General features: G+C 56.1%; 68 protein-coding genes and 1 pseudogene (1 of these 69 only partly in view). 43 read left to right on the forward strand and 26 right to left on the reverse strand.

The genetic code is table 11. The annotated features are described in order from the left end of the window. Together lgt (M4I36_RS04600) and M4I36_RS04605 are read right to left on the reverse strand one after the other, a co-directional pair. On the reverse strand, window positions 1-583 hold the 5' portion of the coding sequence (gene lgt / locus M4I36_RS04600; RefSeq protein ID WP_258110531.1) for a prolipoprotein diacylglyceryl transferase. The gene continues 230 nt to the left of window position 1, outside the view; the window shows 583 of its 813 coding nt (coding positions 1-583); its start codon is at window positions 581-583; its stop codon lies off the left edge, out of view. A 104-nt stretch (window positions 584-687) separates the two neighbouring features. Continuing rightward, a complete protein-coding gene (locus tag M4I36_RS04605; RefSeq protein ID WP_258110532.1) occupies window positions 688-2112 on the reverse strand; it encodes an MBL fold metallo-hydrolase in 1425 nt (474 codons plus the stop codon). A 363-nt stretch (window positions 2113-2475) separates the two neighbouring features. Here M4I36_RS04605 and M4I36_RS04610 point away from each other — a divergent pair, with 363 nt between their 5' ends. Continuing rightward, window positions 2476-2643 (forward strand): hypothetical protein, encoded by a 168-nt coding sequence (locus tag M4I36_RS04610; RefSeq protein WP_258110534.1) that lies wholly within the window; start codon window positions 2476-2478, stop codon window positions 2641-2643. A 420-nt stretch (window positions 2644-3063) separates the two neighbouring features. Here the strand turns inward: M4I36_RS04610 and M4I36_RS04615 are convergent, their stop codons facing one another. Continuing rightward, window positions 3064-3756 carry a stage II sporulation protein R gene (locus M4I36_RS04615; RefSeq protein WP_258110535.1) on the reverse strand — a complete coding sequence of 231 codons (693 nt, stop codon included), beginning with the start codon at window positions 3754-3756 and terminating at the stop codon, window positions 3064-3066. A gap of 291 nt (window positions 3757-4047) precedes the next feature. On the opposite strand from M4I36_RS04615, the gene M4I36_RS04620 reads away from it, so the two are divergent. The 6 genes from M4I36_RS04620 (at window position 4048) to M4I36_RS16790 (ending at window position 8315) form a co-directional block, all read left to right on the forward strand. After that, the gene (locus M4I36_RS04620) at window positions 4048-4428 is read left to right on the forward strand and encodes an ArsR/SmtB family transcription factor (protein WP_258110536.1); all 381 of its coding nucleotides are present in this window, start codon (window positions 4048-4050) and stop codon (window positions 4426-4428) included. After that, window positions 4428-5423 (forward strand): cation diffusion facilitator family transporter, encoded by a 996-nt coding sequence (locus tag M4I36_RS04625; protein ID WP_258110537.1) that lies wholly within the window; start codon window positions 4428-4430, stop codon window positions 5421-5423. The genes M4I36_RS04620 and M4I36_RS04625 overlap by 1 nt, the downstream gene beginning before the upstream one ends. 59 nt (window positions 5424-5482) lie before the next feature. Beyond that, entirely contained in the window at window positions 5483-6100 is a 618-nt protein-coding gene (locus M4I36_RS04630) for a cation efflux transmembrane domain-containing protein (protein ID WP_258110816.1), read from the forward strand. A 254-nt stretch (window positions 6101-6354) separates the two neighbouring features. Beyond that, complete coding sequence (locus M4I36_RS04635) at window positions 6355-6630, forward strand: hypothetical protein (protein WP_258110538.1); 276 nt, start codon at window positions 6355-6357, stop codon at window positions 6628-6630. A 301-nt stretch (window positions 6631-6931) separates the two neighbouring features. Beyond that, window positions 6932-8086 carry a hypothetical protein gene (locus M4I36_RS04640; RefSeq protein WP_258110540.1) on the forward strand — a complete coding sequence of 385 codons (1155 nt, stop codon included), beginning with the start codon at window positions 6932-6934 and terminating at the stop codon, window positions 8084-8086. 34 nt (window positions 8087-8120) lie between these two features. Continuing rightward, window positions 8121-8315, forward strand: coding sequence for an SHOCT domain-containing protein (locus tag M4I36_RS16790; RefSeq protein WP_374985457.1), 195 nt, complete (start codon window positions 8121-8123; stop codon window positions 8313-8315). 179 nt (window positions 8316-8494) lie between these two features. Here the strand turns inward: M4I36_RS16790 and merA are convergent, their stop codons facing one another. The 5 genes from merA to M4I36_RS04665 are packed head-to-tail and all read right to left on the reverse strand — an operon-like array spanning window position 8495 to window position 12044. Then, entirely contained in the window at window positions 8495-10159 is a 1665-nt protein-coding gene (gene merA / locus M4I36_RS04645) for a mercury(II) reductase (protein ID WP_258110541.1), read from the reverse strand. A 20-nt stretch (window positions 10160-10179) separates the two neighbouring features. After that, window positions 10180-10851 carry a cytochrome c biogenesis CcdA family protein gene (locus tag M4I36_RS04650; protein ID WP_258110542.1) on the reverse strand — a complete coding sequence of 224 codons (672 nt, stop codon included), beginning with the start codon at window positions 10849-10851 and terminating at the stop codon, window positions 10180-10182. Beyond that, window positions 10848-11387, reverse strand: coding sequence for a TlpA family protein disulfide reductase (locus tag M4I36_RS04655; protein WP_258110543.1), 540 nt, complete (start codon window positions 11385-11387; stop codon window positions 10848-10850). Before M4I36_RS04655 ends, M4I36_RS04650 begins: the two co-directional genes overlap by 4 nt. Before the next feature lie 13 nt (window positions 11388-11400). Beyond that, complete coding sequence (locus M4I36_RS04660; protein ID WP_258110544.1) at window positions 11401-11742, reverse strand: ArsR/SmtB family transcription factor; 342 nt, start codon at window positions 11740-11742, stop codon at window positions 11401-11403. Window positions 11743-11756: 14 nt separating this feature from the next. Then, complete coding sequence (locus M4I36_RS04665; RefSeq protein WP_258110545.1) at window positions 11757-12044, reverse strand: hypothetical protein; 288 nt, start codon at window positions 12042-12044, stop codon at window positions 11757-11759. A gap of 145 nt (window positions 12045-12189) precedes the next feature. Between M4I36_RS04665 and M4I36_RS04670 the strand changes: the two genes are divergently transcribed. The 8 genes from M4I36_RS04670 (at window position 12190) to M4I36_RS04705 (ending at window position 18843) form a co-directional block, all read left to right on the forward strand. Continuing rightward, entirely contained in the window at window positions 12190-12339 is a 150-nt protein-coding gene (locus M4I36_RS04670) for a hypothetical protein (RefSeq protein WP_258110546.1), read from the forward strand. Window positions 12340-12603: 264 nt separating this feature from the next. After that, complete coding sequence (locus M4I36_RS04675) at window positions 12604-13794, forward strand: murein hydrolase activator EnvC family protein (RefSeq protein WP_258110548.1); 1191 nt, start codon at window positions 12604-12606, stop codon at window positions 13792-13794. A gap of 33 nt (window positions 13795-13827) precedes the next feature. Next, entirely contained in the window at window positions 13828-13977 is a 150-nt protein-coding gene (locus M4I36_RS04680) for a hypothetical protein (protein ID WP_258110549.1), read from the forward strand. A 51-nt stretch (window positions 13978-14028) separates the two neighbouring features. Continuing rightward, window positions 14029-14832: a prolipoprotein diacylglyceryl transferase gene (gene lgt / locus M4I36_RS04685; RefSeq protein WP_258110550.1), complete on the forward strand. Its 804-nt coding sequence runs from the start codon at window positions 14029-14031 to the stop codon at window positions 14830-14832. 91 nt (window positions 14833-14923) lie between these two features. Beyond that, complete coding sequence (locus M4I36_RS04690; RefSeq protein ID WP_258110551.1) at window positions 14924-15709, forward strand: DUF4396 domain-containing protein; 786 nt, start codon at window positions 14924-14926, stop codon at window positions 15707-15709. Window positions 15710-15820: 111 nt separating this feature from the next. After that, window positions 15821-16093: a metal-sensitive transcriptional regulator gene (locus M4I36_RS04695; RefSeq protein ID WP_258110552.1), complete on the forward strand. Its 273-nt coding sequence runs from the start codon at window positions 15821-15823 to the stop codon at window positions 16091-16093. 17 nt (window positions 16094-16110) lie between these two features. Next, window positions 16111-18531, forward strand: coding sequence for a heavy metal translocating P-type ATPase (locus tag M4I36_RS04700; RefSeq protein WP_258110553.1), 2421 nt, complete (start codon window positions 16111-16113; stop codon window positions 18529-18531). A gap of 108 nt (window positions 18532-18639) precedes the next feature. Further along, window positions 18640-18843 (forward strand): heavy-metal-associated domain-containing protein, encoded by a 204-nt coding sequence (locus M4I36_RS04705; protein WP_258110554.1) that lies wholly within the window; start codon window positions 18640-18642, stop codon window positions 18841-18843. A 90-nt stretch (window positions 18844-18933) separates the two neighbouring features. On the opposite strand, the gene M4I36_RS04710 is transcribed toward M4I36_RS04705, so the two are convergent. Both M4I36_RS04710 and M4I36_RS04715 read right to left on the reverse strand, forming a co-directional pair. Continuing rightward, window positions 18934-20136, reverse strand: a complete 1203-nt coding sequence (locus M4I36_RS04710) for a redoxin domain-containing protein (RefSeq protein ID WP_258110555.1) — start codon at window positions 20134-20136, stop codon at window positions 18934-18936. Window positions 20137-20160: 24 nt separating this feature from the next. Next, window positions 20161-20853: a cytochrome c biogenesis CcdA family protein gene (locus M4I36_RS04715; protein ID WP_258110556.1), complete on the reverse strand. Its 693-nt coding sequence runs from the start codon at window positions 20851-20853 to the stop codon at window positions 20161-20163. Between the two features lie 165 nt (window positions 20854-21018). Here M4I36_RS04715 and M4I36_RS04720 point away from each other — a divergent pair, with 165 nt between their 5' ends. The 7 genes from M4I36_RS04720 (at window position 21019) to M4I36_RS04750 (ending at window position 25909) form a co-directional block, all read left to right on the forward strand. Next, a complete protein-coding gene (locus M4I36_RS04720; protein ID WP_258110557.1) occupies window positions 21019-21948 on the forward strand; it encodes a C39 family peptidase in 930 nt (309 codons plus the stop codon). A gap of 122 nt (window positions 21949-22070) precedes the next feature. Then, window positions 22071-22499, forward strand: a complete 429-nt coding sequence (locus M4I36_RS04725) for a hypothetical protein (protein ID WP_258110558.1) — start codon at window positions 22071-22073, stop codon at window positions 22497-22499. 135 nt (window positions 22500-22634) lie between these two features. After that, window positions 22635-23060 carry a BlaI/MecI/CopY family transcriptional regulator gene (locus M4I36_RS04730; RefSeq protein WP_258110559.1) on the forward strand — a complete coding sequence of 142 codons (426 nt, stop codon included), beginning with the start codon at window positions 22635-22637 and terminating at the stop codon, window positions 23058-23060. Window position 23061: 1 nt separating this feature from the next. After that, complete coding sequence (locus M4I36_RS04735; RefSeq protein ID WP_258110560.1) at window positions 23062-23910, forward strand: M56 family metallopeptidase; 849 nt, start codon at window positions 23062-23064, stop codon at window positions 23908-23910. A gap of 19 nt (window positions 23911-23929) precedes the next feature. Continuing rightward, window positions 23930-24460, forward strand: a complete 531-nt coding sequence (locus tag M4I36_RS04740) for a TlpA family protein disulfide reductase (protein ID WP_258110561.1) — start codon at window positions 23930-23932, stop codon at window positions 24458-24460. Window positions 24461-24482: 22 nt separating this feature from the next. Continuing rightward, complete coding sequence (locus M4I36_RS04745; RefSeq protein WP_258110562.1) at window positions 24483-25196, forward strand: hypothetical protein; 714 nt, start codon at window positions 24483-24485, stop codon at window positions 25194-25196. Further along, window positions 25193-25909 carry a cytochrome c biogenesis CcdA family protein gene (locus M4I36_RS04750; protein WP_258110563.1) on the forward strand — a complete coding sequence of 239 codons (717 nt, stop codon included), beginning with the start codon at window positions 25193-25195 and terminating at the stop codon, window positions 25907-25909. Before M4I36_RS04745 ends, M4I36_RS04750 begins: the two co-directional genes overlap by 4 nt. Before the next feature lie 154 nt (window positions 25910-26063). Here the strand turns inward: M4I36_RS04750 and M4I36_RS04755 are convergent, their stop codons facing one another. Beyond that, on the reverse strand, window positions 26064-26537 hold the full coding sequence (locus tag M4I36_RS04755) for a hypothetical protein (RefSeq protein ID WP_258110564.1): 474 nt from the start codon (window positions 26535-26537) through the stop codon (window positions 26064-26066). A 70-nt stretch (window positions 26538-26607) separates the two neighbouring features. On the opposite strand from M4I36_RS04755, the gene M4I36_RS04760 reads away from it, so the two are divergent. Further along, on the forward strand, window positions 26608-27288 hold the full coding sequence (locus tag M4I36_RS04760; protein ID WP_258110565.1) for a PspA/IM30 family protein: 681 nt from the start codon (window positions 26608-26610) through the stop codon (window positions 27286-27288). Between the two features lie 116 nt (window positions 27289-27404). Further along, the gene (locus tag M4I36_RS04765; protein WP_258110566.1) at window positions 27405-28493 is read left to right on the forward strand and encodes a hypothetical protein; all 1089 of its coding nucleotides are present in this window, start codon (window positions 27405-27407) and stop codon (window positions 28491-28493) included. A gap of 331 nt (window positions 28494-28824) precedes the next feature. On the opposite strand, the gene M4I36_RS04770 is transcribed toward M4I36_RS04765, so the two are convergent. Next, window positions 28825-30066 carry a YeeE/YedE family protein gene (locus tag M4I36_RS04770; protein ID WP_258110567.1) on the reverse strand — a complete coding sequence of 414 codons (1242 nt, stop codon included), beginning with the start codon at window positions 30064-30066 and terminating at the stop codon, window positions 28825-28827. Window positions 30067-30357: 291 nt separating this feature from the next. Between M4I36_RS04770 and M4I36_RS04775 the strand changes: the two genes are divergently transcribed. Next, window positions 30358-30684: an ArsR/SmtB family transcription factor gene (locus M4I36_RS04775; RefSeq protein ID WP_258110568.1), complete on the forward strand. Its 327-nt coding sequence runs from the start codon at window positions 30358-30360 to the stop codon at window positions 30682-30684. A gap of 13 nt (window positions 30685-30697) precedes the next feature. After that, on the forward strand, window positions 30698-31135 hold the full coding sequence (locus M4I36_RS04780) for a hypothetical protein (RefSeq protein WP_258110569.1): 438 nt from the start codon (window positions 30698-30700) through the stop codon (window positions 31133-31135). A gap of 269 nt (window positions 31136-31404) precedes the next feature. Here M4I36_RS04780 and M4I36_RS04785 read toward each other — a convergent pair whose 3' ends face one another. Continuing rightward, complete coding sequence (locus M4I36_RS04785) at window positions 31405-32013, reverse strand: rhodanese-like domain-containing protein (RefSeq protein WP_258110570.1); 609 nt, start codon at window positions 32011-32013, stop codon at window positions 31405-31407. Window positions 32014-32210: 197 nt separating this feature from the next. Here M4I36_RS04785 and M4I36_RS04790 point away from each other — a divergent pair, with 197 nt between their 5' ends. Beyond that, complete coding sequence (locus tag M4I36_RS04790; protein WP_258110571.1) at window positions 32211-33539, forward strand: MFS transporter; 1329 nt, start codon at window positions 32211-32213, stop codon at window positions 33537-33539. A gap of 91 nt (window positions 33540-33630) precedes the next feature. Further along, window positions 33631-33993 (forward strand): ArsR/SmtB family transcription factor, encoded by a 363-nt coding sequence (locus tag M4I36_RS04795; protein ID WP_258110572.1) that lies wholly within the window; start codon window positions 33631-33633, stop codon window positions 33991-33993. A gap of 228 nt (window positions 33994-34221) precedes the next feature. Here M4I36_RS04795 and M4I36_RS04800 read toward each other — a convergent pair whose 3' ends face one another. After that, window positions 34222-35838, reverse strand: coding sequence for a hypothetical protein (locus M4I36_RS04800; protein ID WP_258110573.1), 1617 nt, complete (start codon window positions 35836-35838; stop codon window positions 34222-34224). Window positions 35839-35858: 20 nt separating this feature from the next. Between M4I36_RS04800 and M4I36_RS04805 the strand changes: the two genes are divergently transcribed. The 5 genes and pseudogenes from M4I36_RS04805 to M4I36_RS04825 all read left to right on the forward strand — a co-directional run bounded on the left by M4I36_RS04805 (window position 35859) and on the right by M4I36_RS04825 (window position 40359). Beyond that, a complete protein-coding gene (locus M4I36_RS04805) occupies window positions 35859-36536 on the forward strand; it encodes an ArsR/SmtB family transcription factor (RefSeq protein WP_258110574.1) in 678 nt (225 codons plus the stop codon). Between the two features lie 70 nt (window positions 36537-36606). After that, window positions 36607-37743: a cysteine desulfurase family protein gene (locus M4I36_RS04810; protein WP_258110575.1), complete on the forward strand. Its 1137-nt coding sequence runs from the start codon at window positions 36607-36609 to the stop codon at window positions 37741-37743. Between the two features lie 40 nt (window positions 37744-37783). Next, window positions 37784-38133, forward strand: a pseudogene (locus M4I36_RS04815) (DsrE/DsrF/TusD sulfur relay family protein). 21 nt (window positions 38134-38154) lie between these two features. Further along, entirely contained in the window at window positions 38155-39303 is a 1149-nt protein-coding gene (locus M4I36_RS04820; RefSeq protein ID WP_258110576.1) for an NAD(P)/FAD-dependent oxidoreductase, read from the forward strand. Between the two features lie 303 nt (window positions 39304-39606). Then, window positions 39607-40359: an SDR family NAD(P)-dependent oxidoreductase gene (locus tag M4I36_RS04825; protein WP_258110577.1), complete on the forward strand. Its 753-nt coding sequence runs from the start codon at window positions 39607-39609 to the stop codon at window positions 40357-40359. Between the two features lie 463 nt (window positions 40360-40822). Here the strand turns inward: M4I36_RS04825 and M4I36_RS04830 are convergent, their stop codons facing one another. After that, window positions 40823-42544 (reverse strand): MFS transporter, encoded by a 1722-nt coding sequence (locus tag M4I36_RS04830; RefSeq protein WP_258110578.1) that lies wholly within the window; start codon window positions 42542-42544, stop codon window positions 40823-40825. 16 nt (window positions 42545-42560) lie between these two features. Next, entirely contained in the window at window positions 42561-43007 is a 447-nt protein-coding gene (locus M4I36_RS04835) for a helix-turn-helix domain-containing protein (RefSeq protein ID WP_258110579.1), read from the reverse strand. Window positions 43008-43136: 129 nt separating this feature from the next. On the opposite strand from M4I36_RS04835, the gene M4I36_RS04840 reads away from it, so the two are divergent. The 3 genes from M4I36_RS04840 to M4I36_RS04850 all read left to right on the forward strand — a co-directional run bounded on the left by M4I36_RS04840 (window position 43137) and on the right by M4I36_RS04850 (window position 44902). Beyond that, a complete protein-coding gene (locus tag M4I36_RS04840; RefSeq protein WP_258110580.1) occupies window positions 43137-43889 on the forward strand; it encodes an MBL fold metallo-hydrolase in 753 nt (250 codons plus the stop codon). A 34-nt stretch (window positions 43890-43923) separates the two neighbouring features. Beyond that, window positions 43924-44490: a cysteine hydrolase family protein gene (locus M4I36_RS04845; RefSeq protein ID WP_258110582.1), complete on the forward strand. Its 567-nt coding sequence runs from the start codon at window positions 43924-43926 to the stop codon at window positions 44488-44490. 94 nt (window positions 44491-44584) lie between these two features. Beyond that, complete coding sequence (locus tag M4I36_RS04850; protein WP_258110583.1) at window positions 44585-44902, forward strand: hypothetical protein; 318 nt, start codon at window positions 44585-44587, stop codon at window positions 44900-44902. On the opposite strand, the gene M4I36_RS04855 is transcribed toward M4I36_RS04850, so the two are convergent. Beyond that, a complete protein-coding gene (locus M4I36_RS04855) occupies window positions 44869-45321 on the reverse strand; it encodes an IS110 family transposase (protein WP_308661049.1) in 453 nt (150 codons plus the stop codon). The genes M4I36_RS04850 and M4I36_RS04855 overlap by 34 nt on opposite strands. Before the next feature lie 338 nt (window positions 45322-45659). Here M4I36_RS04855 and M4I36_RS04860 point away from each other — a divergent pair, with 338 nt between their 5' ends. The 3 genes from M4I36_RS04860 to M4I36_RS04870 are packed head-to-tail and all read left to right on the forward strand — an operon-like array spanning window position 45660 to window position 47570. Beyond that, complete coding sequence (locus M4I36_RS04860; RefSeq protein ID WP_258110585.1) at window positions 45660-46193, forward strand: RNA polymerase sigma factor; 534 nt, start codon at window positions 45660-45662, stop codon at window positions 46191-46193. 4 nt (window positions 46194-46197) lie between these two features. After that, entirely contained in the window at window positions 46198-46701 is a 504-nt protein-coding gene (locus M4I36_RS04865) for an anti-sigma factor family protein (protein WP_258110586.1), read from the forward strand. Then, complete coding sequence (locus tag M4I36_RS04870) at window positions 46698-47570, forward strand: hypothetical protein (protein ID WP_258110587.1); 873 nt, start codon at window positions 46698-46700, stop codon at window positions 47568-47570. The genes M4I36_RS04865 and M4I36_RS04870 overlap by 4 nt, the downstream gene beginning before the upstream one ends. Window positions 47571-47923: 353 nt before the next feature. Here the strand turns inward: M4I36_RS04870 and M4I36_RS04875 are convergent, their stop codons facing one another. Both M4I36_RS04875 and M4I36_RS04880 read right to left on the reverse strand, forming a co-directional pair. After that, window positions 47924-48220: a phosphatase PAP2 family protein gene (locus M4I36_RS04875; RefSeq protein ID WP_258110588.1), complete on the reverse strand. Its 297-nt coding sequence runs from the start codon at window positions 48218-48220 to the stop codon at window positions 47924-47926. Continuing rightward, window positions 48208-48648 (reverse strand): hypothetical protein, encoded by a 441-nt coding sequence (locus M4I36_RS04880; protein WP_258110589.1) that lies wholly within the window; start codon window positions 48646-48648, stop codon window positions 48208-48210. Before M4I36_RS04880 ends, M4I36_RS04875 begins: the two co-directional genes overlap by 13 nt. A gap of 159 nt (window positions 48649-48807) precedes the next feature. Here M4I36_RS04880 and M4I36_RS04885 point away from each other — a divergent pair, with 159 nt between their 5' ends. Then, entirely contained in the window at window positions 48808-49398 is a 591-nt protein-coding gene (locus M4I36_RS04885; RefSeq protein WP_258110590.1) for a DedA family protein, read from the forward strand. 15 nt (window positions 49399-49413) lie between these two features. Here the strand turns inward: M4I36_RS04885 and M4I36_RS04890 are convergent, their stop codons facing one another. After that, on the reverse strand, window positions 49414-49659 hold the full coding sequence (locus tag M4I36_RS04890; protein WP_258110592.1) for a hypothetical protein: 246 nt from the start codon (window positions 49657-49659) through the stop codon (window positions 49414-49416). 233 nt (window positions 49660-49892) lie between these two features. Between M4I36_RS04890 and M4I36_RS04895 the strand changes: the two genes are divergently transcribed. Together M4I36_RS04895 and M4I36_RS04900 are read left to right on the forward strand one after the other, a co-directional pair. Then, entirely contained in the window at window positions 49893-50180 is a 288-nt protein-coding gene (locus M4I36_RS04895; RefSeq protein WP_258110593.1) for a transposase, read from the forward strand. Between the two features lie 11 nt (window positions 50181-50191). Continuing rightward, window positions 50192-51079, forward strand: a complete 888-nt coding sequence (locus M4I36_RS04900; protein WP_258110594.1) for an IS3 family transposase — start codon at window positions 50192-50194, stop codon at window positions 51077-51079. A gap of 269 nt (window positions 51080-51348) precedes the next feature. Here the strand turns inward: M4I36_RS04900 and M4I36_RS04905 are convergent, their stop codons facing one another. From M4I36_RS04905 to M4I36_RS04925, 5 genes are all read right to left on the reverse strand, one after another. After that, the gene (locus tag M4I36_RS04905) at window positions 51349-51696 is read right to left on the reverse strand and encodes a VTT domain-containing protein (RefSeq protein ID WP_258110595.1); all 348 of its coding nucleotides are present in this window, start codon (window positions 51694-51696) and stop codon (window positions 51349-51351) included. A 155-nt stretch (window positions 51697-51851) separates the two neighbouring features. Continuing rightward, window positions 51852-52454: an undecaprenyl-diphosphatase gene (locus tag M4I36_RS04910; RefSeq protein ID WP_258110596.1), complete on the reverse strand. Its 603-nt coding sequence runs from the start codon at window positions 52452-52454 to the stop codon at window positions 51852-51854. A gap of 198 nt (window positions 52455-52652) precedes the next feature. Beyond that, entirely contained in the window at window positions 52653-52940 is a 288-nt protein-coding gene (locus tag M4I36_RS04915; RefSeq protein WP_308661051.1) for an adenylosuccinate synthetase, read from the reverse strand. Continuing rightward, window positions 52927-53049 carry a hypothetical protein gene (locus tag M4I36_RS04920; RefSeq protein WP_258110830.1) on the reverse strand — a complete coding sequence of 41 codons (123 nt, stop codon included), beginning with the start codon at window positions 53047-53049 and terminating at the stop codon, window positions 52927-52929. The genes M4I36_RS04915 and M4I36_RS04920 overlap by 14 nt, the downstream gene beginning before the upstream one ends. A 480-nt stretch (window positions 53050-53529) precedes the next feature. Further along, the gene (locus tag M4I36_RS04925) at window positions 53530-53685 is read right to left on the reverse strand and encodes a hypothetical protein (protein WP_258110598.1); all 156 of its coding nucleotides are present in this window, start codon (window positions 53683-53685) and stop codon (window positions 53530-53532) included. 204 nt (window positions 53686-53889) lie between these two features. Here M4I36_RS04925 and M4I36_RS04930 point away from each other — a divergent pair, with 204 nt between their 5' ends. After that, window positions 53890-54252, forward strand: a complete 363-nt coding sequence (locus tag M4I36_RS04930) for a hypothetical protein (RefSeq protein ID WP_258110599.1) — start codon at window positions 53890-53892, stop codon at window positions 54250-54252. Between the two features lie 173 nt (window positions 54253-54425). Here the strand turns inward: M4I36_RS04930 and M4I36_RS04935 are convergent, their stop codons facing one another. Then, a complete protein-coding gene (locus M4I36_RS04935; RefSeq protein WP_258110600.1) occupies window positions 54426-54647 on the reverse strand; it encodes a hypothetical protein in 222 nt (73 codons plus the stop codon). Between the last annotated feature and the right edge of the window lie 212 nt (window positions 54648-54859).

The following is a 54859-nucleotide window of genomic DNA, read 5'->3' on the forward strand; positions in this document are numbered from 1 at the left end:
GCCGCAACTTCAGGATCATCAGGATACCGAGCAGTATGATGTCTGCCTGCCCTTCCCAGAGCATCGCCGGCCACAGTGGATGATTGCCGTACTGCAGGCGAGCCAGCGTGCCGACCGGGTAGAGTACGCCAAAATTGCTGCCCGTGGGCGAACCGTACGCGCTGCCGTTCATAAAGTCCGCATCGCGACCGATGCTCTGCGCCAGCAGCAACCCCGGTGCGGACATGTCCGCCAGTGCCCAGAAGGGGATCTTTTTGATCCGGGCATAAATGAATCCGGTGATGATCGCTCCGACTACGCCGCCCTGAATGGACAGCCCGCCATGCCAAACCGCAATGATCTGGCCTGGATGTTGGGAGTAGAACGACCAGTCAAAGAAGAATACTTGCCAAATCCGCGCGCCAATGACGCCGCCAAAAAAGAGGATCGGTCCCAGGTCGAGCCAGGCGGGAATGTATTTGGCCTTATTTTCAACTTTGGCGAGGTAGATGGTGAACCCCAGACCCAGCAGAAAGGCCAGCAAGAACAGGGTGCTGTATGACCGGACGGGAAACGATCCGATATGAAACCAGTATTTGTGCAACGCCAATCCTCCTTGTGAATCTTGTCGGCAACGTTCTACAACGTTGCCGATCCTGAATGGTTCCTGCACGATCCAGTCTTCACGGCCTGCGGCTGACGCCAAAACTAGCGGGTCGTCGCGGCAAGGCCCAGCTTGGTCCACTCTTCGTAACCGCCAAGCATGTTTTGCACCTGTTCAAACCCGTGCGCCTGCAGGATGCTCGCCGCAATCGCTGAGCGTCCGCCCGTGCGACACTGCACGAGCACCGGCTTATCCTTCGGCAGCTCCTGCACGCGATTCACGAGGTGGCCCAGCATAATGTGGGTGGCTTGAGGAATATGCCCCTCCGACCACTCTGTGGCATTGCGAACGTCCAGCAGGAATACTTCGCCGCGATCGATGCGGCGCGCCGCATCCTCAGGCTCCACCTCCGCATAGCTCGTCACAAGCGATCCGCCTGCGGCCGCCGCCGTGTGCACGCCGGTTCCCATCGTGGCCTCCACGTTATCGAGCCCGATCGACTGCAGTTCCTTTGTGATCGCTTCGACATCGCCCTTTGCGCACAGCAGATAGATCGGCCGATCGTAGTCGAGCAGCCAGCCAGCCCATGTCACGAATGATTTATGGTACGGAATGTTGAGCACGCCGGCCAGATGGCTCTTCGCGAATGCAGAGGCTGCGCGCGTATCGACGACGCTTCCTTTGTCGAGCCACTGCCGCACGGTCTCCGGCGACTCTTCGGCCCGCTGCGGTGCTGCAACCATCGATAACAGTTGCGGACCCTCTTTGTTCAACTTCTTCATCATCGCAAAATAACGTGGCGGTTCCGGCTGCCCCTCGAGCAATGCTTCGACAAACGCTTCCTCGTCGTTGTAGGCGAGCGCCCAGTTCACCATTTTTTCATAACCGACCGTGGATGACGGGATGGCGCCGAGTGCTTTCCCGCACGCACTGCCTGCGCCATGGGCGGGCCACAATTGCAGGAAATCAGGAAGCTTCTTGAACCGTTGCAGGGAGGCAAACATCTTGCGCGCCATGATGTCAGAAGAACCGTGGACGCCCGCCGCCTTCTCCAGGAGATCCGGGCGCCCCACATCGCCCACGAACACGAAATCCCCTGAAAACAACCCCATCGGAGCGGATGCCTTTGCGCCGCCGTCCGTGACCAGAAGCGCAATGTGTTCCGGCGTGTGGCCAGGGGTGTGCATGACTTCAAACTTGATATTGCCAATGTTGAATGTGTCGCCGTCATGCACCGGATGTGACGAATACTGGTCCAGGAACTGATATGTCCAGTCAGGTTCGCCCTCCGCCGAGAGATAGAGCATCGCGCCCGTTCGCGCCGCGAGTTCCCGGGCGCCGGACAGGAAATCAGCATGAATATGCGTCTCTGTGACGCCCACGATGCGCACGCCCTCCGCCTCCGCTGTCTGCAGATAGGCGGAGATGTCGCGGGAGGGATCGATCACGATCGCTTCTCCGGTCGCCTGGCATCCGACGAGATAGGACGCCTGCGCCAGTTCGTCGTCGTAAAAGTATTTCAGCAACAATGACAACAACCCCTCTCAATAGTCACAGCAGTAATCGTCGCATCAGTAACCAATGATCTCTTCTTCCCACATCATTCTGCCCCATGGCGGCTTCTTTGTTCACAGCTTCGGCCAGCGACAGTTACCCTCAGTTTGTTGGGGCTGCAGTTGAGTCTAGCAGCAATACCCTCCTCACGGATGTCATCGTATCGTGGATATGTGAAGAAAGTATGGAGGGCAAGCACTGGCAGGCCGCCATCACGGAACCGGCGTGCTCTGTTCTGAAACGCAGACCACACAGTCCAGCGCGCCGTGTTCGTATGAGAAATAGGCCGTGCAAGTCCGAACCCCTTACGACATAGCGTAATGAATGGGGGTGAGTTCGTGTTCTGGATTGCACTGCTGGCTTTGGGAATGGGAATGAATACTCATCTGCGTATGTGCAGACATGGCATGGTACATCCACATCACGCGCGGCATGTGGATATGATGATGTCCATGGCCATTCCGTTTACAGCGGAAGTGGGCTATGGAGACGATGTCTGGAAATGAAATCCTGGCTATCCTTGTTGCAACGGCAGGGTCGCTTATTCTTTTATCCGGAGTGCGTCAGGTATTCAGCGTAACTGAAATTGGAGAATGGATCGTATCGTCCTTGATGAGTGCAGGAATGGGGGCGATGATGGTGGGCATGTCCGATGTCGCGGTTGTTACCACCGTTTTGATTGGAATCGCTGTCGCCTGCGGAGTCGTGGGACTGTTGCCCACTGCAACCCAGCATTCACGCTTCAGATCCTCTGGAAAATCCCGTTCTTAGACGGCATGCGCCGACACTCTGCGCTACAGCCAACAGGTGAGCCAAATAGGCGGGATCATGGCAATGACGGTAATGATGGGCATCCTGACCGCCGTCAACCAGATGACACTGTTGTCTAATGGCTGATCGGCCTGTACCACCGCATGCGGCGCCTGTCAGACTGTATGCAGGATCTGTTGCCAGAGTGACTGCAATCTTACTTCTGCTGTCTGTAACCACTCACCTCCGTAATCGACAATGGCCAGACGCAGTTCAACGGGAATCTGACGGCCGTTCGGAACTGTTTCAGTCGTTTTAGCCAGCGGCGGTGTTTGCGGAAATGCGCCTGTTTGTGGAATGACCGATACATCCAGGGAGTCGTAGCAAAGCTGTGGGAAGAGGACGCACCACCAGTTGTGCCCGCGACCTTTCCCCAGTACGATGCGCAATGCCTCATACGTACCCGCAGGATAGATCTGATTTCCATAAAACTTTTCGGGAAAGTGTGTGGGTCCAAATGCAGTTGTCGCTTTGTAGAACACGCCTTGCTGTGCGAGCGCCTCATTGGCCAACTGGTTGACGATGGGCGCGTTACGCCGCAGAATCGCAGAGGTTTCACCATGGGAACTGTCCTTGGGAAGGCGCGGACTGAGAAAAGCCAGAATGTGATCGCGAACGATTAATTTGATTCGCTGATCTCGCGGGCTGTTACTGTTGGTGATGATTCGTAATCGGATAGCGTCGGCCGGAATCGGCGGTAGATTCGAAGAGACCAGAGAGGAGAAGGGGGCGAGCATCGAGCCGGAAACCAGGTGCAGCAAGCCAAATAACAAGACAGCTCCTCCTGCAACTCCCAGCCATCGTTTCATCTGTTTCCACCTCCTCTCCGTGGCCGATTCGCCTTGACAGGAGGCAGTATGGACAATCTATGATCCAGCTAAACCCCTCACTATGGATGATGGAGAGATATCGAATTCTGCAACCATTCTTCACAGGATCCTGATAGTATGCAATCAAGCCGACCGCGCACGGATTAGACAGAATATCTTGCCTGTACTTCAAGCACTCAATCAGATTGGGCGAGACACGCATGATACGATTGGTGTATGATAGGGCTGTGGACAATATATGAATATATGCTCATATAGGGGTGTTGTGAAATGGTCACTCGCTTGGATGACCCTTGCTGTGGCGGTTTGCATCCGGACGCGGTTGCGGATGTCCGATCGGGTCAATTATCGGAACCGCTTGTGCTCAGTCTGTCAGAGGCGTTCAAGGCTCTGGCCGATCCAACCCGAATTCGTATGCTGCATTGTTTGCTGCAGCGGGAATTGTGTGTATGCGATCTGGCCGAAGTGCTCGGCATGACACAGTCGGCGGTGTCTCACCAACTGCGGTATTTGCGGACACTGCGCATCGTGAAGAACCGGCGGGAGGGGAATACGATCTACTACACGTGCGACGATGCGCATATTGCGGGTCTTCTACAGATGGGCATCGACCACGCCATGCATGGCGAAGCGAATGAAGGAGGAGCCTGATGGAAGGAAATGAGCAACAGGGACATCGGCAGGATTGCTCCCATGGACATGACAGTCACGGACATGGCAGCCACGATCACGATCACGGTGGTGTGTTTCATTCGCATGCGCCTGTTGGCAAGATGAAAACAGCGTTTCTGTTGACGTTGTTCATTCTTGTGGTGGAGTTCACCGGTGGGTTGCTGTCACACAGCCTAGCGCTCCTGTCGGACGCAGGCCACGTGCTGACGGATATTGCCGCCATTGGCCTTTCCTGGTACGCCCTGCGACAGGCCGAAAAACCGTCTGATGAACGCATGACGTTTGGTTACTACCGTTCGGGTATATTGGCAGCGCTGGTCAATGGGATGTCGCTGATGCTGATCACCCTCTGGATTCTCTGGGAAGCATCCCAACGCTTTCAGCACCCGCAACCTGTGCAGAGCGCCTGGATGTTTGTGAGCGCAGGCGTCGGTCTGGCGTTGAATCTCTATCTGGGCCTGGGGATGCGCGGGGATACCAACATCAACGTAAAGAGCGCCGTCATGCACATGCTCGGAGATGCGGCGGCCTCGGCCGGCGTGATCGTTGGCGGACTTGTGATGCTGGCCACGAAGTGGTATGTGGTCGATCCCATCCTCAGCGTGTTGATTGCCGCGCTGATCGCCTTTGGAGCCTGGCGAATCGTCAGGCAGACTGTGGTCGTTCTCATGGAGGGCGTCCCGCAAGGCGTATCATTTCAGTCAGTGGTGGCGGAAATCAAGGCTGTGGCAGGCGTTCAGGATGTCCACGACGTGCACATGTGGTGTATTTCGAGCGGACGCAACGCCCTGTCGTGTCATCTGGTGCTGGATGGGGTGCTTACGATTCGCGAGTGTCAATGCATCCTGCGGAATCTGGAGCACCGTCTGGCCCATCTTGGAATCGGGCACGTCACCATTCAGATGGAAGACGCCGACCATCCACACGGGCAGTCGGAACTTTGCGCCGCCACGGAACCCGTTCATGAGCACTAGCCGTGTGCAGGTTCGGTGACCCGACTATATCATTCGTCAGGGAGGTGGATTTCTTGTCAGTGCAAAGAGCAGCAGTGCGAAAGGGAATCCAGATCGAGCAGATCTCCATAGCGTGGATGGTCGTGGAAGCCGGTGTGGCGCTCTGGGCCGGACTGCAGGCACACTCGATCGTGCTCATCGCGTTTGGGGCAGACAGCATTATCGAACTGATCGCGGGTTTTGTACTGTTATGGCGACTCGGGCTCGAAGCGCGCGGCGCAAGCCTTGAGCGCGTGCAGCGTGCTGAGCGGTCGGCCGCCTGGATCGTTGGCGGCGCTCTGTTTTTATTGGCGGTCTACATTCTGGTGTCGGCGGGGCACGCCCTGTGGACGCACAGTGGAGCGGATGCGAGTCTGCCCGGATTGGGGCTTTCATTAGCTTCCGGATTATTGATGCCGTTTCTCGCGTCTGCGAAAAAGCGCATCGGCGCAGAGATCGGCAGTCAGGCCTTGAAGGCGGACGGCGCCTGCAGCATCGTCTGTGCGTATATGGCCTGGACGGTATTGGCTGGGGTATTGCTTACGGCATGGTTCGGATGGTGGTGGGCGGATTCAGTGGCCGCCTTGGCGCTTGTGTACTTCGTGATCAAGGAAGGGCTGGAAGCGATCCGTGAAGCGCAGGGGAAAGAGGACACCTGAAGCTGTCAGTAAGACAGAGCCTCGGTGAGACTCACACTGCCTTGGGGCGCTACTTTGCCGCGAATGCCACTCAGATCCATTCACTGCGAAAATATCACCGAACAATCCTCATGGTGGACGGATCTCTTCATGCCACTTCATTGGCGGGATTGTATCGGGGAAATGTGACCTTGGTCTTCATACTTTCTTCACACTTTGGGAGCACACTGGCAATAGTTTAACTGCTGAAACGATGCTCTGAGGGGGGACGTTTGATGAACTGGTCGTTATTGCTGCTGTTACTATGTCCGCTGACGATGGTTTTCTGCATGGGGAGTCTGTTCCGTTCTCCGAAGAAGCAGGCGCAGGTCGAGTCTTCAGTCAATGTGGTTCCTGTTTCGCAAGACGAGTTGAAGACGCTGCAACTGCAGGTGGCGGATCTCATGATCGAAAATCACGAACTCAAAGCGCAGGTGCAGCGACAGCAAGCGTCCCTGGTGCACCAAGACGGGTCTGCTGACGGGATGCATAAAGAGATTCGCATGGCGTGATACGGGGAGGTTATTGATGCACCATGATGGTCTCCGCTTGGACACCTTCTTTTCTGTCGATGCCTAAGTGGTTGTTTCATGGCGACGGTTAACATAGAGCGAATCGAAATAAACCTGGAATCGCTGAATCTTCGTGGCGCAAAGATGGACTTCCATCACGCTCGATTCATCCTACGACAAGCCCGCTGCGTCAGACGATTTGCTGTGCATTACGATACGGGTGCATTGACACAATCTGTTGTGCTTCGCGACATCCCGATCTTCTCGGAGATCAGACCCCCGTGTAAAGGGTGAAACGAGAATGAACATGGTTCCCGTCATTGATCCAGCGGTCGTGCGGACATTTCACGCCCTGCTGTTTCAGTGGATCCTATATGTAGTTCTGGGCATCGCCTGTCTGCTGTTTGGGCGGTGGCTGTTGACGGTTCTTGGGGAGCATGATCCTGAGCCAGCCCTGTCATTCGCGGGCATTCGCCATCCCTCGCTGGGATTGCGCCGCTTTTTGTTTCACAGGGTCGGGTCCACACCGAAGGAACGCTTGGTATTATGGTGGGGGCTGGGACTTCTCTGGATCCTCGACGGTATCTTACAGGCGCAGCCCGCCATCCCGAATAACGGGTTTGTTCAGGATGTGCTGGCCCCTGCGGTGGCGGGGCAACCAGGGTGGTTCATCTCTATACTGGGCTGGAATATTCAGTTCTGGACGGATTACCCGATTGGCGCCGATGTCTTTGCCGTATTGATCGAGATGGGGATTGGCGTCTGCCTGATCGTTGGAATGGATCGATTTGCAGGGCGATTGGCCCTATGGACATCCATCGTATGGGGTATGGGCATCTGGATATTTGGCGAAGGCATGGGAGGCATATTGACGGGCAGCGCCACCTGGCTCGCAGGGTCTCCGGGGTCTATCGTGTTTTACATATGGGGCGCCGTTTTTCTGCTGCTTCCTGAACTGTGGTGGGAGAACGGACGGATCGCCAGAACGGCGCGGCAAGGCATTGGGCTGTTCTGGCTCCTGGCTGCGTTGGCCCAGGCTTGGCCCGGTGCGAGGTACTGGAGCGGCAGTTCTCTATACTCCCTCTTTTTTGCATCTGCCAACATGCCGCAACCGGCCGTCCTGGCAAGCCCTATGTACGCGATGGCCGCCGCAGTGCAGATTCATCCGTTCTTTTGGAATTTTGCGTTTGTGACTGTCATGGTGGTGCTGGGACTCGCGTATCTGTCGAACCAAATCAATCGCTGGACAGTGGGTCTGACCATGCTGTGGCTTTTCTTCACGTGGTGGATGGGGCAGGATTTCGGTGTGATGGGGGGCATCGGCACGGATCCAAACAGCGCCCCTGTCTTGGCTCTGTTAACCGTATCGGTGTGGAGAATGCGTGGGAAACGGCTTGGCATAGCGACGGGTGATTCATTGGGTGGTGCACATACTTTCTTCACATCTGCGAGGTAAGATGTTTGTACGACAGGCAAAGGAGCGTGGGAATATGGGATGCTGTGGCGGAGGTTTTTCGCGGAGAAATTTCACTCAGCAAGCGACGCAGCAAGCGCCGTCTGCACCGGTGCGGCAGGAGTCTTCACTGGAAGCTTTGAAAACGCGTCTGGCTCGCGGGGAGATCACGATCGACGAGTATCAGCAACTCAGGAGCGTATTGCTGCAAGATGAACCTGCCTGGGCGTAGTGGTCCTTTTGTTCGAAAACGCACCATGTCACCGCAACGCAGGTTCCTCTTTTGAGGGCCTGTGTTGCGGGTTTTCGCGAACAGGGAAGTCTATTCACATCCCGATTCTGTATGATCCCAACCATCAATTGGGTGACCGCTATCTGGTGCACAACGTGCCAGGGGGCACGGTTAATGTATTAACCAGCACAGCACGAAAGCTTCGACACATCCTTATCGAACGTCAGCGTCGCCAGTTTGAGGCCTTCCGCCATCGTCAAATATGGTGCTAGCGTCGACCGGAGATCCTCAATGGTGAGACCAAATTTAACCGCAAGGACACCGGCATAAATGACATCGCCAGCGTTTTCCGCTATCACATGGGCGCCAAGAATCTTTCGGGTGTTCGCATCTGCCACCAGTTTGAATACCCCTGTCGTTTCCCGGTTCACGAGCGCCCGTGGCACTGCATCGAGTGGCAGAACCGACGTAATTACTTCATGCCCGTTGGATTTGGCCTGTGCTTCCGTCAATCCAACGGTGGCAATGGCGGGGTTGGTAAACGTTACGCCCGGTACAACTGCGAGATCGACTTTTTGGTTCCCGCCGCCCACTGCATTCTCAGCGACGACCCATCCCTCATACGCTGCAACGTAAACAAACTGTGGCCCCATCGTCACGTCACCGGCTGCATACACATTCGGATTCGTTGTCCGTAGATACTCATCCACCGCGACCTCGCCACGATCGCCGAGCTTTACCTGCGCTGCGGCAAGGTTCAGGGCTTCCGTGTTTGGCTTGCGGCCCGTTGCGACCAGCAGCCCTTCCGCTTCGACCACTTGCTCGCGCCCATCCACGGTGACGTAAATCCGCTTGATGTTCCCATCCTGTTCAACCCGATTGAATGTGGCGCCTGTGATAATGTGCATGCCCTGCTCAGTCAGCGCCTGTGTGACCGTTTCAGAGATCTCCGGGTCGTACGACTTCAGTACCCGGGCACTCCGCTGCATCAGGGTCACCTCGGCGCCCAGGTTGTGGAACATCTGCCCGAGTTCCATCGCAATGTACCCGGAACCGATCACCGCAAAGCGCCTTGGGAGCTTCTTGAGTTCGAGCGCCGTTGTGCTGACAAGGTAGCCGACATCTTTGAGTCCTGGGATGTTTGGAACCGCCGGCGATGCACCCGTTGAAATCAAGAAATTCCGGGCGCTGATTGGTCGGCCATTCACTTCAACAGTTGCGGGGTCCACAAAACGAGCCTCTCCCTGAATCAAGTCAAAACCGTATTCATCAATGAGATCGATGTACTTATGTTGACGAAGTTCACCGACCAGTTCATTCTTGCGGTCGACAAGTTGACCCAAATCCACAGGCCCAGCGGATGTATTGAGGCCTTGGAACGGGTTGTGTGCCGCCAGGTGATTGATTTCACCCGCTCGGAGCATGGTCTTCGAAGGAACGCACCCGATGTTGACACAGGTGCCGCCAATCGTTCCACGCTCGACCATGGCGACCTTCGCACCGTACGACACGGCTTGGATGGCAGCGGAGAAGGCGGAACCGCCCGAACCGATGATGAGCAGATCATAGTCGTAATTGCCGCCCTTGTTTGAGATGCTGCTCTGCCGGCGTTCGCTTAGGAGTGTGGCATCCCCTGGCTGATATCCTGTGTCCGCAATGGCCTCCTTGGCGGCATCTAAACGATTGAGATCGGCCAACTGAAAAATGGCCTCATTCCGGCGGAAATTTACTGATATATTTTCTGCACCGACACTTTGCAGTGCGTGCGTGACATGCGCTTCACAGTCTGTGCAGGTCATGCCTCGCACGGTCAACCGAATTTGTTTTTTGCTCTGTTCCGTCATACCGACACACCCCATTATGATTAGAATCCTGCATACAACCGGATATATGGAAGCCAATAGATCACCAAATACACGCCCGTCGCCAGCGTGATGACCCCACTGAGTTTACCCATCCATAGAGCGCTTTTGCGCACCCAATCAGAAACGATGTTCTGCGAAATTGTCGCCCCCAGTGAAATCACAGTCACGACAAACCCCATTCCAAGTGCGTAGAGCAGAAAATCGACAAGTCCACTAAACGCCCCCTGCGTACGAAACGACGACAAGACCAATACGGAAAACAGTGGCAACGTACAACCAAGGGATCCCAGCGCATAGGCGATGCCGTAGAGGAAAATCGAACGATTCGTTCCTGGCTTTCCACTCCAGTTGCCGTCAATGTGAAACGAGATTCCATTTTTACCGAATATCATTAGGATTCCCATCACCGCAAACACTGCGCCAAGAATCAAGGCGATCCACGCTGAAATTTTCCCGAGCGCCGCCGCAAAGGCTACGGAAAGAACACCTGCGAGCAGAAAGATGACCAAAAACCCGCTTGTCATCAAAAGTCCGGCCCATAGCCCGTCCCAAACTCGACGCTCTCGTCCCGCCAGCAGGTTCAAGATGTACGAAGGCAGCATGGCGACTCCGCACGGATTAAGAGCCGCCATGATCCCGGCCCCAAGCACGACAAGAGTACCCGCGGTCATGCGAGCACCTTCTGCAAAGTCGATGCCGAGGGTGCCACTTGGTCAAGAATCACCTTGTTGTGGTACAAGACAACTACTGTATCCAATTCGGTCACATTGAATCTCTTCACTAGCGAGTGATTCGTATCCATCACATACGGCCAAGACGCGTGGGTCGCCTTTTTAAATGCTTGGATAGTGCCCAAGTTGTCGTTCTGTGGATCTACGTCAATGGAAACCATCTGCACTCCCGGCGTATGGGCAAACTTGGTCAATTCAATCTCGGTTCCCACACAGGTGCCACAAGACGAGACCATAAAGTGGAGTACAGTTCTCCTATTTGGATCGACAGCGATAGATTTTCCTGATACAGAAGTGAGGACAAGTCCTGAGAGTCCTGATACATTTCGTACATTTACCTTCTCATTCACCGTGGTTCCTCGCTGTGTACTCGCTGCAACAGTTTGGGCAGAGGCAGGATGCCCCAGCGTCTTGACGGCAAAAAATCCCCCACCGAGGACAACCAGCAACAAGGCGATAAGTCCAATCCGTTTCATGCGTACACCTCCGTTACATTCTTGTACAACAGCGAATGTGCTCAGCGTTATCTGCAACAATCGCCTTTGCCAACTGAAGAACGGTTCGAACCCGTTCATCCGAAATCCGGTAAAGCACATACTTGCCTTCTTGCCTGGAGGTCACATACCCACACCACTTTAGACACGCAAGCTGATTGGAAATCAGGCTCTGCGAAGCACCAATCGCTTCGACCAACTGACTCACATTCATTTCACGGTCAAGCAGCATCTCCACAATTCTCAGTCTCGTTGGGTTGGACAGCCCATGAAAAAATTTGGCGTAAATCTCGGTTTGAACAGCGGCATCACTATGGGTCACGCTCACACTCTGCATATCTACTACTCCCTTCAATCGGCTTTCTTCGGTGATGTATCACTATTTGTAGGAACGATACAGCAGCCATCCTCACCTGATTTACGCCCTCTCCGGGACGCAATGAACATAACGATACCCATGAGCACAACCATGCCACCAAACAACCAGAGACGGTTGGCTACCAAAAACGTCCCAGCGGCGGTGAACCCAAGGCCTGCAATCAGCAACGGCAGCCCGCAACACAGTACGGCAGCCATGGGCAACCCGAACAGCACCCACTTGCCTGCATTCGCATCATTCATTTGATTCTTGTCCGCCATCTATGCTTCATCTCCTTGACCAATACATTAAAATATCTTAATTTGTTTGTCAAACTGATTCTCTTGTTGGATCCTTGGAACCACAACTTCCGCCACTCCAGCATCCCACAGTCATCTCCGAAAAGGGGTGAATATGCTTTCAAGTATGACAATGGCCCTGCTGACGGGTTGCCTGATGTTCGCCAATGTGTATGCTGTGCTGTTTTGGATGGTGGATCGATTAGTCTGGAGAAAGCCGTCCATTCGAATACAGCGAGAAACATTGCGCGAACTGGAAGCGAGGGTGAAGGCGTAATCGATATGGGCATTCCATTTTGTTTCTCGTCTGAATCGGAACATTGCTGCCGATTTTTCCGGTGCAAGGACACTCTGAACCGACAAGTGACGGAACTGTACCAAAGCATGGCACGGCTTGAGGAACGTCGTGATTTGACCCTGTCCTGAACGCGACTGATTCAGAACAGCTTGTCGAATGCGCAGGACTTTTCACTTCTTCTGTCGAATCAACCCGAATCGAGAGGCGCTAAACCGTCATCAAAACGGGTTTGCCTGACAGGGGTTGACCATCATTCGACGGATCATCACAAGTGTGACCGCTGGTGTCGCGGCCCTTACCCTGCTTGGCGCCATCGCCGTGCAGGCGATGGCTTCCAGTGTGGCGTCAGACCGGCTGCAATTGACTCAAATTCGGCAGAGACAACATAGTAACGAACATAAAGTGGCCACTCTCTCTTCTCAAGAAACCGTTCTGGAAGCGCAACTCACCCAGTTGACCAGAACGCTGCAGCGGACCGGGCAGTCCATTGTCCGACTGCGCACGGACCTGCATGCGAAGGAGTTGGAGATTCGACGGACAGGACAAGAGATTCGTCAAGCAGAGCACCGAGTGCGACAGTTGAATCTTCTGCTCCGAACTCGCTTGCGCATCCTATATGAAAATGGCGCCGTGAGCTACTGGGATGTGCTCTTTAGTTCCACCAGTTTTTCCGATTTCCTCAATCGCATGACGGCGCTGTCCCTTATCGTTCAGCAGAACGACCAACTGTTTCAGCAGGCAAGGGTGCAGCGTGGTCGGTTCGTTGCCGTCGGTCGACACTTGGTAAAGGACAAGCAGTCGATGTTGGCGATGGCGGCGCAATTGGCCGCGCAGCAGCACCAACAGGCACAGACGGTGACAAGCCGCCAGGCGATGCTCGCAGATGTGCAGATCCAAAAGCAGCAGGCATTATCCGAGTTGCAGCAGGAAAATGCCGCCGAACAAAACATTGCGGCCACCATCGCACGGGAGTTGCGCAGCGACCCCACTTTCTCGGACACCAAGAAGCTGAACCTGGGCACGGGGCCCTGGATCTGGCCGGTTCCCCGTCACTACGACATCACCTCGGGATACGGGGAACGCACGTTGTTTGGCAGCACGGATTTTCACGATGGGATCGATATTGGCGCTCCTTATGGCACTCCGATCGTGGCTGTAGCGGATGGTGTGGTGCTTTATGCCGGGTCGGCGGAGGGCTTCGGTCACTGGATCGTGCTCAAACACGCCAATGGCCTGATGACCATTTACGGCCACATGTACGCGTCCGAACTGCTGGTTCAACCGGGTCAGGTGGTCAAGCAGGGTCAGGTCATTGCGTATGTGGGATCCGATGGGCAATCCACAGGACCGCATCTCCACTTCACGGTGGCGACAGGGTTTAATTCTCAGGGGTTTCCAATTTCGCTGAACCCACTCCAATACGTGCACGGCTGAAAATGAAGAGCAGGCAAGTTCCACTAGCGTTCATTGCCCACTACAGTTTATCGTGTCACACTACAATCTGTCGTGTATAATGTGGCTATCGTCGGCGTTGTGACGGCCATTATTGGCATCCTGTTGGTCGCCAATCCGTTGATGTTGATCATCAAGTGGCTGATCGGACTCTACGGCGGGTAGGTCGGCATGTGAAGGACATTTGCTTTCCAACATCATTGCAGGAGGTTTCCTATGCATCAGATCTTATTTACGATCGGTTCATTTCCCGTTCGTGCGTATGGCGTCGTGGTGCTCTTCGCCATCTTTCTTGGCGCGCAGGTGACCATCACCCTGGCGCGTTTGACAGCCAAGCGATTCGAGGAGCACATCGTTCCCCTTGTGTACTGGTGCCTGGGGGGAGCGATCCTGGGGGCGCGGATATGGCAGGTGTTTTTCTTTACGCCGGTGTATTATGCGGCGCATCCGCTACAGGCGTTTGCCATCTGGAACGGGGGGCTCTCGATCCAGGGCGGCGTCATTGGCGGTTTGCTGGTCGGCATCGTGTACTGTAGAGTCAAACGCGTGCCGTTCTGGGAGTTTGCCGACCTGCTCGCAGCTCCGATTGTGCTCGGACAGGGCATCGGGCGCATCGCCTGCCTGCTGAACGGTGATGCCTTTGGCAGCCCGACCGGCGGTGATTTCGGTCTGGTCTATCCACCTGGCACCGATGCCTACGCCACCTACGGATCGAAACCGCTATGGCCCGCCGAAGTATGGGAGGGGCAGATGGATGTGGTGATCTTTGCAATTTTGTTCTCCTTGTCGCGTCGAAAGCTGCCCCGAGGATACCAGTTTCTTCTATATAATATTCTCTATAGCGCGGGCCGATTTGGCCTCGAAATGCTGCGCGGCGACAGCCCCCGCTTTTTGTTTCACTGGACGGCGGCGCAGTGGACAAGCGTGGTGGTCATCCTACCGGCAATCGGCTTCATGATCTGGTTTGCCGTGCGTTCTCGCGGGGCGCGGATGAAGCAGACGGCCATGTCAAACGGTTGATCGGACCGCTTGATGTTGTGCACACAAATGGAAGAATGCGGGGCATGCTAAGACGGAGAGAAAGACGGGCCATCCGAAAGAGGGCGTAGGAATGCTGCAAACGATAGCGACGATCTGGCTTGTGTCTTCTGTGATCTGCACCATTTGGCTCGCATACGAGTTGCGGCGTCAGCCAGCAATCATGAAGATGATGAAGGTGGCGTGGCTGCTGATCACGCTCTACCTCGGGGTTGTCGGTCTGTGGTTGTATGTGGCCAGTTGCCGGGAACCGGAGCCGGGTACGCACGATGCGTTTGTCGCGCCGATGTGGAAGCAGGCGGTTGGCTCGGTGATGCACTGTGTGGCGGGAGATGCGCTGGGAATCGTGGCGGCAGCGACGGTCACCAGTTGGCTTTCGTTGCCAATGGCGCAGGATATGGTGGTGGAATACATCGCCGGGTTTTTGGTGGGATGGCTGCTGTTTCAGACCATCCCCATGATGCGGATGAATGGTACAACGTTTACGCAGGAACTGCGAAGCGCCTTTGTCGCAGAGTTGCTATCCCTGACGTTTATGGTGATGGGCATGTTTCCGACGATGGCGTATCTGATGAACGTGTGGAATGTGATGTCCCCCGCCGATCCCACCTTTTGGTTTGTCATGTCGACCAGCATTTTGGTGGGTTCCCTTGTCGCCTATCCGATCAACTGGTGGATGGTGAGACGGGGGATGAAACACGGCATGGGGGGCTCCCATGTGCTCGGTCAAGGTGGAACGCAGGATCATGCGCACCATCCGTCAGACAACGGACATGATGGACACCATCAGGAGGGCTTGCCCGAACACAATGTTCATACCGTGCGCGATAAAGTCACACAACATGGGGTAAATGAGTAAAGGGTTTATGCTGTGCATGATCTACTGCCGCCACAAAATCGCCTCGATTGACAACTGGGATACGGGGGTATAGTATCAACCTAGAGAATGGTGACGAGGCGGTGATCGGGCATGCATTCGTATCAAAAGGAAGCCGAGGATTTGCTGATTCGCCTGCGCAAGATTGAAGGCCAGACTCGCGGCATTCAAAAGATGATCCAGGAAGAGCGCTATTGTGTAGATATTTTGGCGCAGTTGTCCTCGATCAAGGCGGCGCTCACCCGGGTCGAACTGATCTTGCTTGAGAGCCATACGCGGGGCTGCGTGGCGGATGCGATACGGGGAGAAGACGGCGATGAAAAAATCGAGGAACTGATGCAAGTGATTCGGGGTTACACAAAATAGCGGCAAGGAGGCGGCGCATGTCGGAAGTGGCGGAAATGGTCGCAGAACGAACAGACGCTGAGATTCAGAGCGCACAACTGAATATCACGGGCATGACCTGCGCGGCGTGCGCCGCGCGGATCGAAAAGAATCTGAACAAGCTGCCCGGCGTGCAGCAGGCGAGTGTCAACTTCGCATCGGAGAAAGTGACGGTGTTCTTTGATCCGGGTGTGGCCAACCCTGAAAAATTGATCGAGACGGTTCGCAAAACGGGCTACGATGTGGCGAATGTCAAGGTGGAACTCGCGATCAGCGGCATGACGTGCGCGGCCTGTTCGGCGCGGATCGAGAAGAATTTGAACAGGGCGCCGGGCGTGGTGAAAGCCAGCGTGAACCTGGCCAGCGAAAAGGCTCTGATCGAGATCACGCCAGGACTCGCGACGCCAGACGAATTGATCCGCATCGTCGAAAAGACCGGGTACGGCGCAACGCTGGCGGTGGATCGCACGGGTGAGGAGCGCGAGGATCAGCGTATCGCCTATCGGAATCTGCGCATCGCCTTCTGGTCTGGCGTTGTTCTCACGCTGCCGCTTGTGGTCCAAATGTTGAGCCTGTTCATCCCCGGATACGGGTTCATGCTTCCGGTTTGGCTGCAAGTGATCCTCGCCACTCCGGTGCAGTTTGTCGTCGGCTGGCGCTTTTATAAAGGCGCCTATCACGCGCTGCGCGGCGGGGCGCCCAACATGGACGTATTGGTTTCACTCGGAACGTCGGCGGCGTACTTCTTCAGCCTCGCCGTCGTGGTGTTTCGCATTCCGAGCGCGCTGTACTTCGATTCGGCCGCGCTCATTACAACGCTGATCCTGATGGGCAAGTTGCTCGAGCACAAGGCCAAGGCGCAAACGTCGCAGGCGGTGAGAGCCCTGGTGAAACTGCAGCCCAAGACGGCCCGCGTCGTCCGGGACGGAACAGAGAGCGACGTCCCGGTCGAACAGGTGGTCAAGGGCGACGAGATTCTCGTTCGTCCCGGCGAAAGCGTGCCGGTCGACGGGGTTGTGCAAAGCGGAAGCACGACGGTGGACGAGTCGATGCTGACGGGCGAGAGCCTGCCAGTGTCAAAAGGCGAAGGCAGCGCGGTATTCGCGGCGACGATCAACAAAGCGGGCGCGTTTCGATTCCGCGCGACGAAAGTCGGAAAAGACACAGCTCTGGCACAGATCATCCGAATGGTGGACGAGGCCCAGGGTTCCAAAGCGCCGATTCAGCAGTTGGCCGACAAGGTCTCTGGCATCTTTGTTCCCATCGTCCTCGGAGTGGCGGTGGTGACGTTCCTGGCCTGGTTCTTTATCGCAGGCTTCACCCATGCCCTGATCTACGCGGTCGCGGTGCTCGTCATCGCCTGCCCGTGTTCCCTGGGGCTCGCCACGCCGACGGCGCTTATGGTCGGAACGGGAAAGGGCGCCGAACTCGGCATCCTGATCAAAGGCGGCGAGGCCTTGCAGCAGGCGCACCGGATCACGACCATCGTTCTCGACAAAACCGGAACGATCACGCAGGGGAAACCGATGGTCACGGACGTTCGTCCCTTCGGCGTGAAGGAGGAGGAGTTGCTGCAGATCGCGGCGAGTGTCGAGGCGAGTTCTGAGCACCCGCTGGGAGCGGCGATCGTGGACCATGCCCGGGTGCAGGGGATCGCTTTGGCTTCTGTGAACGACGTCAAGGCGATTCCTGGCTACGGCGTCGAGGCGAACATTGACGGAACCCAGGTTCTTATTGGGAATCGGTCGCTCATGGACCGCGAAGGGATCGATCGTTCCGAAGATTCGGTGGACGCGGCCGAATTCGAGACGCAGGGAAAGACCGCCATGTGGGTGGCGCAGGGCGGTCGCCTCCTCGGACTCGTTGCGGTGGCGGACACCGTGCGAGAAACGTCGGCGCAGGCGATCTCGGATCTGCAGGGCATGGGGATCGATGTGTACATGATCACCGGGGACAATCGTCGGACAGCGGAAGCGATCGCAAGTCAGGTGGGGCTTGCGCCGGATCGGGTACTCGCACAAGTGTTGCCTGAGCAGAAGGCCGATGAGGTGAAGAAGCTGCAACAGCAGGGAAAGGTCGTGGGCATGGTCGGCGACGGCATCAACGACGCTCCGGCGCTGGCGACGGCCGATGTGGGCTTCGCGATCGGCACGGGAACGGACGTGGCGATCGAAACTGCGGATATAGCATTGCTTCGAGGCGATCTGGAAAGCGTCGTGCGCAGCGTACAATTGGCGAAGACCACCATGCGCAAGATCCGCCAGAATCTCGGGTGGGCATTCGGCTACAACACACTCGGCATTCCGCTCGCCGCGTTTGGGGTGGTCAGTCCGGTCATCGCCGGGGCTGCGATGGCGCTCAGTTCGGTGAGCGTCGTCACGAATTCGCTGTTGCTGCGGCGGTTTAAGGCGGTTCGCTAAGGGTGATCGGTCGATATGGATCCTCTCAAGCCCGCTTCGCCAGACATTGGACGATGCCAGATGTCTGGTGATCGGTCGCCATGAATCCTCTGAGGGGAGGTGATCTTGATGGCTGTAGCGACGTTTGAGGTCAAGGGCATGACGTGCGGCGGCTGTGTGAACTCGGTGACCAAAGCTCTGAAAGCCGTGCGCGGCGTGCAGGCGGCTGACGTCAGCCTGGAGAAGCAGCAAGCTGTGGTGACGTTTGCCGAAGAAGAAGCGTCTGTGGCTGATTTGAAACAGGCGGTGGAAGACGCCGGATATGACGTGTAGTAAACGTTTGCCTCCTCCGCTTTCTATCGAGACGCGGAGGAGGCCTTTTTTATCCAGTCGCGATCCAGTCACAATCCATCGCAGGCGGGACTATTTTGTAAGCGATTGGAGGATTTGGCGTTGAAGCGTCTTTAGCCCGATCAATCCCTGATGGTACCACAGGATGTGACCGTGGGGCGAAACAAGCACTTGGGTTGGAATGCCTGTAATCCCATACAGATAGGCGACCTGGCCGCGACTGTCCAGCGCGATCGGGAACGGGAGCCGCTGTCCGAGAGCATAGTGAACGACATGCGCGGTGGACGGCTCCGTTTGGCGCAAGTCCACCGCCACCAGGGGCGGCAGGTTTTTGTCCCGGAGGGAAAGCGCCGAATACTGTTTGAGCGTCGGCGTTTCTTCCTGGCAATCGGGGCACCAGGTTGCGAAAAATTCCAACAGGGTCGGATGCAGGCCGTTCCCGACCGCGATCGGTTGAAGCGCCCCGCTCGGCATCACAGCCGTCAATGAAAAAGACCGCGACGATTTTCCAGACGGTCCGAGTTCCGATGGGAGATACTCCAGTTCGCGGGCGGGAGCCAAGCGGTTCGGCGAAACCGAACCCGGCAACAGCGGCGCAATGTGATCGATTAACTGCTTGACTTCCAGGGCCAATACGGGTGTACTTCCCTGGCTGCTGTTTAGATAGAGCCAGTGTTCGCGCCCTTGGCGATCGATCACGTAGACGGCCGCAATATGCTCGACCAGCGAACCATGCAGGACTTGGGTGGCCACCATGTAGTGGCGCCAGACGGCTTCCAAGGAGTGAGCCGAGCCGGTCAAGTACTGCCATCGGTGCAACATGCCGTGGGATGCAGACCAATCGTATACGTCTTTGACACTCGTCGCGATCGGGTTCGCATTGACCGCCACGAGTTGGACGTATTTTCGATCCGGACCGAGATCGTACATCAGGTTTTTCAAGACCACAGCGGTCAAAGGGCAAACGGTGGTGCATCGGCTGTCAATGAAGGTCAGCACGACAATCTTGCCGCGAAAGTGGTCCAAACGGACGCGCTGACCAAATTGGTTGGTCAACGTGAAGTTTGGGGCCGGACGATGACCCAAAGAGGCGCCGGGATCCACAACGGCGTTTGTTGAATTGGCCGAGGGAACGTCCGGAGTTTGGGATGCGGGCGGCAGCGTCGGATGGAACCCTGAAACGAGGCGCCAGGCGCCATAGGCGATGCCGATCATTCCGGCGACAATGAGGACGGCGATGCCAAGATTCGCGATTCGGGACAGTCCTTTTCGCACCGTGGGCCTCCTTGATAGGATCGGTCAGTGGAAGATGGGTGTGGGTCCCCAGACCCAGTACCCGATCAAATACAGACTTGCCGCAGCCATGACGAGGGCGCTGATTTTTTGCATGTATGGAATCACGCTCCGGATCACTCGTTCCACCGCATACCGTGCGACGGTGGCGATGACGGAAAGGGTGATCACCACGAGACCCATTCCCAGGCCGTAAAATAAAAAAGTTATCAAGCCGCCCACAGGGCCCTGCGTGAGCCCCTGTGAAGCCACCGTAAAGAACACAGGGAGACTGCAGTTGAGGGAGGCCAACCCATATCCTACGCCGTAGACAAAAAACGATCCCGACGATCCGCGCTGAAACACGTTTTCAAGTCCGTTCGCGAGGCCCTGGAAACGCAAACCCAGAATCAATTGGCCCCTCCATACGTAAAAGGCCATCACCAGCATGAATCCGGCAAGGAGCAACGATACGTATGGAACGATGGCGAAAAGGAGCGACCCTACGGCGCCTACAAGCAGTCCGGCAACGCCAAACAGCAGCACGAAACCAGCGGTCGTAAATAGACCGGAGCGCAGGCCGTCGAACCAAGTCAACTTGCGGCTTTTGATTCGGCCGGACAACAGATACACGAGATAAGAGGGCAACAGGGCGATGCCGCAGGGATTGAACGCGGTGACCATACCGGCGCCCGTTGCGACAATCCACTCAAAAGGCACAGGAAGGGCTCCTCTTGTCTTGCAAGTTCATTTTGCACCTATGTATTATACCCGGAATTCATTCATCGGGATGTATGGGTTGTCGAGCCAATCTCAATCGTCACAGAGCCGCCCGGCTCCGGCACATCGAGCAAGCGCCGACAGGAAACGGGGTTTTTCGCAGATATGTCCTATGAGTCCAGTGTGACCGACTTCAAACAGTCGGCGACGCAAAATGTGAGAAGAGGCGCGCGGGTCTCGGGCGTTAAACATTTGACGTCGCTCGCGCGACCATCGTTCAAGGCCGCTCTTACCCATTGGCTCCGCCACTTCCTGCGCGTTCAACTGCTCGCCGCAGTGGGAACGCTCGTCGTGTTTTTCGCGACCGCCACGAGCGGCGCTTCCGATTCTGGACCGCTCCAGATGCGCGCCAGAATCATCGCGACTGACGCGCGCATGGCGGTAAAACCGCACGCTGTTGCGGGTTCGGGTGCCAAATTCATTCGCGCACCCATTATAGACCAATTGCCTGGGCTCTATAACGGGTGCGAGGTCACAAGCCTCGCGATGTTATTGCGCTATGAGGGCATACGGGTAACCAAAGACGAACTTGCGGGGCAGGTGCGCAAAGCCAGCATGCCTCTGGTGAGCGGTTCCGGAGGACAGATTCTCCAGTGGGGCGACCCCAATCAAGGTTTTGTCGGCGATATGCGGGAGTTCGGATATGGCGTGTATCACGGTCCCATCGCGGCTTTACTTGACCGAGATCTTCCCAGGCATTCGCTGGACTTGACTGGAAGTTCTTTTCGCACGGTGCTGTCGGTTTTGCAATCGGGACGCCCTCTGATCGTGTGGACGACCATCCACTTTCGCCCAACTACCGATTGGGTGACATGGGGAAGCCCGGATGGCCCCATCCGAGCCACCATGGAGGAGCACGCGGTGCTCCTCGTCGGGTTTAACAAGACGACAGTCTTTGTGAACGACCCATTGACTGGACAAGCGGCGCAGCCCGCATCACTCGCCGCATTTCGGGCAAGTTGGATTCAACTTGGACGGCAAGCTGTTACGGTGACGCCACCTTCCGCAGTTACTGGCGTCCGTGCACGATCATAGACCATAAAGGCGCGGGCGGTTTCACCGCAAGCGGCAACCATGAGAAGTGGAGTTCCAAGGATTCAAGAAGGGCACGCATGGACTTCCTCACCACGACATAGTGTAGTACCGGGGTGATCTTGTTGACTTTTTTCCTGGCCATGGTTGTTTTGATGTTGGGCGTCTTCATCTTTTCAGGCGTCTTTGAGTACGGTCGGCGCGACCGCATGAGTCCGATTGCCATGCGAATGAACATGCTCTTGGCCATGTCGATCCCATTCAGTTTAGAAATTGCGTTGGAAATGCTGACGAAAAGCAAATCGCTGTCTCTGCTGCTTGTCTTTGTCCTTGTTCCCATTAGCGTGATCCTGCGCCAAGGTGTCACGGGTCTGTTAACCTTGGCTGAGCTTATGCTGTCCAGCTTGATGAATGCAGCCATGGCGGCCATGATGCTCGGTATGCTGGAACCCGCCGTGATTGGCGTGTTGTTGTCGGGAATGATTGTGGTGTTAGGAAGCGTTGCCATTGCGATGGTCAACCAGATTGACATCAAACGAAGTGCAGACTGGTGAGTGGAAACCGTCAAGTCCGTACGGGCCTAAATTGGCCTAAAGGAAAGGACATTCACAATTTGACAGTTGCCCACTACGTATTGTCGTGTATAATGAGAACACGTCCTTTTGGAACGAGATGGAGGGGACAAACCGATGTGGAAAAACGGGCAACCGCCGGCGTTTGGTCTGAGGGGTCACGGGTTGGAACGGGTGTTGGGGCCGCTGGAGACGGACGTGCTCGAAGTTCTGTGGAACAAAGGGAGAGGAACCGCTCGTGAGGTCGTGACTGAGTTGGAGCGCGAGCGCCCCATTGCGTTCAATACGGTCATGACCATATTGAAACGATTATGTGACAAGGGGCTGATCCTCCGATCCGATTTGGGTGTAGCCGTGTTTTCACCCTGTTTGACCAAAGAGGATTTGTTGGCCAAGGTGTCTCGCAACGTCGCGGACAGTTTGGTGGAGGACTTTGGGGAGGCGGCTATCGTTCAGTTTGTGGACAGCGTGCAGCGCCGCGATCCGGAATTGCTGAACGAGTTGCGCCGGGCGATCGAAGCGGTTCGTAAGGAGCGGTCGTGATATGCGCAGGCGTCGGATTGCGCGCGCGGGGGTATGGATCCTCGCATCCTGGACTGTTGTATGCGTCCTGCTTGTGCTGTCTGCACGCCTGCCCAAGATGCACTGGCACGCCGCGTCTGTCGTGTCGTATTGCGTGACCTGGATCGCGTCACAAGCGGGAGAACGATGGGTTCGCATGATTGTGGGGGCGGCATTCTTCGTGATCAACGCCACGTGGCTGGCCTCCATGGCCGGGCAGTGGAGAAGGGCCAGACGTTTGCTAAACTCGCTTTCGCTGACGTCGCCGCCGGCGGATTTGGTGCAGTTGGCCCACGAATGTGACTTGGACCAACGCATTGGATATTCAACGGACGGGCGTATCCTGTCGTTTACCCATGGGTTCTGGCGACCTCAAATCGTCATCACTGCGGGGCTCTGGCAGCGTCTTGACGAGGAAGAGCGTCGTGCGGTGCTGCTTCACGAACGGGCGCACGCGGCAGGTCGGCATCCACTGCGTTTGACGTGGGCCCGTGCGATGGCTCGTGCGTTGTGGTTCCTCCCTATCGTCCGCGATCTGGCGGAGCGGTATCGGGTGGAGTTGGAACTCACGGCCGATGGTTTTGCCATGGAGAGGGCGGGCCGAGAATCGCTGGCTAAGGCGCTCCTCGTGATCATCGAAGCGCAAGTTCCGGAGATTGGGCATGAGGCAGCCGCTGTGACAGGATTTGACGCGTGTATGCGCGCGCGGGTCGCCCAGTTGCGCGCGCCCGAATCGGGTGCTGGCCTGCCTCCATGGAGCGTCCGGTCGATGGGATGGTCGAGCGCAGTGATTGCGGCGTACGTGGTCGCGCTGGCGTTGTCATGCACTTGAAGGTAGAGGTGGTTAACAGATGCGGAGGGGACACGGGTTTTGGGCGATCCTGTCGGTCATGGTCTTGCTGGTTGGCGTGGCCGTTGTCAACAACGGCGGCGCCCGCACGGCGGCGACCTTGCCGGAACCGGGATATCGCGCACCTGATTTTCGGTTGACGAGTTTCGCGGGGCAGCCGATATCCCTCTCACAGTTTCACGGGAAGCTCGTCTTCGTGAACTTTTGGGCGTCCTGGTGTCCACCGTGTCAAGCCGAGTCGCCTGATCTCGTCAAAATGTATCAGAAATACGGGAATCAAGTGACGTTTATCGGCGTGAACTTGACCGGCAGCGACACTGTGCGGGCGGCCCGAGGATTTATTCAATACTTCCATATCCCGTATCCGACGCTCATGGACACCCATGACGCGGTCACGAAGGAGTACGGTGTCATCGCCATCCCGACCAGCCTGTTCATCAACCGTCAGGGGATCATCGTCAGTCGCGTGACAGGTGGGATGACGGCCGCGATCATGCAAGCGAATTTTAACAAACTGCTCGCTCAATCATGAGACAGTCGGGATGTGAAAGAGCATGTTAGCGCTGCTTGGGGGCGTTTCCATCGGGCCGTTGACGATCCCGTACGCGTGGATCGGTCTGATTTTGGGCGGGGCGGCTGGCGGCTGGATCATGAAGCGACACATTAGACGAATGGCTATTCCGGGTGGAGATCCGATCGTCGATCTCCTCTTCGATATCGTCGTTGCCTGGTTCCTGGGATGGAAGTTTTCTGCTTTGGTGTTGACGCCGATTGATGCGATACGCCATCCGATCGCTTTGTTGACCTTGCCTGCTGATCCCCATGCGAAGTGGGTGGGAACTATGGCGGCGTTTTTGTACGGGGGCTACAAGTGGTGGCGGCTTAAACCGCAGGGACGCGATGTCCTGGAGGTGTGGCCGTTTGGTCTTGTGACCGGAGGCGCCGTTGCGTCGCTCTTCTGGCTCTCGCTGGGCAAACCAACCGGTCTGCCTTGGGGGATCCACGCCTTTGGAGGGGTGTTTCAACCCGTAAACTTTTACGAAGCGATCGTCTTGTGGGCGGCTCTCTTGTTCGCGTGGCGCAGCCGCCGCATGGAGAAGGGGGCTTTTCTGCTGCTGCTTTCCGGGATCGGGTCGTTGCTCGTGTCGCTGTTCGCGGTATACCAGACGGTCATTTTCGGTCTCAGCCCTTCGCAATGGGCGGCTCTCGCCGTGTCGATCCTGGGCCTGATCGGCCTGCGAAACGCCAAAGGAGGACATCCCCTGTGACGGCGTCGCCTACAGTCTGGCTTGCGTTTTTGGCTGGACTCCTGTCGTTTGTCTCGCCCTGTTGTTTGCCGCTGTACCCGTCTTATATTTCGTATATTTCCGGTGTTTCGGTCGGGGCCCAAGGTGACGGCGTCGTAACCGTAGAGGTGCGGCGCCGGGCGCTGTTCCATGCGCTCTTTTTCGTGCTCGGGTTTTCCGTCATCTTCGTGGCGCTCGGTGCGTCAGCCAGTCTGGTCGGACTGCTGTTTGCCCAGTATCACACGCTCGTCAGCGAGATTGGCGGGATCATCGTCATCGTCATGGGACTGGTGCTGATGGGCGTCATCAAGCCGGATTTGTTGATGCGCGAGGTCAAATGGCATGTGCAGTCCAAACCGCGGGGGTACCTGGGCGCGTTTGTCGTCGGCGTCAGCTTCTCGGCCGGCTGGACGCCGTGTATTGGACCGATTCTCGCGTCGGTCATCACCGTCGCGGCCACCAGTCAGGTCAATGGCGCCGTTTTGATGGCGTTCTATACGGTGGGCTTCGCCATCCCGTTTCTGATTCTGGCCTATACACTCGGATCGGTGCGCTGGTTGCAGCGTTACAGTCACAGGGTCAGCCAGATCGGCGGCGGGATCATGGTGGTGATGGGGGTTCTTCTTGCCACCAATCAGTTGACGCTGATCATCCGATGGCTGATCGGACTGTACGGCGGTTACGTGGGGCTGTAACGAACGAGGTTAGGTCGGAATCCTAAGCAGCATGGGGCATCGAATTCGGTCTGCGATCGGATCGGATCAGGTTCGAGCCTATGGCCGCGGAGTGCTGTTACCAGATTCGGTAGACGGCGATATTTTCAGGGGTCGCGAGGTTGCGGTATTCGCACTACACATTGTAGTGTACAATAAGTGCAGAAGGGTTGGTAGTCTCGGCGAATCCGTCGTCACACGTCGACAGCACTCTGGCGATGGCATGGCTACGGCGAAACCCTTTGTTGACGAGGAGGGATAGGGAATGACCGATTTGTTGCGGGATCTGTTCGGTCATCATGGAGAGCACGGGCGCGAAGAGGGGCATCATGGTCGTGAGGGGCATGAACACGGCCATGAGCGCCACGGTGCCATTCATGATCAGGAGAGCCATCACGGACATCACGAGCGCGAGGGTCATCACGCACAGGGTGAACATCACGTAAGCGATCATCATGAGGAGCAGAGAGGGCGCATTTGGCGGCCGCACGACTAAGGCATGCAGGGCTTTCGCAAGCGCCCTGGACGACGACGGGAGCGGGTTCGGCGCAGTGGCGCGCGGAGGCATAATTTTCAGGTGATTGGTTTGCATGCTGATCGTTTGGTTCATCATAATCTCCTCATACTCGCACGATATCCTGAGTGGGGAATTCGATCACAACCCTGGGAGGGGACACGATATGTCCATGCTGGCAAGATTGAAAGATCTGGTTCGCGCCAATCTGAACGATGTCATCAGTAAAGCGGAAGATCCGGAAAAGAGTTTGAATCTGTACATTGAAGACGCGACCGAACACTTGCGTGGGTTCGCCGTCGAAGTCAACCGGTTTGAAGCGAACCGGATGCTCACCGAGAAGCAGCTTCACACCTGTGAGGCCGCCATGGCGGACTGGCATGGGAAGGCCAAGATGGCCATACAACAGGGGCATGAAGATTTGGCGCGCAAGGCGCTTGAGCAGGAGGAGAAGGAAAAAACTCGCCAGGAACATTTAAAGCAGGAATTGGCGGAGGCAGAGGCCAGTTCGTTGCAGATGAAGGAGCAATATCAACTCCTGGAGAGCAAAGTGGGCGAGGCCAAGGAGCGCCGCGATGATCTCATCCGCCGCAATCGCGCCGCGAGTGCGCAAAAGGGGGCGGCTGAAGCGATTTCGGGAATCGGGGCGGAAGATCCATTATCTAAATTTGACCGCATGGAAGAAAAAGTGGAGCGGCGCGAGGCGGAGGCGCAAGCGGCGCATACCAGTATGACGGCCTCTCTGTCGTACGAAATGGACCAATTGAAAAAGACCCAGTCGCAGGCCCATGTCGACGACGCACTGGCCAAGCTGAAGGAAGAATTGAATTCGGAGTCCAGGTCGTAATAAGCCACTGCGGATGAGCAGTACCCGGAACCATTCGCTGGGCATTACCGTTTCCGGGAAGGCTCTCGATAACGGTCATCCGGTCTCTGGTTCCGGGATGAAGGAGGACGAGTGAGATGGGATTGTTCAATCGGATGAAAGAGGTGCTCTCTGGGGAGCACCTCTGCCCTCCTGAGGATTTGGCGGCCTATCGCAGGCTTGGCGAAGAAGTGTACGGGGTCGAAGTGGAACTGGCCGATTGCCAGGTTCCACGCGCGCGAGCCTTGCTGCGCGCGGCCAAAGGGTTTCAGGTCATGGCCGACGCCTTGTTACAGGACGCGTTTTCGAGCGAGGGCCATGAGGTCGCTTCGGTTCCGATGATCACGCATGCACTGGCCGAAACATGGTACGGACGTATCCCGGACTTATTGATCGGCGCAAAGCAAGAAGCGATGTTTGCGGGCGCCGCCAAAACGGCGTTCCCTGCCCGTTTGGGAGAGAGGACAGAATCGCGGGTGCCATGCCCGATACAACATTTGGCGGGCATGCGTCGTGCCGCAGACGCGATCGAAGCCTTGTTGGGCGAAGGATTGGAGCGCGCTCGCCTTGATCCCGAAGCGCACAAAGAGGCACTCCTTCTCTATGTGGGGGTGAACACAAACAGGCAGACGGCAGACGCGATCGTAGGATCGATCGCGAATGGCCAGCACGTTCCGGCCAAGACCCATGAAGAAGCGGAGAAGGCCTACTGGGCGGCGCTGTCGGATGGTCTGGTGGTCGCCCAGGCGCTGGATGACCCTCTTGCACTGCGGTCGACCGAACCGGTTCGGGGCGCGCGTACAATCCGATTCGAACCGGTGGATGTCTGGAAGGTAACGTCGAACACGGCCAAGGCGGACATCCGCCGCTCGGGAGAATGGGAGGAAGCAGAGCGTGACCTGGCCGAACTTTGGAACGGACATCGGATCACGGACGAAGAACGCGAATACGAACAGTCGGTGAATCGGTTAACGGCCCAAGGCGTGATTCGGGAAAACGGGTATTGGTACTGCTGCCCGTTTCAATCGGTGTACAAGGTGATCGACAGCACAATCCGTATCCTGGGCCAGCCGATTCCGTCGGGGCATGTCTTTGTTTGGGACTATGGCGAAGACGGCGCACCGGGACGGTTGGTTACCCGCGCCTCATTTCGCGCCGCGGATTCTCGGCATTATTGTGAAGAGTAGACTCGATTGGATCCTGTCAGACACCCGAACCGGAGAGTGTAGGTGGGAGAGGAACTACACGTCCAACACGTCGTCTCGGATTTCCTGTTTGACGCGTTGATCTGCTTCACGGTTGCTGATAGCAAAAATGTACAGGTGAATGGCATGCGCGGGGATGGGGGTGCTCTCGGTTTGAGAGTGAGCGTGTGTGGCGAAGAGTCCGTTAATATCGTGCGCGCAGTGGAGCAGTGGTCGCGGGGCGGACGTACATGCGAATGGCCGCGAGCGAGTGGCGAGAAATCGGCGGCTCCGCCTGACTTCACGGAGCCGCCGTTCCCTGCATGGCGATCGGTCAATTCGTGTGTGCAAACAAAGGGCGCAGCTTGACGCCAATCGCACTCCCAAAGAGGGCGGAAATAAACCAAAGCCAGCCATGTAAACTGAACGAGGCAATGCCGGAAAAATACGATCCGATGTTGCAACCAAAAGCGATGCGCGCCCCGTAGCCCATGAAGATGCCTCCGAGAACAACCGCAACCAGCATGCGGGTCGGAAAGCGGCGCAGATAGGGTTTGGGGAGACGTCCGGCGAGCGAAGCGGCGAGTAGCGCGCCAACGATCACACCGAGGTCAAGAACGGTCGTCGCGTCGTGAAAAATGCTGTGGTGCAAAGCGCTGGAATTTGCGGAGATTTGCCAATAGCCCCAATGGGCAATGGGCAGGCCGATCCCTTGCGCGATTTTCGCGCCCCAGAGGGCAAAGGCAAAGGTCACGCCCCACGGTTTGCCGGACAACAGGAGAACGAGAACATTGCCAACGGCGAGTAGGACGCCGCCTGCGATGAGGGACCAGGGCCCCTTCACGATCGCCCGCCAATCGAAGCGTCCACGTTTTTGAATGATCGGAATGACAGAGCCGTTTCGAAGGCGCTCGACGAGCAAGGCCAGGCCAAAAACCGCCGTTAACATCACCAGTTCGAGCGCAAGCCCTTCGGCGGGTCCGAAGACTTTAAGGAGTGAAATGGGTTGAAAATGCGGCGTCTTCATCCACCAGGGGAAGTTGAGGCTGCCGAGAACGGATCCGAGGACAAACCCGATGAGCGTCAAGATTCCTCGGACATCTCCGCCCCCGGTGTGATAGAGGGTTCCGGATGCGCAACCATCCCCGAGTTGCATGCCCATGCCAAAGAGAAAAGAACCTGCGAGCACGGACATCCCGACTGGGAATACGTATCCCGAAACGCTGTGACCGAACCAGTGGCCGTGCAACAAAACAGGCAGAAAAAGGATATTCGCAATTAAAAAGGTGATCATCTGCGCGCGGATCCCCGCGCCCCGCCCGTAGACGAGAAAGTTTCGCCAAGCCGTCGTGAAGCCGAAGTGCGCGTGATATAGGGCGAGTCCCAGCACGCCGGCGATCAGGTACAGAAGCGCTTGAGTCAGAGACTCTGTGTTTGCGAGAAACCCTGCGCCGACGAGAAAGAGCGCACACGAGAAGGTCACCCAACCACGCTGGGATCTTGCCTTCCAAGCTGCCGGGGAAGTCCGCGTAACGGGCGCCTCCAGCGAAAGAATATCCACGTCTGGGACAGACATAAAAAACCCTCCTTTTATTTTCATTCAACAGCCGCCGCCCATATTCCGAGTATTTAAATAGGAATATAATACATTATGGTAGGATTTATTTTACGAGTGGAATAATAGATTGTCAATACGGAGTTGCCGCTCGCGCTGTTTGCCGGCACATTTCCCACGGACAGTGTCACCTGGAATGGATGCCTCACTCGTGCGAAAACGACGGAACTGTGCTGATAACGGCGGGGGTGTTGACGGACCAGTTGACCACAGGATCAACGGCTTGACGAATGGCGCAAGCAGGCTTGCCGCTTGCTGGCGGATGAGAATCGCCTGCGCATCCTGCTTTCACTGGAGGGCGGACAAAAATCCGTGTCCAGTATCATCGAGGCAACACAGTTGTCGCAAACATTAGTATCGTATCACCTGCGCACGTTGCGCGATGAAGGGTTGGTCAAGACCGAACGCAGGGGGCCGTTCGTTTTATACAGCTTGACGCATGAAGATTTGCCGGCATGGGTATCTGGCGCCAGTCGCTTTGTACTCATGGGAGAGAAGAGTAAGGACAGTCAGCACGGGGTTGTGGCGGTTAAGGACTGTTGTACACCGGGGAAATCGGTGACTCCGGAACCAAAATGAGGAGGCCAGCAAAATGATAGACAGGATGAAACAGCGCATGGGCATGATGAAGCAGATGATAGGTCAAGGAGGCGGTCAGGCGTCCATGGACGGGACGGGCGGCATGATGCAGATGTGCCGTACCATGACCGACTCGGTGGCGAAGTCGGCCGACATGGCGGGATTTGCTACCGACGAGATCCGTGGACTGTTTCAAGACTGGTTGAATCAGGTGGAGGCCAAAGTGCTGGCGTATCTTTCGGAAAATGGCGGCCAAATTGACGTGGCAGGCATCGCAGGGCGACTGTCCATCAGTGAAAAGAGCGCACGACACATCGTCGGGTCGTTGTTCCAGAGAGGAGCCCTAGACTTGGGGCAGGTTCACGGAACAACATCACAAGTTCAGGAAGCGTCTGGACAAGACGACGCGAATTCAGAGAAGGCTGAAGCCACTGACACGAAAGATGAATGAACCTGAGGCCAATGATTATCCATTTCGGTGAAACGGAAACCGAACAGCTACCCACGCCCATTCCGACGGAAGAGGTGCGGGTATTTCTTTGTCCACATTCATGTGGCGTTTGACCCAATCAGATCCAGGTCGATGAGATTGAGTTGGCCATTCGGGGAACGGGGTACGATTAAACGGTCAGGTTCCATGTAGAAGAGAGGGTCGCGCCTATGACCGAGCTAAGATTCCAGCAGGTGTATAGATCAACAGCAGGATGCCTCTTTGACTGATCAACTGCTGTTACCCACTTTTTGGTGCCAAGCGTTCACACCATCGGCAAGATAGCGAACATCCAATCCCTGCGAACGCATCTTGGCAGCGCCGTTTGCTCCACGGTAGACGCCTGCACAAAATGCGACGTACTTCTGACTGCGATCCCATGTGTCGTCGACTGTCTCAAGCTGTGGCAACGGAATGTTTCGGGAGTCAGGAATACGGTTGCGTGCCCACTCTTCCTGACTGCAAACGTCAACGAGTGTCGGCTGCTGATGCAAAATTTCCTCTACATCCACTTCTTCTACCGTAAGCACTGGGTACCCGGCATGTTTCCAGTGCGGAAATTCTACATAGCCAACCACGCTTCCCCCCACCTCGTGTACGGCAGATATGACTTCGTCGGAAATACCCGAATGGGTTGCGACCAAGACGACAGCGCGCGGTCTTGGCCAAACCTTACGGAGATTGACAAGAAAGTGTGGTTCCGATTCTGGCAAGTTCATGGCGTACGGGATGAATCCCGCCAAAAAATCTGAAACCGGACGGAGATTGAGGAGATCCAATGGGCGCGTCTCCACAATCATGGTTGCCAACTCTGCGACGAGTATCCGCTTTAGGATCAAGATGATTTCTCCCTTCGATGACGGAACGTCCATGCTTGATTCAGATCTGCGACAGTCCATAAGATGGGATCAACCAGAAGCGGAGTGCCGCCGTTGACAACGGGCCCGCTTGCCGATACTATACATTTATAAATCCACACATGCGGATATTAGGATTGTACACAAATTGTGTGCTGGAATCAAGGGGAGGGAACGTCTTGGCGAACGCGGCGCAGCAGGTGAAACAGGTGGGGATCCGCCCGAATCTACAGCAGTTCTTGTGGTTCGTGTTTAGTACCATACTCGTCGGAATGACCGTTGGACTCGAACGCACAGTCGTTCCCTTGCTTGGGAAAGACGTGTATCACGTGACTTCCACGACGCTCATCTTTGCGTTTATCGTCGCGTTCGGTCTGACAAAGGCGATCTTAAATCTGGTCGCCGGCCACTTCTCCGACGCCGTGGGTCGGCGCCCCGTACTGATCATGGGGTGGCTGTTCGGCATCCCGATGATGGCGCTCCTTTTATTTGTGCATACGTGGCCCGCCGTGATTCTGGCGAACGTCTTTCTGGGCGCCAATCAAGCGTTCGCCTGGACGATGACGATCACCAAGCAGTTGGACCTGGTAGGTTCCAAGGAGCGAGGCATTGCGATGGGCATCAATGAGGCGACGGGGTATATCGGCGTCTCGATCTCGACGGTCCTCACGGGGGTCATCGCCGCGCGCTTTGGTCTGTTGCAGGCTCCCTTTGTGTACGGGGCGGCTGTCCTGCTGGTTGGTATCGGCGCCAGCGTGCTGGCTATCCGTGAGACGCGCGGGCACGTGTTGCAGGAAGTAAAAACGAAGGCATCGGGGCAGACCACATTGAGAGACATGCCGCGTGAGAAGAGTACGCGCGAGCGTGAGAATATAGGGAAGATCTTTTGGATCACGACGGTCGGGAATCCGACTTTGTCGTCGATCAGTCAGGCGGGTCTTGTGAACAAACTGGCTGACACACTGGTGTGGGCGATGCTGCCGCTGTACCTGGCGAATTTACGCGCATCAATCGTCGATATCGGATGGATCGGAGGCATGTACACCATGGTGTGGGGATTTGCCCAGTTTGGAACCGGTATACTGTCAGACAAGATTGGGCGAAAGCCGCCCATCGTGACGGGCATGGGGCTGCTTGGCGCGGGTATCCTTGCATTTGGGCTCGGGCATGCGTTTGTCTGGTGGATGGTCACGGCAGGCATCATGGGACTGGGTATGGCCCTGCTCTATCCGAACCTCAATGCCGCCGTGGCTGACGTGGCGCCGCCGAAAATACGGGGCGGCGTGCTCGGCGTGTATCGCCTGTGGCGCGACGGGGGATATGCGGTCGGCGGTCTGCTGCTTGGCGTCACGAGTCGCTCGATAGGCATGCTGCACAGTCTGTATCTGATCGGCGTTATTGTTATGATTTCGATGGTGGTCCTTCTGTTTCGCATGCAGGAGACCCATCCGCGGCTACGAAAGACGGTGGCCATGGATGAGGGGGAGGGACCGGTTCCGAGTGCGTGATTGACTTAATTTGCTGCCGAGTGGCACAATCCGTGCATCGGAATCCGCAACGGTCAGGAATGCGCGAGCGGTAGCATACGGAGGAATGATCATGGCAACGACGAACCCAACACGCGGCGATGCGGTTCGAACCGACATCGATTGGGCGTATAAGGCGCTGGCTGATCCCATTCGCCGATCGCTGCTGGAGGCGCTTGGAAAGAAGCAGTATTTCTGTCGCGTGGATGGTGAGAAGGTGAACGGGGTCTGTGTTCAGGACCTCAGCAGCTTGTTGCAGTTGCCGCAGTCAACCGTCTCCAGGCATCTGGCTGTTTTACGTCAGGCCGGCCTCGTGGGGCATCGGCAAAAGGGAATCTGGCATTACTATTTCTGTAATATCGATCGGATTCGGGCGGTGCAGCGGTGGCTTGACTCTCTCGTAACGGAGGAGGAATCGGGCGCGGACATTCGGTAGTCGGGGGCACTCTTTCTACGCGTGACCGAAGCTCCTCCTTGACGTCCATTCAGACTAGCGGTTGTAACAAACCGCCAGATACCCCGCTGCGGCCCCGGGCTCTTCTTCGCTGCGCTGGCGCAGCGTTGCCTATCATACTCTGATGCGGCAAAGGGAGGTTGTTGTGGCGATGATTTCGGCATCAAGGCGGGCGCTCCTTTTGTCGAAAACAACCGACAGAACACCGTCTCAATCCTCGGGAGCGCGACCGGGAGTGCCATAGCGTCGCGATGGGGCTGGTTGCAAGGACGCACGGACGACCAGGCGGCCAGTTTCTGCCGTCTCGCCGTACATCCACAAAAAGGACTGCCCTTCCGGAATGGTTTCTCCCAAAATGACAACCGGGTCGCGAAGGACGGTGTAGGCGCTTTGAAACGGTGGGTCGTGCCAGTACCCGGCTTCACGGATCCGGCCTTCGGAGAGCAGGCGTCTGACCGTTGTCGCAAATTCCCGCTCCTCTTGTGCGGTGGATCGTCCGGCCCAAAACGCGCGCAGCGCCTCTTCGGCTTTTTGCCACTCGCCCGACTGACGGATCTGACGACGCGCGCGGTCGGAGGTCACGCGCCACAAATCTGCGGATGGCGGACTGGATCGGGATGGCGGGGAACCGGCGGGTCCCGTCGCGGTTTGCAGAGCGGGATCCTCCAGCCACTGGGCGATCAGCAGGTAAGAAGTCAGCGCGACACCGTAGGAACGCACGGCTTTTTCCTGAAGGTCCGCAGGGAGCGTCGCGGTGCTGCGGAGGGCTCGCACGACGGCGTCCGCCTCCTCGTGCCGGGTTCGTCCGTCCTCGTAGCGCAAGATCGCCACACGGTAGCGATCAGGCTCAAAGCGCGCTAGGTTGATCTTTGGCTTGACGCGTTCGTGCAGTTCTCGCGCCGTCTTGGCGAGGCTCTGCAGATGGTCTGCGGGACACGCGGACGGCGTCTCAAGCAAATAGACCGAACGTACGGGTATACCTGCGCCGGATGCGCCGGCGAACGCGGCCTCTTTTCTCGCCGCAGCGAGCAGAGGGGGGATCCGGTCGTACCACGCCTCGGCCTGTTTGTGCGTCACGGCTGCGATGGGGCGCTTTTCTCCGCCATTGATCGCGAAGGCCTCCGTCAAGAGCGCGTCCGCGATGGCCTGGAGACTGCGCGCGGCGGCAAGGATGGAACGGATGCGCGGGCTGGTCGTTCCGGAGAGTTCCACTTCTGCGGTGTAGACGGATTCCCCGATCCGGCGGTATCCTTCAAGGTGTGCGGGTGGACATACAGCTCGGCCGGACAGGCCGGAGCGATCGCGATGGAAAATCAACATGTATTCTCCGTTCGAATGCTGCTTCGTATTTAGGATAACATGCAATGGGTGTACAATGAAAGCAGGAAAGAGGAGGGATCCATCATGGGATGCGGTTCCCATCACATGCACAGTCATAGCCGTCAAAGTCAACCGTACAGCGTGGAGCAGCCACGCGATTCCTGGCGCGAGATCTTGAAAGAACGATTGGCGCGCGGCGAGATCACAACGGAAGAGTATCGCAGAATGGTCCAGGTGCTGCGGGGCGATTCGCCGCCCGGATCCCTGGGCGACGAGATGGATGATCTGGGTCCCGTTCAGTTGTAGACCGCGGGGATCCCGTCGGGCCTTCGTCACTTCCATCGACCGGTCAAAAAGGACGTCTGAATACGGCAAACTGTCGTATTCAGACGTCTTATCGTTTCCGTTCTTATATCTGTAGATATCTGTTGGCAACTTCGTCAGCGATGGCTCTTGACAGTTCTCTTGTGACGGAGTATATCTTGATGTAATGAATCTATTGATCAATAGAATAATGGAGGAATTCGATGCCGGATCGCGATCGCGCTTTTAAGGACGCCATTTATGAGCAAATTGCGCGCGTGGGTCGGGCCGTTGACCATCCGCGGCGTCTTGAGCTCTTGGATTTGCTCTGTCAAGGTCCGATGACGGTCGAACAGCTCGTCGCGAAGAGCGCCATGCCGATGGGAAGCGCCTCGCAGCATCTGCAGCATCTTCGCGAAACGCGACTGGTCCGGGCAGAGCGGCGCGGAAGTTACATGGTGTACCAGTTGGCGGACGAGGCGGTCTGCGCGTTTTTTATCGCGCTGCGAACGTTGGCGGAGAACCGCTATGCGGAAATTCGCTCGATTACCGAAGCGTTTCTTCACGATCGCCAGGAGTTGGAGGCGATGGACACCGCCACGCTTCGAGATCGCATGTCCACTCAGCCGATTGTCCTGCTTGATGTGCGCCCGCAAGAAGAGTACGCGAACGGCCACTGGCCCGGGGCGTGGTCGGTTCCCTTGAATGGGCTCGCCGACCGCTTGGCCGATCTTCCACAGGATCAGACCATCGTGGCGTATTGTCGGGGACCCTACTGTGTTCTTGCGCTCCACGCGGTCGAACTCCTGCGTGAGCGCGGCTTTCACGCCGTGCGATTGACAGACGGAGTGAGCGAGTGGCGCGCGCGGGGAGACATCGTTGCGCAAGGGGCGGAATCCTGATCGACGGAATCGCCTTCAATCCAGAGCCGTACGAGAGGATTATGCAAGGTCATGAAAGGACGATGTGCGCGTGATCTATTTGGATTACAACGCCACCACGCCGGTAGCTCCTGAGGTGGTGGCCGCGATGGCGGACTATTGGACGGAGAAGTTCTATAACCCATCTTCCCCCTATCCGGAGGCTGACGCGGTGTGTACGGCCCTAGAGACAGCCCGATTGGATCTGTCTACACTGCTTGAAGCCGAGCCGGACACACTTGTATTTACGAGTGGGGGCACGGAAAGCAACAATTGGCTGCTCCGGTCTGTGACTGGCGCACGGAGACAGAACCGCCCTCGCGTGATTGCATCTGCGATTGAGCATCCCGCGGTGGCTCAGACGCTGGAGGCTCTGAAAGACGACGGTGCAGAAGTGGTGATTGTGCCTGTGGATGAGCGCGGGTTGGTGCGCCTGGACGTGTTGGAGGAAGTCCTGGATGAACGGACCGCGCTCGTCAGCGTGATGTTGGCCAACAACGAGATCGGCACGCTCCAACCCGTGACGGAGATCGCCCGTTTGGCGCACGCAGCGGGGGCATGGGTACATACGGACGCCGCTCAGGCGATTGGAAAGGTGCCCGTCCATGTGCGGGACCTTGATGTCGATTTCCTGACGGTGGTTGGCCACAAGTTCTATGGCCCCAAAGGGATTGGCGCCCTCTATATCCGACGGGGACAGTCCCTGAGACCGTTGCTGGCGGGGGGCGGGCAGGAGAGGGGGCGTCGCGGCGGCACGGAAAACGTGCCCGCCATCGTCGGTTTGGGTGCGGCCGCCCGCCTCGCGGTCGCGTGGTTGGGGAGCGAAGGTCCCGCTAGGCAAGCTCGTCTGCGGGATCAGTTCGAAGCCGTCCTGCGTCGGCAGATTCCCGACTGTCGTGTATTTGGCCAAGATGCGCCGCGGGTGCCGAATACCTCTGCCTTCTCACTGCCCGGCTGGACCGGCCGCGCTCTCCTCGCGGCATGCCCCACCATCCGGGCCGCAACCGGTTCGGCGTGTCACAGCGAGGATGAAACCGGATCTCCCACCCTGCGGGCCATGGGTGTGCAAGAGGCCGTCGTTCGAGGGCTGGTGCGTGTGAGCTTGGGCCGTGAAACAACGCCGGAAGCCATCGGTCAGGCTGCAGCGGCGTTGGTTCAAGCGGCTGAGTCGGGGAAAGCATTCCGCTAGCCCGCCGTCCTGTTGTCTGAATTGAAAGGAGTGTGCGCAGATGCAAGTACTGTTCATTGTCAACGACCCGCCTTACGGCACGGAACGGGCCTACAACGCGCTCCGTCACGCCAACGCGCTTGGCAAACGCCCCGACGTGTCCGTGAAAATCTTCTTCATGGCTGACGCCGTCCAATGTGCGCGGCGAGGTCAACAGACCCAAACGGCTACTACAATCTGGAACGCATGATCGCCATCGCCGTGCGCCAAGTCGCGGAACTCGGCGCCTGCGGAACGTGCATGGACGCCCGCGCTTTGGCGGAGACAGACTTGATCGCGGGGGTTCATCGAAGTTCCATGGAGGAACTGTCTGACTGGACCGTCTGGGCGGATCGGGTCATCGTGTATTAGGTCCAAGAAAGGGAGGATACCATGCGTCAAGTGCTCATTTGCGGCGCCGGCGTGGGCGGATTGGCCGCCGCGCATCGTCTTCGCCGGCTGCTCCCGGCATCCGACCGGATCGTGGTGTTTGACCAGAGTCCGGTGCATACGTTTTGGCCGTCGCTTCTGTGGATGATGACAGGCGCCCGCCAAGCGGATCAGGTTGTGCGGCCTCTTTCCGCCCTTCGGGAGCGCGGCGTCACGGTCGAATCGAGCGCGGTCACGGCCATTGACGCCGAGTCTTTGACCGTGACGGCGGGGGATCGGCGATGGACCGGCGACGCCCTTATCCTGGCCCTTGGGGCGGACTTGGATCCCGAGCGCATTCCGGGCCTGGTTGAGGGCGGGGACAACTTTTATACGGTGGCTGGGGCGGAACAGGTGCACCGGCGCCTCGCCGAGTTAGAACGCGGTCGCGTGGTGGTTCTGGTGAGTCGAATGCCCTTCAAGTGTCCGGCTGCGCCGTACGAGGCCGCGATGTTGATCGACGGTTACCTTCGCAAACGGCGACGGCGCGAGGCGGTCGACATCGCTGTCTGGGTCGCTGAACCTGCGCCCATGGGGGTTGCAGGTCCGAGCGTCAGCCAAGGCGTGATCAACGCGCTCACCGAACGCGGCATCGACTATCATCCCCATGAGACGGTCATCGGGGTTGATCCGACCACAAAGCGGCTGAAGTTCCAATCCGGGCAGACGGTGGACTATGACCTCCTTGCCTACGTTCCGCCCCATCGGGTTCCGTCGGTTGTCGAGGCGGCGGGATTGGCTTCAGAAAGCGGTTGGATTGCCGTAAATCGGCACACGCTCGAAACCTCGGTTCCCAACGTGTTTGCGATTGGCGACGTGACCGGCATCCCTCTTGCCCTTGGCAAACCGCTCCCCAAGGCGGGGGTTTTCGCTCACGCCCAGGGAGAGATCGTAGCCAAAATTCTTGCCCATCGCCTGGCGGGTCGGGAAGAATCGGCTTCGTTCACTGGAGAGGGCGAATGTTTTATTGAAATGGGGCGGGGAGTGGCTGGATTTGCGCGCGGAAACTTTTACGCGGAGCCTGAGCCGCAGGTGCGAACCTATCGTTCGGGTCGCCACTGGCACGGGGCCAAGGTGCTGTTTGAACGTCACTGGTGGCAGCAATGGTGGTAACACGTCTGGCATTTGAATTCGTAGCCGCTCGCTCTCTCAAGTTGGAGAGAGGGCGGTTTTTCTTATTTTTTGGAGCGGGAATCTTGGCAAATGGCTGACGTGTGCGGTAGGATGACTTCATGCTGGGCGCATAGAAATGTTTGGCTAGACAGGGATGAACCGAATGGTTGAGGGCCATGTCATCATTTTTGGCGACGGATAACCGGGATGACGGTGGCTTATAGGCTTTTGAAATCCAGTGAGATACAAGGGATTCCTCAGGACTTGTGAAATCTCATACGCAACGTGGGAGAGTGATGCGTGGTGAGCGACAGGCGTGCAGCGATTGTTACTGGCGGCGGAAGCGGGATTGGACTGGCCATCGCCAGCAAGTTGGCGCATCATGGCGTGGGGGTCACCATTTTGGGGCGCCGGGAATCTGCACTCGCCGAAGCGGCGAGTTCGATTGGGAACGGGGCTGAGTGGATCCGGGCGGATGTGGGGAGCCGGAAAGACGTGCAATCGGCGGTACAAACTGTGGTTGAGCGCGTGGGGCGCATCGACATTCTGATCAACAATGCGGGCTTTGGACGCACCATCACGACGATGACCCCCATAGACGAGGCCGAGGCCGATTGGGATGAGGTGCAGAACGCGAATTTGAAGGGCGCGTTTCTGATGACCATGGCTGTGGCACCCCATTTGAGCAGACCGGGTGGTCGGATCGTCAATATCAGCTCGATCGCGGCGCACACGGGGGGCAGCGGTGCGGGCTCCTTGGCCTATGCGGCCGCCAAGGCCGGGGTGCTGGGGCTAACATTCGCCTTCGCGCGAGAATTGAGCGGCGAAGGCATCACGGTGAATGCCATTGCACCGGGGCTCATTGCGGACACCCAGTTCTTCGGGGGTGGACTGACCGAAGAACGGTTGCATCGCGCGGTATCCCAGATTCCCGCCGGTCGTGCCGGGCGTGTGGAGGACATCGCCAGTGCGGTCTGGTATCTGGTTTCCCCTGAGGCGTCCTATGTCACCGGAGAGGTACTCGGTGTCAATGGGGGTTGGCTTTTTGGGCGCTAGCGTGATCTGGGGCATGTCCTGACGGACAGTTGGTATTCCAACAGGGCCTTGATGGATGCCTGGAACGCGAGAGGGTTTCAGGTGATTGCTGCGTTTAAAGTCAATCGAATGATCTACGTTCTTACTGAGTGAAAACTGACAGCCTAGGATCTGCAGATTCACGACTCACTATACGTATGTGTAAATTTGCTTTGCGAACGCAAATTTACAAGAGTCAAGTTAAAATAATCATGTCGTACCACATCATGAGTTGCTTGTAAGAAAACGATTCGGCTGTAATCAGATATTTTTTCAGTTCCTCAACACTGAAGAACCCATCGACAACAATCTTTTTGCCTCCAGCACGCCCGACATAAAAGGACTGCGATAACAAGCCACGAGACAGTTATAATATCGCGTGGCTCAGTTTTTGTGCTGTACACTCTTGTCGTCTCTCTTTTCAAAATCATGTAAAGCTCTTCAGTTACACAGTGCCCGTATTTGAAGACGACATTTGCTCCACATGAATATACCGTTTGCCACGGAATGCAGATATCAGTGCCGCTACGAGTGACATGATAAGAGAAACCGTAAACGCCAGATTGAGACCATGCATAAATGAGGGGCCGATGAGTGATGGAAAGAACTTATGACCGATGACATAGTTCACTTGGGATACTGGCATCTGCTGCAGTACCCCAAATTGCTGCAGCAGGTTCTGCAGGGGATTGTATCCCAACAGCGCAGCGAATAGGGATGATGTCGGCGGTAACTGAGACACCTTGATGGCTCCTGCGAGCGGTACACCGTGTTGTGTCAGTCCGGTTTGCATGGCCTGAGGCAACTTTTGCGCGAGTCCAGTGATCATGATAGAGAAAAATAGCCCCATGCTTAGCATCGAGCCGGCGTTCGTAAATGTGGAGCGCATGCCAGAGCCGACGCCACGGTACTCCGCGGGTAACGCGTTCATAATGGCTGCGCTGTTCGGCGATGCAAACAGCCCCATGCCGACGCCGATGACGAATAAGTAGATCCAAAACAGCCAGTGATTAAAATCCATAGGCAAGGTGGTCAATAAGTAGAATCCCAGGGCTGTGACAATCATTCCCACAGTGGCAAAGGTCCGTGCGCCAAAGCGATCGGAGAGAAAGCCGCTGATGGGGCCTGCCACAAAGAAGCCAATCATCTGCGGTATTGTGTACAACCCTGCAATCAATGGTGTGTTCGCATAGGAAACTCCGTGCAGCGGAAGGTAGATACCCTGCAGCCAGATAATGAGCATAAACTGAAGTCCGCCGCGAGCCAATGATGCGAGGAGCCCACTCAGATTACCGGCGGTAAATGGCCAGATTTTAAACAGTTTCATATTGAACAGCGGCTGTTCGGTGAACATCTCGATCACGACAAACAGCCCCAGTACAATCACGCCGCCAATCAATCCGGTCAGGACCCACGGATCGCTCCACCCCATGCTGTGTCCCTTGTAGGGCATGATTCCGTACGTCAAGCCGAGCATGATGCCCAGCAGGCCGATGGTTAATGTGATGTTGCCCCAAATGTCCAGGCGTTGTTTAACCGGCCGCTTGACCACTTCCTTTAATGCTACGTATGCCCACAAGGTCCCAGCTAAACCGACTGGCACGTTGACTAGGAAGATCCAGCGCCAATGACCGGTTGCAGCCAACGCGCCACCAACCAACAGACCGATGATCCCGCCGCCGATTGCAGCTGCCTGATTCAATCCGAGTGCGAGACCCCGTTGGTTCTCTGGGAATGCATCGGTCAAAATGGCTGCGCTATTTGAGAACAAAAAGCCACCACCAATACCCTGCACGATGCGAAAGATGATGAGTTCAACTTCTCCAGCCGTACCTTTACTCCATGTGAGTGAGGCAAGCACCGAGCCAATAGTAAAGATCAGAAACCCGAGATTATAGAGGCGTACCCGTCCAAACATGTCTGACAGCCGACCAAACAATACCAACAACACTGTTGTAGCAACGTTAAAGCCCAACAAAACCCAAAGTAATAGTCCGGTTTGGTTGCCCGCCAACGGATTGACCTTTAATCCATTAAAAATCACTGGGAGAGCAATAATGAGAATGGATTGATTGATGGTTGCCATCAAAACGCCGAGCGTTGTGTTGGAGAGAGCAATCCATTTGTAGTGTGGACCGTGTACTGTACCTGATAAAGCTACTGTCACTGTCGATCTCCCCCTTTTACTTTTTCTCCATTTCGTCAAGAAATCGTATAGAGCGTTCCATTCGCTCTTGGTACATATCGCGCATCATCACTACGTTTTCAATTTTTGTATTCATTTTGCCAATCAAGTTGCGAAGAACATCGATGTACCGCTCGACTGCCAACTTTTGTGTATCAGGGCTCTGGCCATTCTCGTGAAATGTCCGTCGTAATTCTTTCAGAGACTCCTCCGCAGCCATAATTTCCTGAATTTCTTGAAGAGAGATACCTAAATGGTCTTTCAGCCGGAGGATTTGCTTAAGGAGATCCATCGTGTTCTGATCATATAAACGATGCCCACCACTGGTTCTCGATGTGGGAGAAATTAGACCCACTTCCTCATAGTAGCGAAGCGTTCTCGGCGTAATACCCAGTTGTCGTGAGACCGCATCAACGGTCAAAGCGTTCATCTCATTATCCGTCAAATGGATACACCCACTTTGTACAGAGTTGCGGTTTGCATCTAACATACGATACTATATAAACATATAGTTAACGTCAACGTACATTTGCAATTTGCATTTACAAGACCTCGGGAGGTGAACCAAAGCTGTTTGCGGCTTTGGGAAAACGTGAAGATCGCGGATGGAGTCGAGATGCTTGAACTTGAAATGAACATGATGGGCCATAAAAACACGATCAATCCGACACTTCTCTATGATGACCACCGTTCTGTTCTGGTGGATGTCGGAATGCCGGGTCAACTGGAGGCCATCCAAGCCGCCATGGAAAAGGCGGGAGTGCCGTTGGAGCGCATTGACGCGGTGATTTTCACACACCAGGACATCGATCATATCGGTGGCATGCAAGATTTGTTGAAAGCCCTGGGCAAGCCGATTGAAGTCTATGCACACGCCGAAGACAAGCCATATATCGAAGGTGACAAGGAACCGATCAAGATGACCCGTGAGCGCGTAGTTCAGATGCTTGAACGCATGCCGGAGGGTGTGCGCAAACAGGCTAAGGCCATCTTCCTTAGTCAACCGACTGCCAAGGTGACGAAAACGGTGTCTGATGGCGAAATCCTTCCGTTTTTCGGCGGTGTTCAAGTCATCTTTACGCCGGGTCATACCCCAGGTCACATCAGCCTATATCACCAAGCCACTAAGATACTCATCACCGGAGATGCGACGGTCAGTCAGGACGGGAAAATTCTCGGCCCTAACCCGCAGGCCACGCCGGACATGCCGATGGCTCTTGAGTCGCAGAAGAAATTCACTTCACTCGATATTTCTAAGGTGATCTGTTATCACGGTGGACTCTGTCAAGATCGTGTCAACGTGCAGTTTCGTGAACTAACCAAGTAATGGTTCATTTAAAATGCACAGGAGGTATGAGCAGATGCATTCGAAAAATGCAGCGCTCTTAGTAATGGACGTTCAAAATGGCATCGTCTCGCGTTATGCAGTAAATCCGGAAGTCATGGCTCCCTTTCAGAATGCGGTCAGCGTAGCCCGCCAGGAAGGCATTCCCGTCATCTTTGTCCGCGTTGCATTCCGTACAGGCTATCCGGAAGTCAGCGCAAGAAACAAGTCGTTTTCCGCCATTGCACAGAATCGGAATGCTATGACCGCATCCGAACCGTCCACGCAAATCCACGATTCCGTCGCCCCTCGACCAGATGAGCCCGTTGTCACGAAACTCCGCGTCAGTGCATTTACCGGTAGCGATCTCGAAGTCATTCTTCGATCCCGACAAATCAACACACTTATCCTCACTGGCATCGCGACGAGCGGCGTGGTCCTGTCAACTTTGCGCGAGGCCGCAGATAAGGATTATGGCCTGGTCGTGCTATCCGACGCTTGCTTGGATGCCGATGCGGAAGTGCATCGCGTTTTGCTGGAAAAGGTGTTTCCGCGTCAGGCCGATGTGTTGACAGTGGGCGACTGGATCGCGACGCTGCGTTGAACTGGGTGTCCGGTTGGCTCATTGAGGTGTGGGAGCGGGTGTTGGCGTCTGATCCTGGCGGCCGGCTCTGCGGCCATCGGCGTGGCCACTACCGTTGGGCGTGGAGTATGCGTTCGCGTCCGTGATGTACGCGGGCGGCAAGGGCATTGTGGTCTCCATGCTGCTGAGCGCCGTCATCACGATGATGGGCTTGACGGCACTGGCGGGCACCAGGGTGTGGCCGAAGGTGCAGATCGCGGCCTTTTTTCCGGTCGCCATTGGCGCGGGCATGGTCGCTGGTGCTGCAGTGAGCGGTCATACGGATCTCATGCTTGGGGGATCTGTCCTCGTCATGTTTGCAACGGTGGCGGTGCGCCGATTCGGCATTCCGTATTTCTTCTACGGATTCATGGGGTGGAGGTTCTTGATGTGAGCGGCGTTGGCCAGAGTGAGGGTGCAGGTGGCTTCCAGCACGTTGAAGACCAGTTTCCAGTACACGCCGGTGCTTTCCATGGCGATCTCGGTACACCCGAGTTCCGCCACCCAGTCCGAGAGCTCCAACAATCCGAACAGCACGGTGGGGAACTCTCGCATGAACATCTGTGGTTTCTCTTTCAGTGATCCCTTGAGAACGCAGGCGACGACGTTGGCCTGGTGAACGTCCAGGCCGGCACAGCATTCCCGGATGCACCTTTTCATCCTTTCCAAGCAGGGCACAGCTGCCTGACCCAAGGAAATTTGATGGATGTCCTCGTGGTGACAATAATTTGTGCTCAAGGCAGCTGTGGCTAGTTTAGGGCATGGGGTCGCACCCCATAAAGGAAACAACCTTCCTGTCCTGCTTGGTCTCATGATCGCTTATGGACCCCAGTAAACTACCCAGCGGTATTTTCATCATAATCTCGTGTCCCGCCAGGGGCATGGGGGTTTAGGGCCAAACGTTTCAGTTCATCATGCAAGATAAAGATACCGATGGAGGGACATGATACGGGGATATGGCCATCCTCTCTATGCGACGGCCCTGTTCTGTTGTATTCGACGCAGTGAACTAAATCCAGATTCCTGTCGTCCGTACTGTGAAATAACTCTATATATGTAGCAGTAAAGGGTATCCCCATTCGCCGCGGGGAAGGATATGCTCTCATGATGGACTGCAGGTTGTTGGCTGAGACGACAGGGGTGATCCCTTCTTGGATGACGATGACGTGCATCTGGTGCATCGCGCCAAACGCGGAGACACCGATGCCTTTGAAGCCATCGTTCGAAACTACCAAAACTTTGCGTACCGCACGGCGTATGGGGTGACGCAGAACCATGTGGACGCTAAAGATGTTGTGCAAGAATCTTTTGTGAAGGTGTTTGTATCCCTTCACACCCTGAAGGAGGAACGGACATTCCCGACCTGGTTGGCCAGGATCATCGTGCGCACGGGCGTCGACTGGTTGGCTATCCACCGACGAGCGCGTGACGTACACATGGATTTGACAAATATTCCGTCAAATCAGAGAGAATCCCAGTCAGTGGATACACGCATTGATGTGCAACGAGGCTTGGCGCTTCTGAGTATGGAGCACAGAACGGCCCTCCTATTGCGGGATGTGCAGGGGTTTGCCTACGAAGACATCGCCAAAATCCTGGACATTCCCATTGGAACCGTCCGGTCGCGCATTCACAATGCGCGCCAGCAGTTGCGAAGGACGCTATTGGGAACGGAAGGAGGATAACAGAATGGATTGTGCCAAGATAGAGGCCAGTCTGTCCGCCTATATGGATGCAGAATTATCATCCGACGAAACGCATTTGATCGAGGCCCATCTGGCAAGTTGTGTATCGTGTCAGGCACGGTTGGATGTGTGGAAATTCGTGGCTTATGCCGTACGAGGAACCTATGAAGAAATCCGTGCACCGGAAGACATGCTGGCACAGGTCATGAGCCATGTTTCTTCTGCAAGGCAAGGCGGTCAGATCGGGCGTGTCGCCCGCCTTCTGGCTATCGTTTTGTGTGCCTTTGGGGTGGTGGGTGTTGCGGTGACCCTGTCTTCCATTGGGCTGGTCCTGTGGCCCTTCTTTCATCTGCTGCTTCCGTTGTTGGGAGGCCTGTACGGATTCAGAAGCATGATCAGCACGGGCTGGATCGTGGCGGGCGGTATCGTCTCCCTTAGTTTGGCGACGCTTTGGTTGCGCCTGATGAACCGGGTACTCAAAAGCGTAAGGAATGAGGTTGTGATATGAGGCGCTGGACCCCATTTCTGGCAGGCCTGCTGATGACGTTCCTGATCGGCATTGCGTCCTTGGCGAATACCCCGGCCGCTCATGCGGCATTTAAAGACAGCATCCTGTCTGTGAACCCGGTTGTGGTCAATCGCGGGGAGGCCATCAAGGATGTGGCGGTGATCGGACACAATGTCGTGATCTCCGGCGATGTCTACGAGGCGCTCCTTGTAGTAAACGGGAATGTGCGTCTGACTCCGACCGCCCGGGTGGGCGTACTGGTCGATTTCGGCGGCACCGTGGAGACGGCGCCCGGCGCGCAGGTCCATGCAGAGTACACGGTTTCGTGGGGGTCTCCGTTTTGGAACAGTGTCCTCTTGGGAAGCGGCTTGGTCCTCTTGGTCTGGGCCTTCCGGATGGCGTTCAGCGCCGCACTGCTGGCCGTTCCTCTGCTCTTGTCCATCGTGTTGGGGAAATGGTTGGACCGACCGGCTGACGTGATCGCACAGTCCGTTCGACGGACAGGCGCAGTCGGACTGCTGACGGCATTGGGAACCCTGGCCGTTTCGGGAGTTCTGGCCATCACGATTCTGGGACTGCCGGTCAGCGCCATCCTTCTGTTGTGTTACGGAATCCTGGGCTTGGCGGGATGGTCCACAGTCTCCTTATGGCTAGGACGCATCTTGGCGCATGCGTTCTCTTACGGGGACAGACCGCGATGGCTTCAGTGCATCATGGGGGCCGCTGTATTAATGGCCTTCATCAGTGTACCGACGGCGGGCGTGCTGCTCTTTCTCTTATCTTGGCTGGTCGGCACGGGGGCGGTGACCATCGTGCTGTGGCAATGGTTCGAAAGCCGAAGGGAACGGCGTTCCAGAAAGTCCTCATAGAGCAAGGGAATGCAGTCGCCGGCCTTATAACGAGCGGCGGAACGGTCAGAACGGAATCAGGATTGTGGCTTGAATCGGCATACCTTCATAGCGAACACGGTGAGTGGGAAAAGATAGTGAGAAGATCGCCACATCAAACGGCCCGAAACGGTTCCGATTACGAAACCGGCGAGCACATCCGTCGGCCAGCGCATCCTGACGTACCCGCGCCAACAGGACCAGGATCGCCACGGCTGTGAACGAGGATTGGATCCACCGACAGTTGGTTCCCCACGACGCGGCGGCGAAAGCGAAACTGCCAGAAGCATGGTCGCTGGGAATGAGGCGCCTACGGGGTGCGAGATCAACTGAGTCTAGGTTCCCTTTCGTAATACGACATACGGGCGTGGGCGGAACCAAATGTGGGAAATGGCCACGTTCACGAAAAGTGCCAACATGCCTGCGAACCCCACGACGATGAGTGCGTGCCGATGCCTGGTGTCCATTTTGGGCAGGGTGAACCAAGCGACGAGATAGAGGACTACGTAGATTTCCAAGGCGTATTTCGCGAAGAACATCAACACGGCATCCAACAAGGGGTGATGGCCGGCCAGTCCGTTAATGGCATGATACGTCTGTATGTCAAAGTGGGAGAACGTTAGATGCGCCATGCCGGCGATCGCCAGGATCTGTGCGAGGAGACCGGCGAAAAGAAGAGGTAAAGACGCGTTCGAGTCCGCGAAGACGTGCGGCGCCGAATCATGGCCAGGATGCGCTTAATCGTGGCCTTCACCCACAGCAGACCGGACAGAACGACCCATACGATGCTCAATAGCCATAGGACGAGCCACCAAAATCCGACATGCGGAGCGGTCGCGCCATGCGGGAACAGGTGCGCGGCGAGGATGTGTAGAATCCTGTTCACCTCGAACAGCCCGGAGAACAGGGCAACGGCTTTCAGCACGAGGGAAACCCTGTCCACGGGTCGAATCAGGATCCGGATGAGGCTCTGTTTCAGACCTCGAAGGAGTTTCAGGATCGTGGTTTGCGCATCAATGTAGACATGTTCCAACGCGAAGGGAAGAAGACGTTTCCACATATCGACCTCCTGGTTGGCTCTAGTATTGGCGGTGGGCTCATGGTTACATCGGTAAGGAGGACGAGGATCAGAAATAAGCTCAGGGAGATTGGCTGAACTTTTTTCGCTGCGCCGGCGTCCGTGTTCTGGCAAGTATCTCGAGGTGCAGGAAGCGATTTCGTGCATTTGCATATCCAGCAGACAATTCATCACTACGGCTACTTTGGCGTGTTTTCCATTCTGCTGCTCGAAATGGTGGGCATTCCGTTTCCCGCCGAAACCACGCTGACGATCTCCGGTATCGAATGGACCCAAGGGGTCTTCCAACTTGTCCCACTTCTCGTGGCGGCGGCCACAGGCAACTCGATCGGCTCCATCATTGCCTATTGGATCGGACGGCTTCTGGGGCGACCTGTCATCGTTCGGTGGGGAAAGTACGTGGGCATCACGAGCGAACGGCTGGATAAGGCCAACGGAGTGTTCCATAAGTATGAGGCGACGGTGGTGTTGTTTTCGAAATTCATCGCGGGCATTCGCGTTTTGGTGCCCTATTTGGCGGGCATCAACCGGATGTCGTTTGGTCTTTTCGCGCTCTATACGACGATCAGCGCCGTGGTCTGGTCGGTCCTCTTTATCCTTCTGGGCCGGTATCTGGGGATCGAATGGTCGCGGTACCATCAGGTGCTGCACCAATACATGGTCCCGGGGATCATCGTTCTGGTCCTGCTTCTTGGCTTGATCGTGTATTGGCGCAAACGGCGCCAGAAGTAGGGAAGGGCTGACGTTTTACCGCTTGAGCATTCGATCTTCGCCAAGCGTCTGGATCAGTTGGGATACCCGGCGGGCGAGTTCGTCGAGCACGTTCTCATCGCTCACTCGGCTTTTTCCCAAAGCGCCGCGACGGATGTAGGCGGAAACATGCACCCGTCCCTTTCTCTTTCGCACGGTTGTGACGGTATATAGTCTGCCATGCAGGTATACCGTCACCGGAAACGCCAAGCGGTTATGCCTAATGTTTACGATCGGGTTCACCGCGCACACCCGCTTTCTTTAAGGATAATACCGACCATGCCGAAACATCCTCGTGGCTTTGACCTCGCACGCACCGCTATCCCTTGACTTCACTCACGGCCAACGAGTGGCGGTGACGGCAGAACCTTTCGAACTAACCTTCCACTGATCGTCACATGGAGCAGTATCATTTTAGTTGAGTCAACAAACTCGTAATTCTGGAAAGAATGATAAAAAAGGAAGAAGGAATCCAGATGCGAGTGTACGACAAAGAATTCAAAGAAGAAGCAATAAAATTGTCTTATGAAATCGGGCCAACAGCGGCCTCCGAACAACTGGGGGTTCCGTCCACAACGCTGTACACATGGCGGAGCCAAAGCAAGAAGCATGGATCCTTGGCATTTGTAGGGAGTGGCCACCAGCGTATCGATCCGAAAACCGCCGAGTTGAAGGGGTTGGAAAAAAAGATCAAGGAATTGGAATCCGCCAATGATATCCTGAAAAAAGCGTTAGCTTTTTTCGCAGAGAGCCAAAAGAGGTAGCTGCACGAGACTTGTTTCGTTTTATAGGGATTCAAAAGGAAAAAGACGCCACCAAGCACAGCGTGAAGGAAATGTGTAAGGTTTTGCAGGTCAGCGAAGCTGGCTACTATCGCTGGCGGCGTACTCAAAACAGGCCCTATAAATACGATGATCTTTTGGCGAAGATCCGTCAGATTCGTGCAGAAAACAAAGACTATGGAGCATACCGAATTTACTTGGCCTTGCAACTGTTCCACGGCTATATCGGTACCTATAATGTCGTCCGGAGACTTTGCAAAACCCATCAACTGATGCTGAAGAAGAACCATCATGCCCAGGGAACGACCAAGGCTGATCCTGCTGCACAAGCGAGCGAAAATCTGATTAAGCAGGATTTCACTGCCACGGCCCCCAATCAAAAGTGGCTGGGGGATATCACGGAGATCCCCACGGCGGAGGGCAAGCTGTATGTCAGCGCCGTATTGGATTGTTATGATGGCGCAATTGTAGGATTTAAGATGGCGGATCACATGAGAGCCGAACTCTGTGTCGCGTCATTCACCTTGGCTGTCCAAAAGCATCAAGCCTTTGGCATGACGTTTCACAGTGATCGAGGAAGCCAGTTTACCAGCAAGGTGTACCGAGAAACCTTGGCCAGGTATGGTGCGGTGCAAAGTATGAGCCATACCGGAAGATGCTACGACAACGCCAGAATGGAGTCTTTTTTTGCCACGCTGAAAAAAGAGTGCATTTACAAGGTCAAAACAGAAACATTGAAGATGGAGGTGGTCAAAAGCATGGTTTTCCGGTTTATCGAAATTCACTATAATCGGAAACGAATTTACACAACCAACGATGGTTATCCACCTTTGATGAAACGTCGTCAGTATTACCGAGACCAGCTATCCGAGGTGGTATAAAAAGCGGGTAGCTAAGTTCTTGCTCCCAACATCTGTCGCAAGACCGTTTTTCATTTTGTTTAGGAATTCATTCGTCAAGGTCAGGTCGTATTTTCCAGAAAAGTACGTCTGGAAAATCTCCACCTTTCCCTTGACTTCACCCACCACCCCTAGGCGTAGCCATAGACCGGTATTACGAGTTTCGGGGCTAAACTAAATTTGACAATTCCAACAGCTGTTACGAGTCCAACCGCCACCCGTACGGCATCCAACTCCCATTGAATACTCCCTCAAAGACGAGCACCGTCGCCAGATAGTACGGTAGGATGGACACTCCGGCCGTCCACATGTAGGGAATCCACGTGAAGGGGGGACATGGCAAGCGCGTAATTGACCACAATCCCAGGGATGAGCAACAGACGAATCAGAAGAATGCGCCAAGCTCCGTGTCCGATGACCCATTGTACGCGGACGAACATGGGGGCGCGATCCACCAAAAACCGGCCTAACCGGCGGGCTATGACAAACGTCATGGCTGTCTCGAGCAGACACCCAGTGATTGCATATCCCAATCCCCACCAGACGTCGTACACCTTCAAACACGCGAGAACGAAGCCTTCGGACGGTAAGGGGGTCATGCAAAGGAACGCGACCAGAACGATCCATACATACGCCTATCGGGCCCATATTCTGAATGAAGACAGACAGGGTTCCTTGTCGATCCACGACAAGAAAAGCTGCAGCTACGACTGAAGCAACAAGCAGGGCTGAAATCCATCTCGCCCCTTCATGGCTACACATCCCGAACCGTGTCCGTCTGTCGGCCACCATATCGGAAGAGCCGGAGTCCGATTTTCGTGATCCAACGTACATACTTTTCAAACCGCCAGGCGATCATGCTGGAGAACAAACCGACCACAACGCCCGCCACGACATCTGTCGGCCAGTGCAGTCCCACATATACCCGAGCAATGGCCACTAGTATAGCCAGTGCCATAAAACTGCGCCGAATCCAGATGGGTCCCCTCCGATACACGCCGAAGGCAAAGGCAAAACTGCCGGATGCGTGATCACTCGGAAACGAGGCGTCGTTCGAATGGGCAATCAACTGGTGAAATGTCCCGTTTGGCAAGACGGCAAACGGCCTCGGTCGAAACCAGATGTGCGAAATGACCACGTTCACGACCAGGGCCAAGATACCTGCTAATACAGAGACGATGAGCCCGTGGCGTATTTTGGAGTCCTCACGTGGTAATGTGAACCAAGCCACTATAAAGAGCGCCGCATACAAAAAGGGAGCATCCTTGGCCAACACGATCATGATCGCATCGAGGATCGCCACATGACCAGACAGATTGTTTACAAAATGATATAGTACTACATCAAAGCTATTCATTTGCTCGTTCCTCTCCGCCAGTTATATCGCATGACGAAAACCCTGTGCTTTCGTGCACGCGCACTTACTGACGACAGTAGGATCTCAAAAGTTCACGATGCGCGTCTAAGCTCATTCATCGTCTGGAAGCGGTTATCTTGTAATGACATCTTCCCGGCGTGGCCCGACGGAGATTAGGCGAATGGGGACTCCGATCACCTATTCGATCCACTCTACATAGCGTCTAGCTGCTTCAGGAAGCTCCGCATAGGCGCATACCGTCGAAACGTCAGTCTTCCACCCTGGCATGGTCTTCAAGACAGGGGTGGCCGCGTCCAACTTCGCCGTCACGGGAAATTCGGTCGTGGGTTCCCCCTTGACCCGATAGGCGACACAGATGGGGACCTCAGCCAGATAGCCCAGCACATCCAGATTGGTCAGCGCCACCTCCGTGGCTCCTTGCACTTGGCAACCATAGCGAGTGGCCACGGCGTCAAACCGGCCCACGCGTCTCGGCCGCCCGGTCATACGGCGACGAGGCGGCAAAGGCGACTGCGGTGGTAAAACCCACGCTCAGCGCTACCACCGTTGCGATCCCGAGCAACGTTTTATTCATAAAGTACTCATCCTCCTCGAAATTAGTTCCCTGCACCTAACCATTCGGCACAAGGAACTTGTTTTTATACTTCACCTTATAAGACCGCCGATGCGCCAAAAAAGTTGCATCCCACATGTGCAAAAATACGAGAGTGCAACCAGAGTTCCCGCCGCGTCTGAAGCAAGAGACGGGCACAGGAGTATCCTTGGCACGCCGCGCCTTATGCATTTTTAAGTTAAGGAAACAGCGATAACCCCGGACATACGAGAAGTCAACGCATGATGGCCATATGTCAGCGAGTTCATTGAGAGTTCATTCTTCCGGCACGCCGAGCAGCATTCGCGCTGCAAAAACCGCGAATCGGCGCAACTCCTCACCGCCCGCCTCCGTAGTTTAGGCCACCCATAGAAATAGGAGGTTCCATCTGTCCTTCGGTACCAGTGCCTTCAACTGCTCCTTGATGTCGTCTTTGATCTCTTCCGACTGAATCATGGGTGTTCAGTCAGCATCATAGAAATCTTCGACCAGCTTCTCCGCCAACAATGTCAACGCTACATCGCCCGTCAGCATCCCCGCCCTCCATCCGCGTTGCGTCTGAGAATACCTCTCCCAGCTTGACGTCAGCAAGTCCAATTGCAATTCTTGTTGTGGCACCGTCATGGCACCCTGGCATGGTTTCCCGTAGGTAACATGAGACTGTACGATGCTGCAGCAGGGTGGCGACTCGAATCGCCGCCCTTTGCGTTTTCCAGCAGCGTCACACCATGCCCAGTTTCACGTCGCTTATCCCGGCGTCCACCTGATTGAATCTCCGTCCCCCGTATCCGATTTGCCGCTTGATGGCTATACCTTTACACGATGCTGACTGTCGACCAGCTTTGCGCCTTGCTGCACGATCAGCCGGACAGCATGTACCAGACTCTCGGCAAGATGAGAAAGAGGGACTGGGTACAACCCATGCGCCTGGCCTTTCTGCGCCGCAACGTGAAAGGGTGGGTGCTGACCAAAGAGGGACTTCCGTTTGCGTTTGGACTGACGAAGGAAACCCGTGCAGGACTCCTTCGGCAGCAGGGCAACCTGCCGGACGATTCCAGCCATTTGGGCCGTCTCCGAACTCCACATGGAAACGGACGGCATTTTGCAAGCGGTTTGGAACGGACCATGGGAACACCGGGAATCGTTGAGGGACTGTCCGAACATCGACTGCGACACATACCGTGACATGGTGCCACTTGGGAGGCAGACCCGTCTTCCCCTGTTTGTAAGAGGATGAACGACTTCTTATCGTGAATCTGCGAATTCGCTGCAAATCAATTCACTGGCAACCAATTTGCTTGCTGCCCCCTTGACGCGCACACTTGCCTCACGTTCGCGTTCAATGCCTCAGTCCTACCCTACGCATCAATGTCCTGATCGCGCCACGTGCGCGCAAGGGGCGCGACACGGCCCGTCTTCCTACGGGAAGAAAATACGCCTGCGGCGATATTTCGGGAAAGCCCATCCAGACGGATCGACATCGTCGACAGCGGCCGAGACGTGATGGGGATGGCCGTAGCATGCACCCCGGAGTGCGCCCCCGATTGCAAAAATAGAATCGTGTCAAAGTTCCCCGCCACCCCCTCGAAGGAAGGGGTGTTTTCGTTGTCTCCGTGTCGCGGGAGGAGGAATCGGCCATGGTACGAGACATCGCGCCGCATTTTGACAAGCAGGTTCCGTATATAGATGTACCGATGAGGGGGCGCAGCGCCATGCATGTCAAAATTATCGAAGGCGAATGGGCTGACAAACGGCGGGCGGCTTGCTATAGTTATCTACGAATCTTGTATAT

Source organism: Alicyclobacillus sp. SP_1 (genome assembly GCF_024706985.1).
Classification (GTDB): domain Bacteria; phylum Bacillota; class Bacilli; order Alicyclobacillales; family Alicyclobacillaceae; genus Alicyclobacillus_I.

Coding starts and splice junctions, on each gene's coding strand:
- M4I36_RS16790 (WP_374985457.1), top strand. CDS start 8,121: ATGGGATGCTGTGGCGGAGGTTTTTCGCGGAGAAATTTCACTCAGCAA.
- M4I36_RS04625 (WP_258110537.1), top strand. CDS start 4,428: ATGGAAGGAAATGAGCAACAGGGACATCGGCAGGATTGCTCCCATGGA.
- M4I36_RS04690 (WP_258110551.1), top strand. CDS start 14,924: ATGCTGCAAACGATAGCGACGATCTGGCTTGTGTCTTCTGTGATCTGC.
- M4I36_RS04660 (WP_258110544.1), bottom strand. CDS start 11,742: ATGCAGAGTGTGAGCGTGACCCATAGTGATGCCGCTGTTCAAACCGAG.
- M4I36_RS04875 (WP_258110588.1), bottom strand. CDS start 48,220: ATGGCGCATCTAACGTTCTCCCACTTTGACATACAGACGTATCATGCC.
- M4I36_RS04845 (WP_258110582.1), top strand. CDS start 43,924: ATGCATTCGAAAAATGCAGCGCTCTTAGTAATGGACGTTCAAAATGGC.
- merA (WP_258110541.1), bottom strand. CDS start 10,159: ATGACGGAACAGAGCAAAAAACAAATTCGGTTGACCGTGCGAGGCATG.
- M4I36_RS04720 (WP_258110557.1), top strand. CDS start 21,019: ATGTCCTATGAGTCCAGTGTGACCGACTTCAAACAGTCGGCGACGCAA.
- M4I36_RS04770 (WP_258110567.1), bottom strand. CDS start 30,066: ATGTCTGTCCCAGACGTGGATATTCTTTCGCTGGAGGCGCCCGTTACG.
- M4I36_RS04865 (WP_258110586.1), top strand. CDS start 46,198: ATGGATTGTGCCAAGATAGAGGCCAGTCTGTCCGCCTATATGGATGCA.
- M4I36_RS04910 (WP_258110596.1), bottom strand. CDS start 52,454: ATGAATAGCTTTGATGTAGTACTATATCATTTTGTAAACAATCTGTCT.
- M4I36_RS04620 (WP_258110536.1), top strand. CDS start 4,048: ATGGTCACTCGCTTGGATGACCCTTGCTGTGGCGGTTTGCATCCGGAC.
- M4I36_RS04780 (WP_258110569.1), top strand. CDS start 30,698: ATGATAGACAGGATGAAACAGCGCATGGGCATGATGAAGCAGATGATA.
- M4I36_RS04665 (WP_258110545.1), bottom strand. CDS start 12,044: ATGGCGGACAAGAATCAAATGAATGATGCGAATGCAGGCAAGTGGGTG.
- M4I36_RS04705 (WP_258110554.1), top strand. CDS start 18,640: ATGGCTGTAGCGACGTTTGAGGTCAAGGGCATGACGTGCGGCGGCTGT.
- M4I36_RS04640 (WP_258110540.1), top strand. CDS start 6,932: ATGAACATGGTTCCCGTCATTGATCCAGCGGTCGTGCGGACATTTCAC.
- M4I36_RS04920 (WP_258110830.1), bottom strand. CDS start 53,049: ATGAATAAAACGTTGCTCGGGATCGCAACGGTGGTAGCGCTGAGCGTG.
- M4I36_RS04855 (WP_308661049.1), bottom strand. CDS start 45,321: ATGAGACCAAGCAGGACAGGAAGGTTGTTTCCTTTATGGGGTGCGACC.
- M4I36_RS04735 (WP_258110560.1), top strand. CDS start 23,062: ATGCGCAGGCGTCGGATTGCGCGCGCGGGGGTATGGATCCTCGCATCC.
- M4I36_RS04655 (WP_258110543.1), bottom strand. CDS start 11,387: ATGAAACGGATTGGACTTATCGCCTTGTTGCTGGTTGTCCTCGGTGGG.
- lgt (WP_258110550.1), top strand. CDS start 14,029: ATGCATCAGATCTTATTTACGATCGGTTCATTTCCCGTTCGTGCGTAT.
- M4I36_RS04765 (WP_258110566.1), top strand. CDS start 27,405: ATGGGATTGTTCAATCGGATGAAAGAGGTGCTCTCTGGGGAGCACCTC.
- M4I36_RS04615 (WP_258110535.1), bottom strand. CDS start 3,756: ATGAAACGATGGCTGGGAGTTGCAGGAGGAGCTGTCTTGTTATTTGGC.
- M4I36_RS04805 (WP_258110574.1), top strand. CDS start 35,859: ATGCCGGATCGCGATCGCGCTTTTAAGGACGCCATTTATGAGCAAATT.
- M4I36_RS04820 (WP_258110576.1), top strand. CDS start 38,155: ATGCGTCAAGTGCTCATTTGCGGCGCCGGCGTGGGCGGATTGGCCGCC.
- M4I36_RS04700 (WP_258110553.1), top strand. CDS start 16,111: ATGTCGGAAGTGGCGGAAATGGTCGCAGAACGAACAGACGCTGAGATT.
- M4I36_RS04880 (WP_258110589.1), bottom strand. CDS start 48,648: ATGTGGAAACGTCTTCTTCCCTTCGCGTTGGAACATGTCTACATTGAT.
- M4I36_RS04895 (WP_258110593.1), top strand. CDS start 49,893: ATGCGAGTGTACGACAAAGAATTCAAAGAAGAAGCAATAAAATTGTCT.
- M4I36_RS04650 (WP_258110542.1), bottom strand. CDS start 10,851: ATGACCGCGGGTACTCTTGTCGTGCTTGGGGCCGGGATCATGGCGGCT.
- M4I36_RS04730 (WP_258110559.1), top strand. CDS start 22,635: ATGTGGAAAAACGGGCAACCGCCGGCGTTTGGTCTGAGGGGTCACGGG.
- M4I36_RS04930 (WP_258110599.1), top strand. CDS start 53,890: ATGCTGACTGTCGACCAGCTTTGCGCCTTGCTGCACGATCAGCCGGAC.
- M4I36_RS04795 (WP_258110572.1), top strand. CDS start 33,631: ATGGCAACGACGAACCCAACACGCGGCGATGCGGTTCGAACCGACATC.
- M4I36_RS04695 (WP_258110552.1), top strand. CDS start 15,821: ATGCATTCGTATCAAAAGGAAGCCGAGGATTTGCTGATTCGCCTGCGC.
- M4I36_RS04870 (WP_258110587.1), top strand. CDS start 46,698: ATGAGGCGCTGGACCCCATTTCTGGCAGGCCTGCTGATGACGTTCCTG.
- M4I36_RS04905 (WP_258110595.1), bottom strand. CDS start 51,696: ATGACCCCCTTACCGTCCGAAGGCTTCGTTCTCGCGTGTTTGAAGGTG.
- M4I36_RS04635 (WP_258110538.1), top strand. CDS start 6,355: ATGAACTGGTCGTTATTGCTGCTGTTACTATGTCCGCTGACGATGGTT.
- M4I36_RS04760 (WP_258110565.1), top strand. CDS start 26,608: ATGTCCATGCTGGCAAGATTGAAAGATCTGGTTCGCGCCAATCTGAAC.
- M4I36_RS04740 (WP_258110561.1), top strand. CDS start 23,930: ATGCGGAGGGGACACGGGTTTTGGGCGATCCTGTCGGTCATGGTCTTG.
- M4I36_RS04755 (WP_258110564.1), bottom strand. CDS start 26,537: ATGAACCAAACGATCAGCATGCAAACCAATCACCTGAAAATTATGCCT.
- M4I36_RS04745 (WP_258110562.1), top strand. CDS start 24,483: ATGTTAGCGCTGCTTGGGGGCGTTTCCATCGGGCCGTTGACGATCCCG.
- M4I36_RS04670 (WP_258110546.1), top strand. CDS start 12,190: ATGACAATGGCCCTGCTGACGGGTTGCCTGATGTTCGCCAATGTGTAT.